The 55,762-nt window shown below is 66.4% G+C and carries 57 protein-coding genes (2 of these 57 cut by a window edge); 30 read left to right on the top strand and 27 right to left on the bottom strand.

Annotation, left to right across the window (positions count from 1 at the left end; translation table 11 throughout):
• Positions 1-308 carry the 3' end of an FAD-binding dehydrogenase gene (locus ACSQ12_RS05050; protein WP_436066935.1) on the top strand. It extends 1,369 nt beyond the left edge of the window, so 308 of the gene's 1,677 nt are visible here — the last part of the coding sequence; the start codon falls outside the window, past its left edge; it ends in the stop codon at positions 306-308.
• A gap of 14 nt (positions 309-322) precedes the next feature.
• Here ACSQ12_RS05050 and ACSQ12_RS05045 read toward each other — a convergent pair whose 3' ends face one another.
• Complete coding sequence (locus ACSQ12_RS05045) at positions 323-853, bottom strand: GNAT family N-acetyltransferase (protein WP_436064576.1); 531 nt, start codon at positions 851-853, stop codon at positions 323-325.
• A 269-nt stretch (positions 854-1,122) separates the two neighbouring features.
• On the opposite strand from ACSQ12_RS05045, the gene ACSQ12_RS05040 reads away from it, so the two are divergent.
• The 4 genes from ACSQ12_RS05040 to ACSQ12_RS05025 all read left to right on the top strand — a co-directional run bounded on the left by ACSQ12_RS05040 (position 1,123) and on the right by ACSQ12_RS05025 (position 4,665).
• Positions 1,123-2,160: a TOMM precursor leader peptide-binding protein gene (locus ACSQ12_RS05040; RefSeq protein WP_436064575.1), complete on the top strand. Its 1,038-nt coding sequence runs from the start codon at positions 1,123-1,125 to the stop codon at positions 2,158-2,160.
• Entirely contained in the window at positions 2,144-2,626 is a 483-nt protein-coding gene (locus tag ACSQ12_RS05035; protein ID WP_436064574.1) for a hypothetical protein, read from the top strand. The genes ACSQ12_RS05040 and ACSQ12_RS05035 overlap by 17 nt, the downstream gene beginning before the upstream one ends.
• An 85-nt stretch (positions 2,627-2,711) precedes the next feature.
• Complete coding sequence (locus ACSQ12_RS05030) at positions 2,712-3,440, top strand: hypothetical protein (RefSeq protein WP_436064573.1); 729 nt, start codon at positions 2,712-2,714, stop codon at positions 3,438-3,440.
• 1 nt (position 3,441) lies between these two features.
• Positions 3,442-4,665 (top strand): MFS transporter, encoded by a 1,224-nt coding sequence (locus ACSQ12_RS05025; protein WP_436064572.1) that lies wholly within the window; start codon positions 3,442-3,444, stop codon positions 4,663-4,665.
• 105 nt (positions 4,666-4,770) lie between these two features.
• Here the strand turns inward: ACSQ12_RS05025 and ACSQ12_RS05020 are convergent, their stop codons facing one another.
• Complete coding sequence (locus ACSQ12_RS05020; RefSeq protein ID WP_436064571.1) at positions 4,771-5,460, bottom strand: excalibur calcium-binding domain-containing protein; 690 nt, start codon at positions 5,458-5,460, stop codon at positions 4,771-4,773.
• A 44-nt stretch (positions 5,461-5,504) separates the two neighbouring features.
• Entirely contained in the window at positions 5,505-6,908 is a 1,404-nt protein-coding gene (locus ACSQ12_RS05015; RefSeq protein ID WP_436064570.1) for a GmrSD restriction endonuclease domain-containing protein, read from the bottom strand.
• A gap of 299 nt (positions 6,909-7,207) precedes the next feature.
• Between ACSQ12_RS05015 and ACSQ12_RS05010 the strand changes: the two genes are divergently transcribed.
• The 5 genes from ACSQ12_RS05010 (at position 7,208) to ACSQ12_RS04990 (ending at position 13,527) form a co-directional block, all read left to right on the top strand.
• A complete protein-coding gene (locus ACSQ12_RS05010) occupies positions 7,208-8,281 on the top strand; it encodes a glycerophosphodiester phosphodiesterase (RefSeq protein ID WP_436064569.1) in 1,074 nt (357 codons plus the stop codon).
• Between the two features lie 52 nt (positions 8,282-8,333).
• Positions 8,334-9,332: a DUF6454 family protein gene (locus ACSQ12_RS05005; protein WP_436064568.1), complete on the top strand. Its 999-nt coding sequence runs from the start codon at positions 8,334-8,336 to the stop codon at positions 9,330-9,332.
• Between the two features lie 62 nt (positions 9,333-9,394).
• Positions 9,395-10,459, top strand: a complete 1,065-nt coding sequence (locus tag ACSQ12_RS05000) for a hypothetical protein (protein ID WP_436064567.1) — start codon at positions 9,395-9,397, stop codon at positions 10,457-10,459.
• 44 nt (positions 10,460-10,503) lie between these two features.
• Positions 10,504-12,192 (top strand): RecQ family ATP-dependent DNA helicase, encoded by a 1,689-nt coding sequence (locus ACSQ12_RS04995; protein ID WP_436064566.1) that lies wholly within the window; start codon positions 10,504-10,506, stop codon positions 12,190-12,192.
• A gap of 33 nt (positions 12,193-12,225) precedes the next feature.
• Positions 12,226-13,527 carry a hemolysin family protein gene (locus ACSQ12_RS04990; protein WP_436064565.1) on the top strand — a complete coding sequence of 434 codons (1,302 nt, stop codon included), beginning with the start codon at positions 12,226-12,228 and terminating at the stop codon, positions 13,525-13,527.
• A gap of 23 nt (positions 13,528-13,550) precedes the next feature.
• Here the strand turns inward: ACSQ12_RS04990 and ACSQ12_RS04985 are convergent, their stop codons facing one another.
• From ACSQ12_RS04985 to ACSQ12_RS04965, 5 genes are all read right to left on the bottom strand, one after another.
• Positions 13,551-14,318, bottom strand: coding sequence for an amino acid ABC transporter ATP-binding protein (locus tag ACSQ12_RS04985; protein WP_280872979.1), 768 nt, complete (start codon positions 14,316-14,318; stop codon positions 13,551-13,553).
• Complete coding sequence (locus tag ACSQ12_RS04980; RefSeq protein ID WP_436064564.1) at positions 14,315-15,457, bottom strand: amino acid ABC transporter permease; 1,143 nt, start codon at positions 15,455-15,457, stop codon at positions 14,315-14,317. Before ACSQ12_RS04980 ends, ACSQ12_RS04985 begins: the two co-directional genes overlap by 4 nt.
• Positions 15,458-15,463: 6 nt before the next feature.
• The gene (locus ACSQ12_RS04975; RefSeq protein ID WP_436064563.1) at positions 15,464-16,366 is read right to left on the bottom strand and encodes an ABC transporter substrate-binding protein; all 903 of its coding nucleotides are present in this window, start codon (positions 16,364-16,366) and stop codon (positions 15,464-15,466) included.
• 81 nt (positions 16,367-16,447) lie between these two features.
• Positions 16,448-17,719: an alpha-hydroxy acid oxidase gene (locus ACSQ12_RS04970; RefSeq protein ID WP_436064562.1), complete on the bottom strand. Its 1,272-nt coding sequence runs from the start codon at positions 17,717-17,719 to the stop codon at positions 16,448-16,450.
• 147 nt (positions 17,720-17,866) lie between these two features.
• Complete coding sequence (locus tag ACSQ12_RS04965) at positions 17,867-18,733, bottom strand: DUF1295 domain-containing protein (RefSeq protein ID WP_436064561.1); 867 nt, start codon at positions 18,731-18,733, stop codon at positions 17,867-17,869.
• Between the two features lie 119 nt (positions 18,734-18,852).
• Between ACSQ12_RS04965 and ACSQ12_RS04960 the strand changes: the two genes are divergently transcribed.
• Genes ACSQ12_RS04960 through ACSQ12_RS04940 form a run of 5 tightly spaced genes read left to right on the top strand, consistent with a single transcriptional unit; the run spans position 18,853 to position 23,650 of the window.
• Positions 18,853-19,338, top strand: a complete 486-nt coding sequence (locus tag ACSQ12_RS04960; protein WP_436064560.1) for a MarR family winged helix-turn-helix transcriptional regulator — start codon at positions 18,853-18,855, stop codon at positions 19,336-19,338.
• A complete protein-coding gene (locus ACSQ12_RS04955; RefSeq protein ID WP_436064559.1) occupies positions 19,335-21,203 on the top strand; it encodes an AMP-dependent synthetase/ligase in 1,869 nt (622 codons plus the stop codon). Before ACSQ12_RS04960 ends, ACSQ12_RS04955 begins: the two co-directional genes overlap by 4 nt.
• The gene (locus ACSQ12_RS04950) at positions 21,200-21,631 is read left to right on the top strand and encodes a DUF2177 family protein (RefSeq protein ID WP_436064558.1); all 432 of its coding nucleotides are present in this window, start codon (positions 21,200-21,202) and stop codon (positions 21,629-21,631) included. Before ACSQ12_RS04955 ends, ACSQ12_RS04950 begins: the two co-directional genes overlap by 4 nt.
• Before the next feature lie 35 nt (positions 21,632-21,666).
• Entirely contained in the window at positions 21,667-23,316 is a 1,650-nt protein-coding gene (locus ACSQ12_RS04945) for a PucR family transcriptional regulator (RefSeq protein WP_436064557.1), read from the top strand.
• Positions 23,258-23,650, top strand: a complete 393-nt coding sequence (locus tag ACSQ12_RS04940) for an SRPBCC family protein (protein WP_436064556.1) — start codon at positions 23,258-23,260, stop codon at positions 23,648-23,650. The genes ACSQ12_RS04945 and ACSQ12_RS04940 overlap by 59 nt, the downstream gene beginning before the upstream one ends.
• A gap of 20 nt (positions 23,651-23,670) precedes the next feature.
• Here the strand turns inward: ACSQ12_RS04940 and ACSQ12_RS04935 are convergent, their stop codons facing one another.
• Positions 23,671-24,171, bottom strand: a complete 501-nt coding sequence (locus ACSQ12_RS04935; protein ID WP_436064555.1) for a mycothiol transferase — start codon at positions 24,169-24,171, stop codon at positions 23,671-23,673.
• Positions 24,172-24,262: 91 nt separating this feature from the next.
• On the opposite strand from ACSQ12_RS04935, the gene ACSQ12_RS04930 reads away from it, so the two are divergent.
• From ACSQ12_RS04930 to ACSQ12_RS04915, 4 genes are all read left to right on the top strand, one after another.
• Positions 24,263-24,586: a hypothetical protein gene (locus ACSQ12_RS04930; protein ID WP_436064554.1), complete on the top strand. Its 324-nt coding sequence runs from the start codon at positions 24,263-24,265 to the stop codon at positions 24,584-24,586.
• Between the two features lie 77 nt (positions 24,587-24,663).
• On the top strand, positions 24,664-25,161 hold the full coding sequence (locus tag ACSQ12_RS04925; RefSeq protein WP_436064553.1) for a DinB family protein: 498 nt from the start codon (positions 24,664-24,666) through the stop codon (positions 25,159-25,161).
• Positions 25,162-25,165: 4 nt separating this feature from the next.
• A complete protein-coding gene (locus ACSQ12_RS04920) occupies positions 25,166-25,573 on the top strand; it encodes a DUF1801 domain-containing protein (protein WP_436064552.1) in 408 nt (135 codons plus the stop codon).
• A gap of 81 nt (positions 25,574-25,654) precedes the next feature.
• Positions 25,655-27,298 carry an alpha-amylase family glycosyl hydrolase gene (locus tag ACSQ12_RS04915; RefSeq protein WP_436064551.1) on the top strand — a complete coding sequence of 548 codons (1,644 nt, stop codon included), beginning with the start codon at positions 25,655-25,657 and terminating at the stop codon, positions 27,296-27,298.
• Positions 27,299-27,369: 71 nt separating this feature from the next.
• On the opposite strand, the gene ACSQ12_RS04910 is transcribed toward ACSQ12_RS04915, so the two are convergent.
• Positions 27,370-27,690, bottom strand: coding sequence for a GYD domain-containing protein (locus tag ACSQ12_RS04910; RefSeq protein ID WP_390248562.1), 321 nt, complete (start codon positions 27,688-27,690; stop codon positions 27,370-27,372).
• A 372-nt stretch (positions 27,691-28,062) separates the two neighbouring features.
• Here ACSQ12_RS04910 and ACSQ12_RS04905 point away from each other — a divergent pair, with 372 nt between their 5' ends.
• Positions 28,063-29,349, top strand: a complete 1,287-nt coding sequence (locus ACSQ12_RS04905) for an MFS transporter (protein ID WP_436064550.1) — start codon at positions 28,063-28,065, stop codon at positions 29,347-29,349.
• A 114-nt stretch (positions 29,350-29,463) separates the two neighbouring features.
• Here the strand turns inward: ACSQ12_RS04905 and ACSQ12_RS04900 are convergent, their stop codons facing one another.
• The 7 genes from ACSQ12_RS04900 to ACSQ12_RS04870 all read right to left on the bottom strand — a co-directional run bounded on the left by ACSQ12_RS04900 (position 29,464) and on the right by ACSQ12_RS04870 (position 34,222).
• Positions 29,464-29,877: an ester cyclase gene (locus tag ACSQ12_RS04900; protein WP_436064549.1), complete on the bottom strand. Its 414-nt coding sequence runs from the start codon at positions 29,875-29,877 to the stop codon at positions 29,464-29,466.
• 80 nt (positions 29,878-29,957) lie between these two features.
• Positions 29,958-30,755, bottom strand: a complete 798-nt coding sequence (locus tag ACSQ12_RS04895) for a DUF2182 domain-containing protein (RefSeq protein ID WP_436064548.1) — start codon at positions 30,753-30,755, stop codon at positions 29,958-29,960.
• A 42-nt stretch (positions 30,756-30,797) separates the two neighbouring features.
• Positions 30,798-31,049, bottom strand: coding sequence for a DUF1326 domain-containing protein (locus ACSQ12_RS04890; protein WP_436064547.1), 252 nt, complete (start codon positions 31,047-31,049; stop codon positions 30,798-30,800).
• A gap of 198 nt (positions 31,050-31,247) precedes the next feature.
• Positions 31,248-32,606, bottom strand: coding sequence for an MFS transporter (locus ACSQ12_RS04885; RefSeq protein WP_436064546.1), 1,359 nt, complete (start codon positions 32,604-32,606; stop codon positions 31,248-31,250).
• A gap of 101 nt (positions 32,607-32,707) precedes the next feature.
• On the bottom strand, positions 32,708-33,067 hold the full coding sequence (locus ACSQ12_RS04880) for a cupin domain-containing protein (RefSeq protein ID WP_436064545.1): 360 nt from the start codon (positions 33,065-33,067) through the stop codon (positions 32,708-32,710).
• A 105-nt stretch (positions 33,068-33,172) separates the two neighbouring features.
• Entirely contained in the window at positions 33,173-33,694 is a 522-nt protein-coding gene (locus ACSQ12_RS04875) for an N-acetyltransferase family protein (protein WP_436064544.1), read from the bottom strand.
• 9 nt (positions 33,695-33,703) lie between these two features.
• Positions 33,704-34,222, bottom strand: a complete 519-nt coding sequence (locus ACSQ12_RS04870; RefSeq protein WP_436064543.1) for a DUF3592 domain-containing protein — start codon at positions 34,220-34,222, stop codon at positions 33,704-33,706.
• A 165-nt stretch (positions 34,223-34,387) separates the two neighbouring features.
• On the opposite strand from ACSQ12_RS04870, the gene ACSQ12_RS04865 reads away from it, so the two are divergent.
• Positions 34,388-35,851, top strand: a complete 1,464-nt coding sequence (locus ACSQ12_RS04865) for a DUF222 domain-containing protein (RefSeq protein ID WP_436064542.1) — start codon at positions 34,388-34,390, stop codon at positions 35,849-35,851.
• A gap of 50 nt (positions 35,852-35,901) precedes the next feature.
• Here the strand turns inward: ACSQ12_RS04865 and ACSQ12_RS04860 are convergent, their stop codons facing one another.
• The gene (locus ACSQ12_RS04860; RefSeq protein ID WP_436064541.1) at positions 35,902-36,255 is read right to left on the bottom strand and encodes a GNAT family N-acetyltransferase; all 354 of its coding nucleotides are present in this window, start codon (positions 36,253-36,255) and stop codon (positions 35,902-35,904) included.
• Between the two features lie 77 nt (positions 36,256-36,332).
• Between ACSQ12_RS04860 and ACSQ12_RS04855 the strand changes: the two genes are divergently transcribed.
• Together ACSQ12_RS04855 and ACSQ12_RS04850 are read left to right on the top strand one after the other, a co-directional pair.
• Complete coding sequence (locus ACSQ12_RS04855) at positions 36,333-36,692, top strand: DUF6457 domain-containing protein (protein WP_436064540.1); 360 nt, start codon at positions 36,333-36,335, stop codon at positions 36,690-36,692.
• A 69-nt stretch (positions 36,693-36,761) separates the two neighbouring features.
• Positions 36,762-37,958, top strand: coding sequence for a TerC family protein (locus ACSQ12_RS04850; RefSeq protein WP_436064539.1), 1,197 nt, complete (start codon positions 36,762-36,764; stop codon positions 37,956-37,958).
• Between the two features lie 33 nt (positions 37,959-37,991).
• Here the strand turns inward: ACSQ12_RS04850 and ACSQ12_RS04845 are convergent, their stop codons facing one another.
• The 4 genes from ACSQ12_RS04845 to ACSQ12_RS04830 all read right to left on the bottom strand — a co-directional run bounded on the left by ACSQ12_RS04845 (position 37,992) and on the right by ACSQ12_RS04830 (position 41,103).
• Positions 37,992-38,297, bottom strand: a complete 306-nt coding sequence (locus ACSQ12_RS04845; protein WP_436064538.1) for an acylphosphatase — start codon at positions 38,295-38,297, stop codon at positions 37,992-37,994.
• Positions 38,298-38,347: 50 nt separating this feature from the next.
• Positions 38,348-39,250: a hypothetical protein gene (locus ACSQ12_RS04840; RefSeq protein WP_436064537.1), complete on the bottom strand. Its 903-nt coding sequence runs from the start codon at positions 39,248-39,250 to the stop codon at positions 38,348-38,350.
• Positions 39,251-39,342: 92 nt separating this feature from the next.
• Positions 39,343-40,227: a hypothetical protein gene (locus ACSQ12_RS04835; RefSeq protein ID WP_436064536.1), complete on the bottom strand. Its 885-nt coding sequence runs from the start codon at positions 40,225-40,227 to the stop codon at positions 39,343-39,345.
• Positions 40,228-40,368: 141 nt separating this feature from the next.
• Positions 40,369-41,103 carry a hypothetical protein gene (locus ACSQ12_RS04830; RefSeq protein WP_436064535.1) on the bottom strand — a complete coding sequence of 245 codons (735 nt, stop codon included), beginning with the start codon at positions 41,101-41,103 and terminating at the stop codon, positions 40,369-40,371.
• A 160-nt stretch (positions 41,104-41,263) separates the two neighbouring features.
• On the opposite strand from ACSQ12_RS04830, the gene ACSQ12_RS04825 reads away from it, so the two are divergent.
• From ACSQ12_RS04825 to ACSQ12_RS04815, 3 genes are all read left to right on the top strand, one after another.
• Positions 41,264-42,499 carry a mechanosensitive ion channel family protein gene (locus ACSQ12_RS04825; RefSeq protein WP_436064534.1) on the top strand — a complete coding sequence of 412 codons (1,236 nt, stop codon included), beginning with the start codon at positions 41,264-41,266 and terminating at the stop codon, positions 42,497-42,499.
• Positions 42,500-42,586: 87 nt separating this feature from the next.
• Entirely contained in the window at positions 42,587-44,455 is a 1,869-nt protein-coding gene (locus tag ACSQ12_RS04820) for a glycoside hydrolase family 13 protein (protein ID WP_436064533.1), read from the top strand.
• Positions 44,456-44,484: 29 nt separating this feature from the next.
• Positions 44,485-44,712, top strand: a complete 228-nt coding sequence (locus ACSQ12_RS04815) for a hypothetical protein (protein WP_436064532.1) — start codon at positions 44,485-44,487, stop codon at positions 44,710-44,712.
• Between the two features lie 37 nt (positions 44,713-44,749).
• On the opposite strand, the gene ACSQ12_RS04810 is transcribed toward ACSQ12_RS04815, so the two are convergent.
• Both ACSQ12_RS04810 and ACSQ12_RS04805 read right to left on the bottom strand, forming a co-directional pair.
• Positions 44,750-45,544, bottom strand: coding sequence for an alpha/beta fold hydrolase (locus ACSQ12_RS04810; RefSeq protein ID WP_436064531.1), 795 nt, complete (start codon positions 45,542-45,544; stop codon positions 44,750-44,752).
• A gap of 118 nt (positions 45,545-45,662) precedes the next feature.
• A complete protein-coding gene (locus ACSQ12_RS04805; protein ID WP_209747006.1) occupies positions 45,663-46,556 on the bottom strand; it encodes a pullulanase X25 domain-containing protein in 894 nt (297 codons plus the stop codon).
• Between the two features lie 312 nt (positions 46,557-46,868).
• Here ACSQ12_RS04805 and ACSQ12_RS04800 point away from each other — a divergent pair, with 312 nt between their 5' ends.
• Positions 46,869-47,843 carry an aldo/keto reductase gene (locus ACSQ12_RS04800; protein WP_436064530.1) on the top strand — a complete coding sequence of 325 codons (975 nt, stop codon included), beginning with the start codon at positions 46,869-46,871 and terminating at the stop codon, positions 47,841-47,843.
• Positions 47,844-47,919: 76 nt separating this feature from the next.
• Positions 47,920-48,237: a DUF6457 domain-containing protein gene (locus ACSQ12_RS04795; protein WP_436064529.1), complete on the top strand. Its 318-nt coding sequence runs from the start codon at positions 47,920-47,922 to the stop codon at positions 48,235-48,237.
• Positions 48,238-48,256: 19 nt separating this feature from the next.
• Here the strand turns inward: ACSQ12_RS04795 and ACSQ12_RS04790 are convergent, their stop codons facing one another.
• Positions 48,257-50,554, bottom strand: a complete 2,298-nt coding sequence (locus ACSQ12_RS04790; protein WP_436064528.1) for an FdhF/YdeP family oxidoreductase — start codon at positions 50,552-50,554, stop codon at positions 48,257-48,259.
• A 129-nt stretch (positions 50,555-50,683) separates the two neighbouring features.
• A complete protein-coding gene (locus ACSQ12_RS04785; RefSeq protein ID WP_436064527.1) occupies positions 50,684-51,820 on the bottom strand; it encodes an adenosine deaminase in 1,137 nt (378 codons plus the stop codon).
• Positions 51,821-51,868: 48 nt separating this feature from the next.
• On the opposite strand from ACSQ12_RS04785, the gene ACSQ12_RS04780 reads away from it, so the two are divergent.
• Both ACSQ12_RS04780 and ACSQ12_RS04775 read left to right on the top strand, forming a co-directional pair.
• Positions 51,869-54,466, top strand: coding sequence for an ABC transporter (locus ACSQ12_RS04780; protein WP_436064526.1), 2,598 nt, complete (start codon positions 51,869-51,871; stop codon positions 54,464-54,466).
• A 273-nt stretch (positions 54,467-54,739) separates the two neighbouring features.
• Complete coding sequence (locus tag ACSQ12_RS04775; RefSeq protein ID WP_436064525.1) at positions 54,740-55,435, top strand: transglycosylase family protein; 696 nt, start codon at positions 54,740-54,742, stop codon at positions 55,433-55,435.
• An 83-nt stretch (positions 55,436-55,518) separates the two neighbouring features.
• On the opposite strand, the gene ACSQ12_RS04770 is transcribed toward ACSQ12_RS04775, so the two are convergent.
• Positions 55,519-55,762: the final stretch of a hypothetical protein gene (locus ACSQ12_RS04770; protein WP_209747014.1), read on the bottom strand. The gene runs 329 nt beyond the window's last position; only the last 244 of its 573 coding nucleotides appear in the window; its start codon lies beyond the right edge, outside the window; its stop codon occupies positions 55,519-55,521.

Genomic DNA, 55,762 nt, shown 5'->3' with positions numbered 1-55,762 from the left:
GCTTCCTGGGCGACCGGCTGTTCCGCACGGTCAAACCGCACCGGATCCTGGACCCGGCCGCGGGCCCGTTGATTGCCGTGAGGCTCCACGTTGTGACCCGCAAGACCCTGGGCGGCATCCAGACGGACCTCAGTGGCCAGGCGTTGTCGCAGGACGGCGCGCGCATCCCCGGCCTCTACGCTGCCGGCGAGGCAGCGGGGTTCGGCGGCGGCGGTGCCCACGGTTACAACGCCTTGGAAGGCACGTTCCTGGGCGGCTGCCTCTTCACCGGCAGGACCGTGGGGCGCTCCCTGGCGCGGATGCTCTAGCCGGGAACTGTGGCTTAGGAGCGCACCACATCAATCCAATAGCGCCGGAAATGCCGCCCGTTCCCGTCCGTCCTCACGTCCTCGAGCAGGCCGCCAGAACGCTCAATGGTCCTGGCTGACGCTGCATTTGCATCATCGCAGGTCAGAAGAACGCGGTCCGGCTCTCCCTGCGCAGCCAACCGGGCACACACTTCCTGCAGGGCCCACGATGCCGCCCCTCGCCCGCGGTCGGACGGCCGAACCCCGTATCCGATATGGCCGCCCGAGTTCAGGAGGGCAGGTGTGAGGTAGTGGCGGAAGGCTATCGCCCCCACATACCGCGGGCCCTCTGTGATCCAGCGATACGTGCAGGGAACAATGCCGCCGGTCTCGGCAGCCCGTTCAGCACCCGCCAGCCGCCGGACCCAGGCGGCGAACCCCTCCTGGGTGGTGACGTCGTCGTCGGCCATTAACCCGGCACCGTCCTGGTGGGCGCCGTCCCACTCGCGGTGGGACTCGGCAAACGACGGGTAATAGGAGGCATCCGGGACAACAAGTTCAAACATGCACACGACTCTATACGCCATCCAACCGACTTTTGTAACACGAATCGGCATTCAAAGAATTTTCAGTCAACAGGCTTGTCAAGTCTATGACAGATGTCGTAGATTCAATCCGTCCAACAAATTGATAAACCAAGAGGAGTGATCCACGTGCTGAAGCTCAAGCGACTGACCAAGCGCCGTTCCAAGCTGAACTTCGTGTTCAACTGAACAAAGAAGAACTAGTGGGGACCACGCATTGCGTGGTCCCCACTCCTAATTGGAGGCAAGAATTGGCAGCCACGACCTACTCCCTCAAGCAGTCGCTTCCCGTCGTCACAACAGACACCTCCGTGCACATCGGATTGGCACCACCCAATGCAATCGAAATTGAAGACGCACCAGACGGGCTGGCGGAACTGCTTGGATTTGCATCGCAACCGCGGACACTCGATGAACTGGGCAACGAGGCCCAACAACTGCTTGGCGAAAGCTCCGGGCAAATCATTGAGGAACTCATCGACGCCGAAATTTTGGTGCCCTACAGGATCGACCTTTCAGGGCAATACAGCCGCCATGATCTGTACTTCGCGCTTGCTCACGGCACAGGACCGGGAGCCAGTGACTTGCTCCGCACCCGAACGGTAGCGCTCATCGGCGTCGGCGGCATCGGGACCAACGTGGCCATGCAGCTCGCGACGGCCGGTGTCGGTTCCATCGTGCTGGTGGATGGAGATTCCGTCGAGGAAAGCAACCTCACCCGGCAGTATCTCTTCACTGCCCAGGACGTCGGCAAATCGAAAATCGAAGCGGCCGCAAAGAATCTTTCGCTTCGGGCTCCCGGAGTCAACACCATCGAAGTCACGTCAATGATCTCAGGCGTCGACGACCTCCTGCCCATCTTTCACGACTCTGACTTCGTGGTTGTTTCCGCGGACACTCCCCAGGAAGTGCTCGAGTGGTCCAACGAAGCGTCCATTATCTCCGGAACTCCGTTTACCTGCGCCGGTTACCAAGACACGCGCGGGGTGGTGGGGCCGGTCGTCAGGCCGGGCGAAACTCCATGCCTGCTGTGCGCGGCAACGGATAACGACGGGCGGACGAACTCCGCGGCGTCCCTCACAACGACAAATTTCAACTCGGCCTACCAGGCGCCCAGCTTCGGACCCCTTAACTCCATCGTGGCGTCCGTTGCCGCCATGGAAGTGTTCCGCTATCTGCTCACCGGCTCGACGCAGCTGGACGGCCGGAGACTGGTCTTTGACTCACTGGAACTGTCCTCGGAATTTGAAGACTTCGCCAGGAACATCCACTGTGCTGCGTGCACCTGACGTCAACAGCAGCAAGGCACTGGTCGCACTGGCGGGGGCGTTTACCGTCGCATCACTGGCGTCGACCGTTGCCAACAGGAACTTCTGGCCCATCGCATCAAACAACATGTTCAATGCGAAGTTCGGCGACCGTCTCTCGCGTTTCGCCGTCGAATTCCACCTGTCAGACGGAACGGTAGTAGCCTGCGGGCCTGCAAACTGCATTCCGACCCAGTTCTTCCGGGCCGGGGCAGTGTTCGCACACGTTTTCATGGCTGACAAGGACCATCCGAAACAAGTCCTGTGCCAAAGGATTCTCCGCCGACTGCGCAGCGAGCGGTGGAGGCCATTTGACGAGGTCAGAGCCCCCGCAAATCTACCCAACGTCCCCCTTTCCAGGATGGAAATCTGGGTGGAGACCACTGTGCGGGGAATGCCCGGAGAAAGGGAAGTCGTGTATACCTATGTTCCATCAGATGCGCAGTAGGCCGGCAAGTTTGCGGGAGGCCCGCAATGCCGCATTGTGGATCGTCGCTGCAGTGGCAGTCACGTTACGACCAGGCCCAGCTGCTATGCAGGACTACAAAGCTGCCCTCGATCCTCCGGCCGCGAAGTCGGATCGTGATTCCACTTCCCGCAATGTCCTGGGGGCTCAACGAGTAGCGGCCGGCTTTCTACTGGCAGCAGCAGCGACCGAGGTATTCAAGAGTTCGGATTCAAAGCACTCTTCCTGGCTCCGACGGGCAGCCCTGGGGCTCTTTCTTGGAACTCGTGCCGCAGATGCCCGGTCACTTCCGGGCCGGTGGCCCTATGACACGTTTATCGAGGCGGTCCTTGCCGTAAACCAGTGGCCCCACCCTGCAACCACCGACCCGCGGCTCGCCAACTTGCCGCTCTCAGTGTCACGTGTAGCCCTGTATTTGCCCTACACCCAAGCTGGCCTGTCCAAGCTGATTCACGGTTTCGACGCCTGGGTCCGACGCGGCGATGCGAATCACATCTACCACTCCCATTTAGGGGCATCCGACGGCCACCCATTTGCCCAAGAGAGATTCGCCCGGCCCGTTCGAGTCATTACCCGGGCAATTCCCTTCCTCGAATTGCTCGCACTGCCCCTCGCCCTCGTTCTTCCCGGAAGATGGCGGATTCTGGTCCCATGCTGCACCACCCTCTTCCACGTGATGGTTGCCCGTACCTGGAACATCAGCTTTTGGCAGGCTCCCGCCATGCAGTGGCTACTGACCTCAGTAGAAAAGCAGACCGATCTTGCCACCATCCTCCGCGCGTACCAAGGAAAGTAAATTGTCTCCAGCAAAGCCATGGCAGCGGCGCCTGCACCTGACAGGAATGTGGGTTAATTCGCTTGGCGGCGGCGCGTACAACATCGCCCTGCCGCTCATCGTGCTTCAAACGAGCGGCAGCCTTGCCCAGATGTCCATCGTTGCCGTCGCATCCCAGCTGCCGAAGGCCTTTCCCGGAGTGCTCATCGGAGGACTGGCCGACCGTATGTCGCCGCGCACCATGACCCACATTGGATACTGGGGGCAGGCGCTGGTGGTTGCAGCTATGGCGCTGCTTATCGGCCCCTGGCATACGCCATTCTGGGTTCTTGTACTCGGCGCCTTCCTGCGCGGCAGCCTCGACATGTTCGCAAGAACTGCAACCTTCGTTGCCATTCCGAAAATGTATGGCGACGGCACAGCAAAGTTCAATGCATCAGTCTCTACGGCATGGACATCGGCTTCCATCGTGGGGCCGGCCATCGGCGGAGCTTTGAGTGCCGTCTGGGGTCCCTGGTGGTTGCTGGCCGTGGACGCTGTCTCTTTCACCGTCATCGCGTTGATCATGAACTTCCTGCCGTGGCCGGACCGTCCAGGCAGCGTGCCCGATCGGCCCGGCTTTATTCAGGAACTTTCCGCAGGGTACAGGAGACTCTCCCAACTCCACGGCTGGTGGCGTTTCGCCGGGACAGTTATCCTGATCGGCTTTCTGTCCGCGCCCCTCTCAACTCTGGCTATCTTCCAGACCTCAGTTGGTCTGGGCGGCTCAACTACCGAAGTGGGGATTGTGGGCGCAGCCGCGGCCGCAGGCCTGTTTTGCGGATCAATCCTGTCCGGCCTGTTTTCCGGTTGGCGTCCCAATATTCTCATGCAACGTTCTTCGTGGCTCATGGCCGGGGGCTCGTTGCTCTTCTTCGTCCCTTCGTGGATTGCCGTGGCCAGTGCTCTGTTTATCGTCTGCACCGGAGGCATCGCCTGGACTGTGGGGCGCACGTCCCTTATCCACCAACAGATTCCCTCCACTGATCTCGGTAAGACCATGACGGCCGTCCAGTTTCTTGAAACAGTCTCCAGCCCCCTCAGCCTCACAGTTGCCACGTACCTCATGGGCGTTTCGTCATCCCTGGCGTTTGCGTCAATCCTGTTCGCAGCACTGCTTTCAGGACTGCTTGCGCTCAAATCTGACTCGATACTGAGTCCTCAGGAGCGCGAACCAGAGCTGCGGCAGAGGGAGACAGTGCACTAGTTCACTCGTCCGACAAAGAATCCTTGTCCTTAAAGCCGTCTGCCGTGGACACCCTCCCGCAAAGAAAGGCATCCACGGCAGAACAGCTGCTCCGGGAAGCGGCGACTATTTGTCGCAGGCAGTGCCGTCGTTATCCCGGTCAAGACCGGCACGGTAGCCCGGCTGTCCGGAGGAGATCGGCGCGACCCCTGCTGCCTTCGCGTCGGCGCAGCTGGCGTAGTAGGCCTGGGCCGGCGCCTGGACTGCCGGGGCAGGGGGAGCTACGGGCGCCGCGGGAGCCACCGGCACCTGCGGGACTGCCTTTTGAGCCGCAGCTTGCTCGGCCGCCAACTTCGCCGCAGCCGCAGCTGCTGCAGCCTTGTCCGCTGCCGCCTTGTCTGCCGCTGCTTTGTCAGCCGCAACTTTGTCCGCAGCAGCCTTTGCTGCCGCAGCCTTCTCTGCAGCTGCCTTGTCCGCGGCGGCCTTTTCCGCCGCCTCCTTCTCAAGGTTCTTGACGCCGAGGTGCACGGTGGAGTCCTTCGCCACCTTCGCGCCCTCCGTGGGGTCCTGGGACGTCACCTGCCAGTTCTTCTTGGACATGATCATTTTGCCGTCGACGGTGTCGTCCGCCTTGACCTTGAGCCCAAGATTTTCCAGCTGATCCGTGGCCTTATCCAGGGTCAGGCCCATCACGCTGGGAACCGTGACAGCGTCTGCAACCTCTGCAACAGCGGTCGCAGACGATGCTGCCTGTTTGCTGCCGCATCCGGTCAGCATGAGGCCGGTAAGCACAACAAGTGCCAGTGTCTTCTTCATTTTTCCCCCTAGGAAAGTTTGGAACTGTGGAGTGATTGGTCTGGTTAGCTTTCGCAGGCGATGCCGTCGGAGTCACGGTCCAGGGCGGCGCGGTAGCCTGCCTGCCCCGCGTAAATGGGAGCGGCACCTGCGGCCTTCGCCGCCGTGCAGTTGGCGTAGTAGACGGCAGCCGGGGCAGGCGCAACAGGTGCGGGAGCCTGGACAACAGGTGCCGGAGCAACAGGAGCGGGAGCCGGCGCAACCACAGCAGGAGCGGGCGCTGCCGGGGCAGGGACTGCCACAAAAGGTGCAGGCTCAGCACCGGCGGGGGCCGGTGCCGGTGCCGGTGCCGGTGCCGGTGCAGCAGCGGCCGGGGCCTGCTCATTCGTCGGCGCCAACTGGCCCGAGCAGTCGGCCAGGATCCGTGCCATCGCGTCGTGCTCCGCCTGGGTGACCCACAGGCTGTACGTTGCCTTCACGGAAATCTGCCGGGCGACGTATTCGCACCGGAAGCCCTTATTCGGCGGCAGCCAGGTGGCGGCGTCGCCGTCGCCCTTTTTGATGTTGGTGGGACCGTCGGTGGCCTGCAGGTTCAGCGGATCATTGGCGAAGGCCGTCCGCTGTTCCGTGGTCAGCTGCTGCGCGCCCTTCTGCCAGGCATCGCTGAGGGCCACAACGTGGTCGATCTGGACCTTGCTGCTGGTCGCACTCCCCCGCAGGAAGCTGATGCTGGTGCCCGTGTAGGGATCCGCCAGCGTTCCGGACTGCACCTTGCAGGGGACGCTGTTCGTGTAGGTGATGCCCGTCAGGTCACGCTTGAGGATGTCGTTCCGGGTGTCGCAGCCGTTCCGGTCAACGTCGGCCCACGCCTGCCCGAACAGGGCGCGGTCATACCCCGTCTTCGGTGCGCGGCCCTTGATCGGAAGGGTGGCCAGCACGTCCGCCGCCTTGGTGGCAAAGGCGGGCTGGGACTTCGGCGCCGTTGCGCTGACGCCCTGCGCCAGGACGTAAGGACTGTCAGGATCCAGCGGTTCGCCCGTCTCCAGGGCGGTTGGAGTGGACGACGGCGTCGGTGTCGCCTTGGCAGGAGCACTCGCCGCAGCGGAGGCCTGAGACGCAGTGCTCTCCGCTGAGGCGGCCTCAACGTTCCAGGAAGTGGTTCGTGGCAGGGCAACGGCACCGCCGATAAAAAGGGCAAAGGAGACGCCAAGGGCGATTGCCCCCGCCTTTCGCCTGGCCGGCAGCCATGCCCAGGAACGGCGGCCAGTCGCCAGCACATAGAGTCCGGTGAGTCCCGCCGTAATGGCCAGGAAAACCAACGCGCCGCCCAAGCCGCCGCTGAGCGCACCCAGGAGCATAAAAAGCGCGGTGATGGCGCCGACGATATAAGTGGAAGCGCGTGGCTTGCGCGGCGGCGTCGGGCCCTGCCCGCCAGGTGCCGACCCCAGGAGGGTCTCATAGTTCGACATTCTTTTTCCCCAATTAATAAAGGCCCGGCAATGAGCCGGGCCTTTTGCATAAGCCGAAATGTTGCTAATCAAAAGCCTATTTCTCACGCGACCACCAAATGATGAAACTGGGGAGATCTTGGTCCAACCTTGATGGAGTCTTGAGCCGGCCTTGTGCATTCCGGCGGAACTAAGAGTTCACTTCCGAGTTCACCAGTCCGTCATGTCTCCTCCACCGGCAGGAAGCGCCTCGTTTCCGGTGGATGACCAGACTGGATGCCGCTCGTAAACGGGCATGACACCGATTTGGAGACCCACAAATGAACAACGCAAAGCTGCTGACCGCGGCCGCCATGTGCGCAGGCCTGGCGCTGGGGACACCCCTTCCGGCGCAGGCTGCCGATACCAACCCAAACGGCACCGCTAACCACTTTGACCTCCAGGCCCACCGCGGAGGAATCGGGCTGACGGTCGAATCCACGCTTCCTGCGTTTGCCAAGGCGCTCGAGACGGGTGTGACCACTCTTGAACTCGACCTCCAGATAACCAAGGACGGCCGGGAAGTCATCACGCACGACCGCAAGATCAGCGACAAGAAGTGCGCGGACACCGCACCCGCGACGCCCGGGGACCCGTTGTTTCCCTACGCCGGCAAATACGTCAAAGACCTGACGTTCGACCAGGTGCGTACCCTCGATTGCGGAAGCCTCACCCTCCCCCAGTTCCCCGGGCAGCAGGCCGCACCCGGCGAAAAGATGCCCACGCTCGCGGAGGTTTTTGCACTCGTGGACTCCTACCGGGCCAGCCAGGTGAAATTCAACATCGAAACGAAGGTGGAGGCCGGCGCCCCGGAGCAGACCGCACCCCGTGAACAGTTCGTGGCCGTCGCACTGAAGGAAATCAAGGCCGCCAACATGCAGCAGCGCGTATCCATCCAGAGCTTCGACTGGGGCTCACTGCGGCTGGTCCAGGAGGCCGACCCCCGGATCCGAACCGTCGCCCTGACCAACAAGGACTTCCTGCAGGCCGGCCAACCGGGCAGTTCCCCGTGGCTTGGCGGCATCGACGCGGACGACTTTGGCGGAGACCTGGTCAACGCCGCCTCCCACCTGGGGTTCGACGCCATCTCCCCGGTCCACGGAACACCGCAAAACGGAACCGTGGAGGACCCGGGATACGTCCCCTACGTCACGGCGGACATGGTCAACCGTGCCCACGACGCCGGGATGCAGGTTATGCCGTGGACTGTCGACGACAAGCCGACCATGCGCGCCCTCATCTCCGCCGGTGTTGACGGGATCATCACCGATTATCCCGACCGGCTGCGTGAGGTCATGGCCGAGCACTCGATGAAGCTGCCGAAGCAGTACTCGCTGGAACCGGGCGCCGTCTAGGGAAAATCGCCGCACCCCGGTCCTTACCGTCTGACTCTTGAAAGGCATCCCCATGAACCGCATTCGCACCCGCGGCGCCCTGACAGCCGCCGCTGCCGTCATCGTCCTCGCCGCAGGCAGCGGCATTGCCGCCCAGGCTGCGCCCCAGCCCGGCGACAGTGACCGCCACGCCGCCGACACGGCACTGGCCGACAGCTTCAAGGCCGTGGACCGTTCCACCAACTGGGAGATGACGGGCAAGCTCAAGCTCGGCTTCCCCACATTCCATCCCCAGGGCATCGCCTACACGGAGGATCACATCTTCCTGTCGTCCGTGGAAATTGTTGAGCCCACCGTTAAATACCCTGCGCCGCGCGACGGGTACGACCGCACGGCCGGGAAGGGCGTCGGGCACCTGTTTGTGATGGACAAAGCCGGGAACCTGCAGAAGGACATCATCCTGGGCGAAGGCGACATGTACCACCCGGGCGGGCTGGACTTCGACGGGAAGAACATCTGGGTGAGCGTGGCACAGTACCGGCCCAACAGCAGCTCGATCATCTACAGCGTTGACGCCGCGACCCTGGAGCCGCAGAAGCAGTTCGAGGTCCCCGACCACTTTGGCGGCATCGTCATGGACCGCCAGACCGGGCATCTGGTCGGCAACACGTGGGGCTCCCGGAGGTTCGCCGAATGGAACCTCAACGGCAAGCAGCTCAGCACCTGGCAGAACCCGAACCACTTCATCGACTACCAGGACTGCCAGTACGCGGCCAATTCCCAGGCCTTGTGCGCAGGGGTCGCCAACCTGCCCCAGGCCCCGGCGGCAGGCGGCACGGCGGCCACCTACGAACTGGGCGGCATGGCCCTGATCGACCTTGCCAGGAAGACGACCCTGCATGATGTGCCGTTCCAAAAGTGGTCCACGGCCGGTCACGTGGCCACCCGGAACCCCTTCAAGCTCACGGCGGAAGGCAACCATCTGACCATGCACGTGGCGCCGGACGATGCCGAAGAAGGCAACGGCACGGAAATCCTCACCTACGAAGCAACGGTCACCCCCGCAAAATAGCTTGTGGGCGCCCCTCCGGAGCAGTACCATCCCTTCACCGAACACCTCCGTGGAAGTGTGCAATGATGCTCGATACCGCAGACACCCCTGTGATCAACGGGCGCAGGGACCTCATCACAGAGCTCTTTGGTGTTTGGCTGGTGCTGGCCGTCTTCCTGGACGGCTGGGCGCACCTGAACCTCCCCGGCCTGGAAACGTTTTTCACGCCGTGGCACGCTGCCCTCTACTCCGGGATGGTGGCGACCGGGCTATGGACGGCCTCCGTGATCTGGCGGAACCGGAAACCCGGGCAGCCGCTCTCCCAGGCCCCGCCGCCCGGCTATCGCGGGACCGTTGTGGGCCTGGTCCTCTTCGTGGTGGCCGGCGGCCTGGACCTGCTGTGGCATGAACTCCTAGGCATCGAGGTCACGCTGGACGCCCTGGTCAGTCCCACCCACCTGCTGCTTGGCTTCAGTCTTTTCCTCATCCTGGGCACCGCGGTCCGAAGCGCCCGGGCATCCAGCCACGCGAGGGACTTCGAGTGGACCCCGGCGGCGCTGTTCGCCGTCGTCCTGATGACGGGACTGGGAGCATTCTTCCTCATTTACTGCTCCGCCTTCGTCCGGCCCGGGCCCACTGCCCTCTTCATACCGATGCCGGTGGGCACCCCGGGCCGCCTGCAGGCGGAGATGCCGGTGGTCATCGGCCTGACCAGTTACCTGCTGACCACGGCGCTGATCATTGCGCCCTTCCTCTTCACCCTCTCCGCCGCCCGGCGTCCCGCCCGGGGGATTGTCACCATGCTGGTGGCAGCTGCCGCGTGGCTGCCCGTCGCCATGGTGGGCTTCCGCCCCGTCGCAGCGGCCGGAGCTGCCGGCGCCACTGCCGCCGCCATCCTGGCGGACGTGCTGCTGGCCCGTCTGCCACAGGGCTGGCTGGACCGGCGGCTGCCCGCGGTGGCAGCCGGAATCGCGGCGCTCGTGTGGACGGGCCAGCTGGCGGCCTTCGCGGTGGCAGACGGGATCCGCTGGCCGGTATCGCTCTGGCTGGGCGCGGTGGTGCTCAGCGCAGCGGCCGCAGCGGGCCTGGCCCTTCTCAGCTCCTGGGGCCCCAAAGCCGGCACGCGTTATGCTGGATCCCTCGGCTGAAGACGCCCGGCCATCGGATCGCCCCACCACACGGAGCTGCCATCATGGCCGAGGCGCTTGCCCCCGCAGAACCCACCAGCACAGAACTCCGCCGGCTTGCGGCGGACACCTTCGGGTTGCCCCGCCTCCGTGCCGGCCAGCTCGCCGGGATGCGCGCCCTCGTCGCCGGCCGGGACGTCCTCGCCGTGATGCCCACCGGCTACGGCAAGTCGGCCATCTACCAGGTGGCCGCGCTGCAACTGCACCAAAACAGCGCAAGCCGCGGACCCGCCGTCGTGGTTTCCCCGCTGATCGCCCTGCAGGAGGACCAGCTGGACGGCCTCCTCCAGACGCTCGGCGGAAACGCCGCCGTCGCCATCAACTCCGGCCACAGCGACGCCGAAAACAACGCCGCCTGGGAGGCTGCCGAAAACGGTGATGCCGCGTTCGTGTTCCTCGCCCCCGAACAGCTCGCCAAGTCCGAAACCGTCGAGCGGCTCGCGGCCCTGGACATCCCGCTGTTCGTGGTGGACGAGGCCCACTGCGTCTCCTCCTGGGGCCACGACTTCCGCCCCGACTACCTGCGCCTCGGCGAGGTCCGCGCGCAGCTGGGCAACCCGCCCGTCGTCGGCCTCACCGCCACCGCTTCTCCCCCGGTGCGCGAGGAAATCCAGCAGCGCCTGCACATGGTGGACCCGCTGGTCCTGGTGCACGGCTTCGACCGGCCCAACATCCGGCTCGAAGTGATCCGCCACCACACAGACAAGGACAAGCGCCGCGCCGTCACCCAGCAGGTGGCCGAGCTCAAAGGCCCCGGCCTGCTGTACGCCGCCACCCGCAACGACACCGAGGCCTACGCCGACGCGCTCACCGCCCTGGGCCTCCGCGCCGAGGCCTACCACGCCGGCCGGAAGCAGCGCGAGCGGGACCGCGTCCACCAGCAGTTCCTCGACGACGAACTCGACGTGGTGGTGGCCACCACCGCCTTCGGCATGGGCATCGACAAACCCAACGTCCGCTTCGTCATCCACGCGGACATCCCCGACTCGCTGGACAGCTACTACCAGGAGATCGGCCGCTCCGGACGCGACGGCGAACCCGCCGCCGCCGTCCTGCACTACCGCTCCGAGGACCTGGGCCTCCGCAAGTTCTTCGGCACCCACACCCCGGACGAGGAATCCCTCCTGGCCGTCCTGCAGACACTGCGCGCCGCCGGCGGACCGGTCAGGCAGAAGGCCCTCGCCGAGCAGACCGGATTCTCCCCGCGGAAGCTCACCGGACTGCTCAACCAGCTGCAGGAAACCCGCGCCGTCCGCACCGGCAAACGCGGCATCCGGCTGGAAGCAGGCGCCAGGCTGCCCGCGGTGGTGGAACGCGCCGTCGAACACGCCGAAGCACGCCAGCGGGTGGACCGCTCCCGCATCGAGATGATGCGCGGCTACGCCGAGACCGACGCCTGCCGCCGCCAGTTCCTGCTGGGCTACTTCGGCGAGGACCTCCCCGAGCCCTGCGGCAACTGCGATACCTGCACCGACGGCTCCGCCTACGAGGAGGATTACGACGACGCCGCAGCGGCCGCCGCTGGCGGTGACCCTTTTCCGCTCCAGGCCGCCGTCCGGCACAAGGAATGGGGGCCGGGTCTGGTGATGCGGCACGAGGAGGACACGATCACGGTGCTGTTCGAGCAGGAAGGCTACAAAACGCTGTCCCGCCAGGCCGTGACCGCCGGGAAACTGCTGACGCTCGCGACATGACCGGTTGGTGACCGCATTCGGTAGTGTCAGGTTATGGACAGCGGCACGTTGGTCAACTTCGCCTTGGTTCTCTTCTTTGTGTTGCTGGGCGGCGTCTTTGCCGGCACCGAAATGGCGCTCATCTCCCTCCGGGAAAGCCAGGTGCGCCGGATCGAGAAGGCCGGCAGACGCGGGGCCAAGGCTGCCGCGCTGGCCCGCAACCCCAACCGTTTCCTCTCCACCGTCCAGATCGGCGTGACCCTCTCCGGCTTCTTCTCGGCCGCCTACGGCGCGTCCACCATTTCACCCGACATCGAACCCGTCCTGGAACGCGTCGGGTTCGGCGCGGCGGCCGAGCCGGTGGCCTTTATCGGCATGACGCTGCTGGTGGCGTATCTGTCGCTGGTGCTGGGTGAGCTGGTGCCCAAGCGGCTGGCCATGCAGAGCGCCGTCGGCTTCACCAGGGTCCTGGCCCCGCCGCTGGTGGTCCTGTCCGAAATCATGCGGCCCGTCATCTGGCTGCTGTCCGTTTCCACCGACGCGGTGGTCAAGCTCTTCGGCGGCGACCCGCACGCCAAACGGGAGGGCATCAGCTCCGAGGAACTCTGGGACATGGTGGCGGAGAGCGACCTGCTGGAAGAGAGCAGCCGGCACATCCTGACCGACGTGTTCGGTGCCGGGGACCGCACGCTGCAGGAGGTCATGCGCCCCCGCACCGAAGTGACCTTCATCGACGGCACCATGAGCATCGCCGACGCACGCAGCATGGTCCGGGACGGCCCGTATTCGCGGTTCCCTGTGATCGGCAGGACCCCGGACGACGTCCTGGGCTTCGTCCACATCCGTGACCTGATGCCCCGGGATGACAAGCAGGATCAGCAAATGGTGAAGGACATTGTCCGCGAGCTCCTCCCCCTGCCGGGAACCAACCGGGTGCTGCCCACACTGTCCCGGATGCGCCGGCTGGGCCACCACATCGCGCTGGTGGTGGACGAATACGGCGGCACGGACGGCATCGTCACGCTGGAAGACCTGGTGGAGGAACTGGTGGGCGAAATCTACGACGAATACGACACCGGCGCCGACCACGAGGACCGCGTCACCGTGGCCAACGGATCCGTCGACGTGGACGGCGGCCTGATCCTGCAGGAATTCGCGGCCGCCACCGGCATCACCCTCCCGGAGGGCCGCTACGAGACCGTGGCCGGGTTCGTCATCTCCCGGCTGGGACGCCTGCCGGTGGTCGGGGACCGGGTAGAGGTGCCGGGCCACATGCTGACGGTGCTGGCCATGGACCGGCTCCGCATCGCCCGAATCCGGGTGACGCCCGTGACCGGGCAGCCGAAGGAACCCTGAGCTGTCGGCCTAGAGAGCAGGTGTCAGAGGACCTTGGACAGGAACGCCTTGGTCCGTTCGTGCTGCGGATCGTTGAGGACCTGCCGCGGCGGCCCCGCCTCCACCACCACTCCTTCATCCATGAACACCAGGGTGTCCGCCACCTCGCGGGCAAAGCCCATCTCGTGCGTCACCACGATCATGGTCATGCCGCTCTTGGCCAGTTCCTTCATAACGTCCAGCACCTCGCCCACCAGTTCCGGGTCCAGGGCACTGGTGGGCTCATCGAAGAGCATGAGCTTCGGGTCCATGGCCAGGGCGCGGGCGATGGCCACGCGCTGCTGCTGCCCGCCGGACAGGTGCGCCGGAAAGGCATCGCCCTTGTCCCCCAGGCCCACGCGCTCCAGCAGTTCCATGGCCCGGGCGGTGGCCTTGGCCTTGGAGATCCCTTTCACCCGCATCGGGGCCAGGGTGATGTTCTCCACCGCGGTCAGGTGCGGAAACAGGTTGAACCGCTGGAACACCATGCCGATTTCCTGGCGCTGGAACGCTGCCTCCTTGAGCTTCAGTTCGTAAAGCTTGTCCCCCTTCTGGCGGTAGCCCACCAGCTGGCCGTCCACCGACAGCCGGCCGCCATCCACCCGCTCCAGGTGGTTGATGCAGCGCAGGAACGTCGACTTGCCCGACCCGCTGGGCCCCACGATGCAGAGCACCTCACCCGGGTCCACCTCCAGGCTGATCCCGCGCAGCACCTTGTTGGTGCCGAAATTCTTGGAGACCCGCTCCGCGAGCACCATGGGCGCGTCCGTCATCCTTTTCCTCCAAAGTCATTGCCCAGCGGTCCGCCGGGGACCCCCGGGGCGCCCGGAACCGCGGCAGGTGCCGCTCCCGCCGTCGTGCTTCCCTTGCCGGTCTTGGCGCGTCCGGTTCCGCGCGAGAACCGCTTTTCAATGAAGTGCTGGCCCACCATCAGCACCGAGGTGAAGAGCAGGTACCAGAGGGACGCCACAATCAGCAGCGGCACCGGCGTGAACGTCACCGCGGAAATACCGCGGGACACCCCATACAGGTCAACGCTCAACGGGATCGCCGCCACCAGCGAGGTGGTCTTGAGCATCGAGATGACCTCGTTGCCGGTAGGCGGAATGATGATCTTCATCGCCTGCGGGACCACCACGTACCGCATGGTCTGGCCCCAGGACATGGCCAGCGCCGTCGACGCCTCCGCCTGCCCCTCGTCCACCGAGAGCAGGCCGGCCCGGACAATCTCTGACATGTAGGCGGCCTCGTTGAGGGCCAGGCCGATCACCGCGGTGATGAAGAGGTTGGTGAACACCTCATTCGGGATGGTGACCCACGGGTCCATGAACGGGATGCCCAGCGTGAACACCGGATAGATGAGCGCCACGATGCCCCAGAACACCAGCTGCACGTACACCGGGGTGCCCCGGAAAATCCAGATGTACAGCCAGGCGATGCTCTTCAGCACGGGGTTGGGCGAAAGCCGCATGATGGCCAGCAGCAGGCCGATCACGATCGCGCCGATCATCGCGTAGATGGTCAGCCACAGCGTCACCCACGCGGCCTGGCTGATCCGGCGGTCGAAGATGTACTTGCCCACGTCCGCCCAGCCGTAGTCCGGGCGTTGTGCGGCGTCCAGCACAAAGACCGCCAGGCCGATGATGAGGAGCACTGCCACCACGTTCCGCCACGGGTGGCGCAGCGGGATGGCGACGATCGCTTCCGGCGGCGCGCCGTCGTCGTCGTTCCATGCCCTGCCGGCCCGCTGCTTCCTGGCAGGATCCTTACTGCCGGGGTCCGGCTTCCTGGCAGGGTCTTTCCTGCCCGTGTCTTTCCTGCCCGTGTCTTTCGTGCCGGAGTCTTTCGTGCCGGGTTCCGGCTGCCTGTCCGGGTCCGCCTCAATCATCCGGCCGGGTTCCGGCTCGCTCATGCCGAATCACCCCTTGGCTGCCACGTTGAGGTCCGCCGTCTTGATGCCGCCGGCTTCCACGCCCCACTTGGACAGGATCTTCGTGTAGGTGCCGTCGTCGATCAGCGCCTGGAGCGCCTTCTGGAGGACCGGGGTGAACTCGCTGCCCTGGGCAACAGGGATGCCGTACGGCGCCACCTCGAAGGCGTCGCCGGCGGTCTGCAGCTTGTCCTTGGTCTTGGAGATTGCATAAAGAGTGACGGGCGAATCGGCGCTCATGGCGTCCACCTGGCCCACCACCAGGGCGTTGGTGGCCTGGTCCTGCGCGTCGTACTTGAAGATGGTGATGGCCGGCTTGCCGGCGTCGGTGCAGGCCTTCGATTTGGGCGGCACCTCGTGGGTGTCCTCATACGTGGTTGCCTGCACGGCCACCTTCAGCCCGCAGGCGTTGTTGGGGTCCACGGTCTTGCCCTTGGGCGCGGCCCACTGGATGCCGGCGGAGTAGTAATTCACGAAGTCCACCTGCTTTTCGCGTTCCAGCGTGTCCGTGAAGGAAGACATGCCCATGTCGTCCTTGCCCGCGCGCACGGCCGGAAGGATGTTGTCGAACGTGCCGATGTCGAAGTTGACCTTCAGGCCCATCACCTGGCCCAGGGCGTTGGTGAGGTCCACGGACCAGCCTGCCGGGGCCCCGTTGTCATCCTTGAATTCGTTGGGCGGGTAGTTGTTGGCCATGCCCACGTTCAGCACGCCGGCCTTCTTGATCTTTTCCGGCAGCATCGCGGCAATGGAGTCGTTCTTTTTCACGTCGATGGCCTCAGCGGTGCCGGACGCGCCGCCGGTGGCCGCCGGCTGGCTGTTGTCGACGCAGCCGGAAAGCGAGAGCGCCGTGGCGATGGTGAGGACGGGGATGAGGTATCGGTTGCGCATGGCTTCCTTAGCTGTTCAGGGATTTTTCGTAGCTCCCGCAACGCCGCGGGAGAAGTGCACTGTGTACTTGGTGGGAACTCGTTAGTGCGTGGTGCCTGACGCTGTTGTTTCAAGGATTTCCCCGGAATGACGGATGTCCCGGAGAATTTCGCCGCCCCGAGCCTTCACCTCGGAAATGCTGGAAACGCCTACTAACGTCATGGTACGCCGGAGTTCATCCGAGAAGATCTCGATGATCCGCCCGACTCCCGGCGAGCCCGCCGCCACCAACCCGTACAGGTAGGCCCTGCCAATGGAGCAGGCATCGGCACCCAGCGCCAGCGCCTTGAGGACGTCGCTCCCCCGGCGGATGCCCGAGTCCACATAGATCTCGATCGAATCGCCCACCCGTTGGCGGGACTCTTGCAGCACATCCATGGGGCTCAGCATGTGGTCCAGCTGGCGGCCGCCGTGGTTGCTGAGCTGGACGGCGTCCAGGCCGATCCGGGCGGCCTTGTCGACGTCGGCCGGGTTGACGCAGCCTTTGAGCACGATCTTGCCGTGCCACGCCTGCCGCAGGGCCTCCAGTTCCTTCCACCCGCTGGTGGCGTCCGAGTGGCCCAGGATGTGCTGCCACATGGACGGAGTGACCACCGAGGTGGCCGCGGCGCTGCGCGGATCCAGGTTGGGGAAGCTGATGCCGTCCGCCGACAGGAAGTTAATCCACCAGGAAGGCCGGCGGGCGATGTCCGCGATGGTGGAGAGCGTCAGCGCCGGCGGGGCGGTGAAGCCGTTCTGGAGGTCCCGTTCCCTGGCGCCCAGGGCGCGGGTGTCGACGCCGACAATCAGGGTGGTGAATCCGGCGGCTTCGCAGCGCGCCAGTTTGTCCTTCAGGGCTTGGGCGTCGGAAGTGAGCCCGAAGTTGAACCAGCGGTCAAGGGACGGGTGGCTTTCCGCGATGGCTTCCATGGACACGGTGCTCAGTCCGGCCAGCCCGTACGGGATCCCGGCCCGGTCAGCGGCAGCCGCGACCGCCAGCTCCCCGTCGGGATGGAACAGCCGCGTTGCCCCGGTGGGCGTCAGCGTCAGGGGCAGGGCACTGCTCTTCCCCAGCAGCGTGGTGCTGGTATCGGGTCCCGAGACCGGGCCCCAGCTGGGCATGAGCGCCCAGGAATCGAAGACCGCGCGGTTGCGGCGGAGCGTCACCTCGTCTTCGGAGCCGCCGTCGAGATAATCGAAAATCCCGGCCGGCAGGACTCTGCGTGCCGCCTTCCGGTATTCCTCCACATTAAAAGCGTTGGCCAGCACTCGGCGTCGTCGGGATATCACAGGGGCTTTGACCTGGACGAGCTGCCTGGCTTCGCTGAATTTCAATGACGGCCTTCCCACTGCGTGCGTACGTTGTGGTTCAGCGTACGAAGCGGGACTCACGGCCACTATGGAGAAAACGACAAATTGCCGGGCAGTTTCTTGGCAGCGGCTGCCAAATCGGGTTTTGTGGTTGGCCGCGCCGCCGGCGGCCTAGAGCTTGGGGATCAGGACCGGGGTGTTCTTCTTGTACGCCTCGTAATCGGCCTGGCCGCCCCATTTCGAATCGGCCTTCTTCTCCAGGAGCGGGATTCCGCTGGCTTTGATGAGCAGCAGCGCCACGAACACCGGCGAGAGCAAGGCCACCCACTGCCAGCCTTCCAGCACCGGGATGGCGATGAGGAGCACACCGATCCAGAGCACAATTTCGCCGAAGTAGTTGGGGTGGCGGGATTTCGACCACAACCCCGTGGAGATGAACTTGCCCTCATTGGCAGGGTCCGCCTTGAACCGGCCCTTCTGGTTGTCCGCCACGATCTCGATGCCGAAGCCGGCCGCCCACACCACAAAGCCCGCGAGGGCCCACCCGTCAAGTGCCACGCGGGTGGCGCTCGTAATGGCAATCCAGGCAGCTGCTGCGGTGAGGACCACCCAGAGCCCCTGAATGGTCCAGGTGTTCAGGAACCGGAGGAACGAGGGCTTGATCTCGTCGAAGCGGTCGTCCTTGCCGTGCCTGCTGACCCGGCGGAACAGGAAGCTTCCCAGCCGCGCGGCCCACGCCACCACCATTGCCGCGAGCAGAAGCCCCCGGGCATCCACGCCCGGGGTGAGCAGGACCAAGAGGAGGGTGATGGAGATGTACGTCAGGGCGCCGGTGAGGTCGTAGAACTTTTCGGTCTGCGCCTTGAAGGCGGGGATGAACGCCAGCCACTGGATGAGGAACGCAGCCCCGACTCCCACGGCGAACAGGGGGAAACCGCCCAGTGCCGCGCCGGCCTGGCTGCCGGCCGCGGCAACCAATGCCCCGATGACCACAACCACCGGAAGACTGATGAGCGCTTTACGGTCCGATTCCTTCATCAAAGCTTCCTTTCAGACGCCGGCACGAAATCCGACAAGAGCACCCGGGAGTCAATCCGCTAGCCAGCCTACTATTCAATCCTGTTTGAACATATAACTTTATTGAGTAGGGTGGATACATGCAAATGCAAGCAGGTGGGGACGCGAGTGCAACGCCTTTTCACCCGGCCGCCGTGGCACTGCAGGGCCTGTTCACCCTCGCCAACGAAACCGAGCGCGAAATCGCCCGCGGGCTGGGGATCAACCTGACCGATTTCCGCGCCCTGTCGGCGCTCGAACTGTCCGGACCGGTCACGGTGGGCAAGCTCGCCGAGGACCTCGGCGCAACTCCGGCCACCACCACTGCCATCGTGAACCGGCTGGAAAGCCGCGGCTACGTGGCCCGGCACCGCGGCGCGGACGACCGCCGCCAGGTCCAGGTGAGCGCCACCCCGGAATCCGCCAAAGGAATCATGGCCCTGATGCGGCCCCTGATGACCGCCACGGACCAGCACCTCAAGGCCCTGCCCGCCGCACAGCAGAGCGCCGTGGCGGATTTCCTCGACGTCGCCCGGCACCTGATGCGTGACCACCTCCGCACACTTTCCGAGAAGGACAGCCAATGAGAGAGTCCACCACCCCGCTGCTCGTTGAGCCGTCCGTTCACCGGAACGCGACCGAGCTCCTGATGCACCGGTTCCGGACCGCCCCGGACCACGTCGCCTTCGAGGTGCGCGCCGCGAACGCTGCGATCACGGAACCGTGGCGCCGGGTGACCACCCGCCAGTTCGTGGACGAGGTGCGTGCCCTGGCCAAAGGCCTCATCGCCGTCGGGCTCCAGCCCGGCGAATCGCTGGCCATCATGTCCCCCACCCGGTACGAGTGGGCGCTGGCCGACATGGCAGCGTGGTTCGCCGGCGCCGTCGTCGTGCCCATCTACGAGACGTCGGCAGCTCCCCAGGTGGCCGCGATCCTCGTCGACGCAGACGTGCGCCTCGCGATTGCCGGCACCGCCGGGCACGCGGCCCTGCTGGAGCGCGGATTCGAGCAGGCGGGGATGCCGGGCCTGGGTGTCTGGACGATGGACGCCAGCCCGGGCGCGGACCTGGCTGAGCTCGTAGTCCGCGGCGCCGGGATCTCCGACGCCGCGGTCGAGGAGCGGCGCCTGCTGTCGGACCTCGACTCGGTGGCCACCATCGTCTACACCTCCGGCACCACCGCCGCACCGAAAGGCGCCCTCATTACCCACGGCAATTTCGTGGGGCAGGTACTGAACGTGGGGGCCGCCTACACGGAAGTGGTCCGCGAAGGCGGCAACACCATCATCTTCCTGCCGATGGCCCACGTGCTGGCCCGCGGACTGCAGCTGATCTGCCTGGCCAACGGCATGCGGATCGCGCACCTGTCCGATCCCCGCGACGTCGTCCCCGCCCTGGGCGTCCTGCGGCCGACGTTCCTGGTGGTGGTCCCCCGCGTGCTGCAAAAGATCCGGGCGTCCGCCGCGGACGCCGCGGCGAAGAAGCACCTGGGCCGGGTGTGGGCTTCGGCGCAGCGCACAGCGGTGGAGTGGGGCCGGTTCGCCGAAGCCCGCGACGCCGACCCTGCCGTCAAGGCCGCGCCGGGGCTGCGGCTGAGGCATGCCCTGTACGACCTCCTCTTCTACGCCCGGCTGCGGAAGCTGATGGGCGGACGGCTCGGCTACCTCCTGTCCGGCGCGGCCGCGCTCGACGCCGAGCTGTCCCTGTTCTTCCGCGGCCTGTCCCTGCCGGTGATCGAGGGCTACGGCCTCACCGAGACCACCGCTCCGCTGACCGGAAACATGCCCGGGGCGATCACGTCAGGGTCCGTGGGCGTCCCCATGCCGGGAACCACCGTCCGCATCTCGGACCAGGGCGAGGTGCTGGCCCGCGGCGTCGGCGTGTTTGCCGGCTACCGCAAGCCCTCGGACAACACGGAAGCCTTCGCCGACGGGTTCTTCCGCACCGGCGACCTCGGCATGATCGACGGCACGGGACGGCTTACGCTCACGGGCCGGCTCAAGGACGTCATTGTCACCGCGGGCGGCAAGACTATCTCCCCCGCCATCTGGGAAGGCTACGTGGAGGGCGACCCCCTGGTGGCCCATGCCGTGATGGTGGGAGAGGGCAAACCGTACCTCGGCGGACTCGTGCTGCTGGATCCGGATTCCGTGGCGGCCTGGGCAGCGCGCGAGGGCATCACGGAGCTGGCGGGCTTGCGGATCCCGGACGACGGCGGCGCGGTCCGGATCGACGACGCGCGGCTTCTCGCAATGATTGGCAACGCGGTGAGTGCCGCCAACGCGAAGATCGCGCAGTCCGAGCAGGTGCGCCGCTTCGTGCTGCTGCTCACCGACCTCAGTGAGGCCAACGGTATAGTGACGCCCACCATGAAGCTCAAGCGCGCAGCCTTCAACGAACGCACCCGGCATATCGTCGAGACCCTCTACGCCCAGCCAAGGAGCCAAGCATGAACATCCGAGTCAAGAAGTGGCTGCTCGCCTATGCGGCGGCCGCCGTCGTGTTCGCCGTCATCGACGTTGCCTGGATCCTCACCGTGGCGAACAGGCAGTACGAAAGCCAGATCGGGGACCTGCTGGCGCCCAGCGTCAACCTCGCGGGCGCCGTCGTCTTCTACCTGATCTTTGTCGTGGGCATCGTGCACTACGGCATCCGGCCCAACGATGCCGGCGCCACCCTGCGGCAGCGGGTGACGGGCGCAGCCTTGTTCGGTTTCTTCACCTACGCAACCTGGGCCCTGACCGCGCTGGCCGTGCTGAAGGACTTCCCCGTCCTGGTGGCCGTGACTGACATCGCCTGGGGTGCCGGGGTGTGCAGCGCCGTCACCTGGCTGACCACTACCGTGCTCCGGCCGGCCCGTGTCCAGCAGCGTGCGTCGTAGTCCTCGACGCCGCCGGTCCGGTCAGTAGCTCCGTCATGCCTGCTGACGGCGCGGGGGTGTTTCCCGGAGCGCAGAGCCAATCCCAGCCCACCCTCGCGGACGTGGCGCGCTCGGCCGGATCGGAAATCGTCAGCGTCGTGGAGATGCCGGCCGATGACCAGCAGGCTGTCGCGGGCTCGGTGCTGTACGACTCAACCGCCGCTCCCGCCACGTTCCCCGGCGCTGTTGCCCTGGCCATCGGCCTGTCGCTGTCCGGAAAGCGCCTGCGGGCCAAGGTCCAGGAGCTCAAGGACGCCGGCTACGTGGCCATCGTCTACAAGACCAACGGGAAGCCGGACACGGCACTCCGGGCAGCCGCCAGGGAAACCGGGGTGGCGCTCTTCCGGGCTTCCGACTCCGTGCCGTGGAACCAGCTGGCAGAGATCATGGACGCCGCCGTCATCCCCCACCGGCGGTCCGGCCGCACCCTGGTGGACATCCGCCCCGGGGACCTGTTCGACCTCGCCAACACCGTTGCAGCCCAGGCCGGCGGTGCCATCGCGATCGCCGATCCGGACCAGACGATCCTGGCTTATTCCACCCTCCCGGACCAGCCCATCGACGAGACGCGGCGGAGCTCGATCCTGCGCCTGCATGTGCCGCATTCCGAGCAAACCGACAAGGACTATCGGCGCGTCCATGCCGCCAGCGACGCACTGGATGTGGCGACGGAGGACCCCGGGCTCCGGCGCACGGCCATCGCCATCCGGGCCGGCGGCGCCGTGCTGGGTTCGCTCTGGCTGCTGGAACGCGCCGACCACCACAACGAGGACGCAAACCGGATCCTGCGTGAAGCCGCCAATGTTGCCGCGCTTCATATCCTGCATAAGCGCACCACCTACGTCTCGAACCTCACGCGCCAGATGGACCTGGTCAAGCCGCTTTTGTTCGAACCCGAGCGCGCCGAGCTGGCCGCCATCCGGCTGGGGATAATGGCGGCGTCCATCCGCGTGGCCGCGCTCAGCGTCTGGCCGGCGGACGCCATCGCGGCCGAAACGCTGCAGTCCCGCCTCCGGCTGTTCGACACCATCCGGACCGCCTGCGCCATCCGGCTGCCCTCCGCGGTCTGCGGGCTCTCGGACGGCATCGTGTACATCGTCCTGCCGCAGAGCACCGAATCGTCCCAGCAGTTCCAACGCGGCGCGCTCCTGAAGATTGTCCAGAACGCGCGGCGGCTTCTTTCACGCCCCGTCCTGGCCGCACTGGGTGCGGCGGCCACGATCGACCGGCTCGCGGAGTCCCGGGTCAACGCGGAACTGGTGCTGTCCGAACTGGTCCGCAACGTCGTCGAGGGACGGATATCCGCCGACTCCGACGACGTGGTGGCCGACGACGAGTCCCTCGGCTCCCGCCTGCAGCTGCGCCAGATCGCCACGTCCTTGACAGCGTCGGGCCAGCTGCCCGGGACCCACGCGCTCCGGATCGCCGGGTACGACGAACACCACAAGAAGTCGTTCGAAGAGACCATCTATGCCTACCTGAGCTGCGGCGGCAACGCGATCGAGGCCGCCAAGGCCCTGGACGTGCACGTCAACACCGTCCGCTACCGCCTGTCCCGGGTGCAGGCCCTGTTCGGCATCGACCTGGATGATCCCGAGACGCGCCTGCTCGTGTGGCTGCAGTTGTGGGCGAGGCACAACCAGTAGCGGCTTCACCATCCCGTCAGCCGAACTGAACCTCGCTGAGGGCGGCCGCTACCGGTTCCGCATGGCGCCGCCGGAAGGTGAGCCGTTCCACCTCTCCGGCGAGTTCCTGGAGATCGATCCGCCCTTTCGCCTCGTGTACACCTTCCGCTGGGAGGAGCCGACGCCGGATGACCGGGACACCGTCGTCGACCTTTCATTGCAAACGGCCGACGACGGCACGCGCCTGGCGCTCTCACAGGGACCGTTCCTCACGGAGGAACGGCTGGAACTGCACCGCGGCGGCTGGACTGATTCGTTCGAGAAACTGCAGGCGGTCCTGGAGAGTCGCGGCTGAGGCGGCGTCCGCTCAGTCCGTCAGTGTTTCAGGCCCTTCGCGTAGGCGGCCTGCCCCACATGCTGGAGGCAGTCGGCGATGGTGCTGACCAGCCGCACCCCGAGCGTGACCGGCGGATCCCAGCGGGTGTCCACCACGCGGTCGAAATCGTCGTCGCCGAGCGTCTGCAGGAAGTCAGCGGTCTGCCGGTGGACGGCGTCGTAGTAATCCAGCAGCAGCCCCGCCGGGGCCTTCACGGAATCGACCTGGGCGCTCGAATGACCGTAGCCGGTGTCACGCTCGCGCAGCGGCAGGTTGAAGCGCCCCGCAAACCCCTGCGAAGTCCACACCTGGTCCAGGCCGGCTGCGGAGGCCACCTGCGCGTCCTCCACGCGGCCAAGGTGCCAGATCAGCCACGCAATCGAGTTTCCGGTGCCGGCGGGGCGGCGGGTCAGGGCATGGTCCCCCACGCCACCCAGGGTTGCTTCCACGGTCTCCCGGATCCGGCCGAAGGCGTCCAGCAGCAGTTCGTTGGATTTCATCAGGTCCCCTCGCTGTGTGTCGGTGAGGCCCATGCTTGCACGGATGCGTCGCCACGGCATAGGGCCGGGCGGCGCGCGGGATAATGGAGTTATGACCGAACAGGACCAGAGCCGGGATCCGTGGGAAGAGTTCGACAAGCTCCAACCCGCAGGCCCCGACCGCGTAGAGGGGCTCCCCGGCGGACAGCCTATGGGCTTTGGCTTCCGCACGGGCGTGCGCAGCGCCAAGGTGGCCTTCGGCTTCGCCGTGTATGCGCTGGTCCTCGGAACGGTGCTGGTCCTCACCGGTGCCGTCGTGTTCATCAGCCAGGGGCAGTGGCTGCTGCTCGGGCTGATGGTGCTGATCGAGGCCGTCTTCGTCTTTGCCTTCAGCCAATTGGTGCGCCTGGCGCGCCACCGGCGCTCAGCCTCTTAGGCGGGAGGACGCCGTCGTCCGGGGAGCACACTAGCCCTGCCGTTGCCCCGCCTTGACGGTCTTGCGATACTTCACACATGCCTGCCCTCCCCGCCACCTTCGCCGAAGACGTCATCAACCAGCCGGCCCGCGTCCAGTTCGAGGCGTTCCTCCATGAGCACCGCAGCATGCTGAATGCCTGCCTGGACGGGCTGACCGAGGAGCAGGCGCGGCGGTCCCTGGTGCCGTCGCGGACCACGCTGCTGGGCCTGGTGAAGCACGCCACTTTCGTGGAGAAGGTCTGGTTCGACGAAGCCATCACCTGCCGGTCCCGCGTCGAGATCGGCATCCCGGCCACCCCGGATGAGTCGTTCATCCTCGATGACCGGGACACCATCGCAACCGTCCGGCAGGCCCACCGCGAAGCGTGTGAAGCTTCCGTCCGCGCCACGTCGGTCCTGGAGCTCGACGACGTGCTCCGCGGCAACCGCCGCGGACCGCTGCCGCTGCGCTGGGTGTACCTGCACATGCTGCGCGAACTCGCCCAGCACTGCGGGCATGCGGACATCCTGCGCGAGCAGATCACCGCCGGCTAAGGCCGTGAACGCAGCCATGGACTACACCGAAGACCCGCGCGTGGACCGCTACATCGAAGCGCTCCCGGCCTGGCAGCAGGCCATTTGCCGGCAGGTCCGCGACCTGGTCCACGCCGTGGATCCCGACGTCGAAGAAACCATCAAACGCACCGTCCAGCCCTACTTCGTCCTGGACGGGAACATCTGCGCCCTCCTTGCGGCGAAGGACCACGTCAACGTGTTTATGTACGACGGCGGCATCGTCCCGGATCCGCACAACATCATCACCGCCGGGCACAGCAACAAGACAGCCCGCACCGTCGCCTTCCGCGAAGGCGAACCCCTGAACGAGGACGCGCTCGGCGAGATGTTCCGGGCGATCATCGCCAACAACCGCGCCGGGGGCTGGCGGAAGATCAAGGGCGGTGGATAGCCGCCTTTCTGCGATTGTCCCCACCCGTGTCTAGGGTGAGTGCATGGGTAAACAGTGGTCACCAACAGGGACAACCGGCAAGTGAGCGCCTCTGCCGTGACTTCAGCGAAGGTCCCCGGCTGGTGGGAGTCCGCCGTCATCTACCAGGTGTATCCGCGCTCCTTCGCGGACGGGAACGGCGACGGCGTGGGCGACCTCGCCGGGCTGGCCGCACGCCTCCCGCACATCGCCTCGCTGGGTGTGGACGGCATCTGGATGACGCCGTTCCAGCCCTCCCCGCAGGTGGACCAGGGCTACGACGTGAGCGACTACTGCGGCGTGGACCCGCTCTTCGGCACCATGGAGGAGTTCGACCGGCTGCTGGAGCTGGCCCACTCCCTGGACCTGCGGATACTGCTCGACGTCGTGCCCAACCACTGCTCCTCGGCCCACCCGCTATTCCAGCAGGCCGTCGCGGCAGGCCCGGGCTCGCCGGAGCGGGAGCTGTTCCACTTCGTCGAAGGCCGCAGCTCCGGCCCGGACTCCCCCGGCGACCTGCCGCCCAACAACTGGCAGAGCGTGTTCGGCGGGCAGGCCTGGAGCCGTGCAAACCCGGGTTCGGAAACCGACACCGAGTGGTACCTGCACCTCTTCTCGGCCGGCCAGCCCGACTGGAATTGGCGGAACCCGGCGGTGGGCGACTACTTCGAAGGCGTGCTCCGCTTCTGGTTCGACAAAGGCGTGGACGGCCTCCGGGTCGACGTCGCCCATGCGCTCTTCAAGGCGGAAGGCCTGCCGGACGCACCCTCCGCCACCGCCGTAGTGGACGGGCTCCGGGCCAACCCGCTGGTCTCGGACCAGGAGGAAGTCCACGAGGTGTACCGCCGCTGGCGCACCCTGGCTGAAAAATACCAGCCGCACCGGCTGCTGGTGGGCGAGGTCAACCTGGAACCCGCCCGGGCCGCGCGCTACACCCGCGCCGACGAGATGCACCAGGCGTTCGCGTTCGCCTTCGTGAAGCTCGGCTGGGACCCTGCGGCCTGGGCGTCTGCGGGTGCCGAGCTCGAGGCCGCCCGGCAGGCCCACGGCGCGGCGCCCAGCTGGGCGCTGGAGAACCACGACATCGTCCGCTCCGCGACCCGCTTTGCCGGTACCGGGGCGGGCGGCGCCGAACTGGGGGCACGCCGCGCCCGGGCCGCGCTGCTGGCCCTCCTCGGACTGCCCGGTGCCGCCTACATCTACCAGGGCCAGGAACTCGGACTGCCCGAGGCGGACGTCCCCGTCGACGCCCGGGCGGACCCCATGTGGGTGCGCGGCGGCATCACCCGCGACGGCGCCCGCGTCCCGCTCCCCTGGACCGAGGACCCGGCGCTGAACCACGGCTTCTCGCTTTCACCTCAAGCAGCCGAACCCTGGCTGCCGCAGCCCGCCGGCTGGGGCCGGCACGCCATCGAAACCCAGCAGCAGGACCCTGGTTCCACGCTCGCGCTGGTGACCGCCGCCGTCGGACTCCGCCGTCAGCTGTGGGAGCGGGGCGTGTTCACAGAGCACGACGGCGGCAGCTGGCGTGTGGAGGACGGGAACCTGCTGATCTGCGAGCGCAGTGCGGGCTTCTTCGTGGCCGTCGCGATGGGAACGGAACCGGTGCGGCCGCCTGCCGGGACCGTACTGGCCAGCGCCATGCCGCTCGAAACCGACGGCTGGCTGCAGCCGGACAACGCGGTGTGGGTGCTGCAGGCCCCCTAGTCATGTGACAGTGAGGTGGGTGGCGGCACCCGGGCCGGTGCCGCCGTCGTGCTTCCCCGCGCGCCGCCGCGTTACTGCCCGGGGGCCCGGTACGCCGGTGTCTTCCTGGCTGCGTCGTCGATGTCTTCCGGCGTCATGAGCGGCTTCAGGCGGACGTTCACGCTGCCCGTCGAATTGATCATCAGCGAAAGGGCGGCGGCGTCAGCCGAGCTGGGGACCTCGAACACGCCAAGGACGTCAGTGTCCCCGAAGGCGTAGTAAAAGCTCTCGAGCGATCCTCCTACGGAATCGAGGGCCTGGACCAGCGCCTCACGCCGCTTGGTACCGCCTTCGCGCATGAGCCCCTTGATTCCCTCGCCCACGTAATTCGCTTCAAAAAGATACTTGGTCATGGTCTTTCCTGTCTGGAAGCGGTCCCCGGGGTGGGGCCGTGGGCACAGCGTAGGCTCTCATCCGCGTGCGAACAACGGGTTCCGCAACGTCCATAGGCGCCCGGGCATGGATGAGGATATCTTGAGCAGACAGGAGCAGCCATAACCCTCACGCACCACACTCCGGAGGCAATAAACTGACAGAACTGGACGACCACGGGCTGCCGCTGACAGCCCTTGCCGTGGCTGCCGTGACCCGGGAGCGCCGAAATATTCCCGCCAGGGTGGGTCTGACAGACCCTGCCTGACGCCCAATAAATCAGGTAATTTGAGTGGAGGACCCCGGCAATTGGCGCCGCGTTCCTCCCCACTCCCTGAAAAGGATCCACACCCGTGTCTCCCGCGACCTCCGCTTCCGCACGCGACCGCATGCCCTTCGGCGCGCTGCTGGTGCTGTCGATGATCGGCTTCACCGCCATCACCACCGAACTGCTGCCTTCCGGCCTGCTCCCCCAGATCAGCGCCGGCCTCAACGTGTCCGAGCCCGTGGCCGGCTATCTCACCGCGGGGTACGCCGCCATCATCGTGGCCACAGTGATCCCGGCCGCCATGCTCCTCGCCCGCATCCCCCGGCACACCCTGCTGGTGTCCCTGGTGCTGACCTTCGCTATCAGCAACGCCCTGGTGGGCCTGGTGTCCGACTTCGGCGCAGCCCTTGCCGCCCGGCTGGTGGGCGGCATCGCGCACGGCCTGCTCTGGACCGCGATGGCGCCCTTCGTGGCCCGCATTGTCCCCGCCCACAAGGTAGGCAAGGCGATGGCCATCGTCTTCAGCGGCAACAGCCTGGGCCTCGCCATTGGTGCACCGCTGGGAACCGCACTGGGCGGGCTGATCGGCTGGCGCGCATCCTTCCTCCTGCTCGCGGGCACCGGCGTGGTCCTCGCGGGACTTGCCATGTGGCTGCTGCCCGCCGTCCGCCGGCTCCCCGACGCGCCTCGGCCGTCCCTGCGCAAGGCCATCGGCCAGCCCGGCGTGAAATCGGTGGCCATAGCGTGGCCCCTGATGCTCATGGCGCACTTCGCGCTGTTCACCTTCATCGCGCCGTTCCTCCGCGAGGCCGGCCTGCCCGACTACACCATCACCCTCTCCCTCACCGTCCTGGGATTCTCCGGACTGGTGGGCATCTGGATCGCCGGCATCACCGTGGACATGCGGCCGCGCCGCTCGCTGCTGATAACGACGGCGGTCATCGCCGCCGCGTTCCTCCTCCTCCCCCTGGGCGGGAGAACAGTCCCCGGAGCCCTGGTGCTCATGGGGATATGGGGAGCGGCCTTCGGCGCGATCGGCATCTACAACCAGTCCGCCATCCTCCGCGCCGGCAAGGAGTACCGGGAAGCCGCCAACGGCCTCACCGTGCTGACCATCCAGCTGGGCATCACCATCGGCGCACTCTACGGCGCAGCCGCCCTCACCACGGCGGGACCGCTGATGGTGCCCGTTGCGGCCGCGGTTCCGGTCGTCGCCGCGCTCGTGATCATGGTGACCGGCCGCAGGCATGCCTACCCGCCCGGTCCGAAAGAGGCCGGGTACGTTGCGCCTGTTGCAGCTGCGACGGAGGCACCTGCCGCCGCCGTGGCCGCACCGTCGGAAACTTCAGCGGACGCGGCCTCGCGCGCCTAAAAAGGGTGCGGCACCGCCACGGGACGGTGCCGCACGTGGTGACTCCCGCCGTCGGCCATGAGGCCCTCGGCCGGAGCTGGGCCAAAGCGGAGGGCGGGTGCGGGCAGCGTCCGGTTAGGCCGGTGTTGCCCCGATCTGCTGCATGAGGCTCAGCGTGTCGGAGGATCCCCAGTGTTCGGCCACCTTCCCGTCATCGATCCGGATGATGTCCGTGTTGCTGAATTGCACGCTCTTGCCGGTTGCCGGAATACCCAGGAACTCCCCTTTATGCGTTCCGGACATCACCACATGGCAAGCCTCCAGGTTGCCGTCGGCGAATGCCGGTTCCAGTTTGACGCTGAGGTCGGGGAACGCCGTGCGGATGACGTTGGTGTAGAACTTAACGCCGTCCTTTCCGTCCGGCTGCCCGGGCATCGGTTCCACATGGTCCTGGATGTCATCCAGCACGAATTCATCGATCAGGGCAAGATTTCCACCCACCAGCACTTCTTCGTAAAACCGCCTGAGGAGTCCAGTTCCCTCAGCCATTTTCGGCTCCTTTGTTCGGATGAGACCAGTCAAAAAGTCCCCCGGTCCATGGCCGCCCGCGCTCTGGCGGAGACGGCAGGTTACATCCCCATCCCGCCTGCCACCGCGGGAGTCAGGGCAACACCGAGCGCAATCACGGCCAGCGCCACCGCAACGGAACGGTTGGCGAGCCGCTTCCAGGGCAGCATCTTCTCCCCGGCGATGAACGCCCCGATCAGCGCCATCCATCCGACGCTCATCACCCCGAGCGCGAACAGCGCCACCATCAGCGCCCAGCAGCACGCCACGCACCAGGCGCCGTGCTCCATTCCCATGACCAGCGCTCCCCGGTACCCGGGCCGCATGCGGTGCAGGATGAAGTCCATGGGCGTCCGGCACTTCATCAGGCTGACGTTCTTGGCGGGCGTCAGCTGATAGACAGAAGCCAGCAGGATCACGCCGACTGCAAAGTAGCGTCCGCCCTGGTCCGAACCCACGAGCCCGGGAGCCAGCGACGCAACCGACATATACAGCGAGTAGGCCACCAGCCCGAAGGCCGTCCAGGAAATCAGGTAGCCGGCCACGAACACGGCGGTTGCCCCCGCGGGCGCATACCGTCCCGTGGTGCGGCGGTGGCGCTGGATCCGGTCATAGGCCACCACCATGGGCGCCACGGACGGGAACATCATGGCCGCCAGCATCACCACCCACGTGGCGACGAAAAAACCCAGCGGGCCGGGATCCGTCCAGCGGCCCATGTCCATTCCGTTCAGCTGGGTTGAGGTGACAATCCAACTCGCCGCAGCGAGGAGCAGGAGGACGGCGACGAGGCCGGCTTCCCGCGGGTCGATCCGCGAGGCCGCGGCGGCCTGAGAGCGGGCGTGCCCGACTGCCTGCACGTCCCGTCTCCTGGCCAGCTTCCGGTGAAACATCGGCCGGCCTCAGCCGCGGCCCTTGGGGGCGCCCTCCGCCATTTCACTGGCGAAGCTGAAATCGGACGTCTCGCCGTACACGCCCCGGAAGATGCTCCCGAGGGCGCGCACCTGTGCGTCCGAAGCGGCGTCGTCGACGACGGCCCCCACCTTCCACTCGCCTGCGGCCAGATGGGAGGGGAACCAGTTGGCGAAAGCGAAGTCGACACCGGACAGGTCCGTGTCGTCCAGCTTCCCGCTCGCGATGTGGAAGACGTTCATGGGACCCTCCTCGCCGGCGCCGTCGCCCAGCAGAAGCGGCCCGGATCCGGCGCCGAAAATACTTAGGAAACGGAGCGGAATGCCCCGTTAAGGCAGAGGGTATTCCGGCGGAATCCGGCTGTCAATAAGCCGTGAAAACAAGGAAACCAGGGTGCGGCTGGTGCCCCAGGAGGCCCCTTTTTGGCCTCGCCCCTCAGCTCATTTCCGTTCGCGCCACAGTAGCGTCACGCCGAAGGCCACCACACCGAGCACCAGCATGGTGAGCACCATGAGGCCCCAGTTGGCCTGGTTCACGCCGCTGCCGTAGAAGATGCCGATCATCACCGTGGCCGTGATGGCGCCGAGGTACCGGCAGGTCTGGAAGATGCCGGCAGCCACCCCGCGCTCGTGCGGCTGGGTGGAAATGTACATGCCCTGGCTGGAGGCGATGCTCACCACGCTCCACGGAATGCCCATCAGCGCGGTGAGCGCCAGCACCAGCGGGATGGCGAAGGAAGCGGTCAGCAGCCACATGGCCGCCGCGGCGGCCACCAGGAACAGCACCCCGGCAATCAGCACCCGCCGCACCCGGAAGCGGTCGATCGCGCGGACCGCGAACGGCGTCGCGATAACGGACATCGCTGCCAGCGGCAGCATCAGGAGACCGACGACGCCGGGATCGTAGCCGGCCGCTTCCTGCAGCAGCTGCGGCAGGCCGAAGAACGCGAAATAGTAGATGCCGTTGAACACCGCGAAGCCCAGGTAGACCAGCAGCAGCGGCCGGTTCCGTCCGAGCAGCCGCAGGTCCAGGAACGGCGGGCTGAACTTCAACTCGCGCCAGACGAACAAGCCGGCCAGCACAGTACCGCCGGCCAGCAGCCACCAGCGCGCATCCGGCAGGACGTTCAGCAGCGCCATCATGACCAGCGTCAGGGATCCCACGAAGCCCAGGATGCCGGGAATGTCCGAATCGCGCAGCAACTCCGAGGCGCTGCCGCGTTCGCGGTCCTCGTCCACCGGGGCGAATTTCCTGACGATGAGGAGCGCCGCGAGGGACAAGGGGACGTTGATCAGGAACAGCGCCTGCCAGCCGACCAGGCTCACCAGCAGCCCGCCCACCACCGGGCCTACCGCCGCCGCGGAGGTATTGGCCATCTGGATCCGGCCCAGCGGCCGGGTGGACTTCACCTTCGTGGCGCGGTCCAGTGCCCCGACGATGACGACGGCACTCGGATACGCGGTGGCCGTGCCCAGGGCCATGAGTGCCCGGGCCACGCAGAGCAGGGCGAAGTTGGGAGCGAACGGAGCCAGCGCGCAGGTTACCGCGACGAGGACCATCCCGAAGCTGAACAGGCGCCGCGGCCCGAAGCGGTCCGCCAGCCGGCCCATCAGCGGCTGGCCCGCCGCGGACGTGAGGTAGAAGGCGGTGATCACCCAGGTGACCGTGGCGACGTCGAGCCCGAAATCAGCGCGCAGCACCACGAGGGCGACCGCGATCATGGACGAGTTCAGCGGGTTCAACGACGTGCCCAGGCTGAGGCCGGCCACGGCGAGGGCTGTCCGGGGTTTGTTGCTCACGGAAACAGTCTCGCCTACATCGGCGCGGGAGTCCGAACTTGGTTGCGGCCGCGCGCCGTCAGAGCCGCTCACCGCGCCCCCGAGAGAAGGCTGCGGCGGCCTCAGCCCTGCTTCGTGCCCTTCGTGCCCTTCGTGCCCTTCGCCACGGTAAACAGGAACGTGGAGTCCTCTTCCGCTTCCAGGCTGTGCAGGCCGTCCGGGACGATCAACAGGTCGCCCGGCCTGCCGTCCCACGAGTTGTCGCCGGCGCGCAGCCGGAGGCTGCCCTGGAGCACAAAGACCGTGGCATCGCCCGGATTCTGGTGCTCGCTCAACTGGGTGCCGGCCTTGAGGGCCATGACGGTCTGGCGGAGCACTTTCTCGTGCCCGCCGTATACGGTGTCCGCAGCGCGCCCGTTGTTTGCTGCAAGCGCCGCGGCGAGCTGCTGCCGGGCAAGGGCCTCGATCGAAATCTTCTGCATGAGGCCACGGTACCCATCAGGACTCCCGGGCGATATAGGCCGGTGGTCCCGCATCCGTGTCAGCCCTGGTCCGGGAAGGCACGAACGGACATTTGAAGCCCTCGGCTACGCGACCCCGTCCGCCCCCGTCCCACGGCGTGGCCGAACCATCCGGATCACGGGGAGCCCCTCCCATTCGGGCGGAAGCAGTTTGCGTGCACCGTCGGGCCGAAAGCCGTGTTTGAGGTAGAAGGCCCGCGCCCGGGGATTGTCCTCGAGCATCCAGAGGTACGCCGGTGAATCGCTAACGGCGGCACGCAGCAGGGCGGCACCAAGGCCGGTGCCGTACGTGCGTTGGAGGACGTAGATCGCATACACCTCCAACTGTTCGGGCCCGTCCGCATCGAGGCCGGGGCCCGCGTCGGCCAGCCCTACCACTTCATTGCTGTCGTCCAGGGCAATGAGCCGTGGGTCAGGGGCCGCAAGGAATTGTCGGCGCTGTTCAACGCGTTCGGAAATGTTGGCCCTGCGGGCCCGGAAGAATTCCGGTGACAACTGGTGCGCGTAGCACTCCTCGTGCGCCAGTGTGTGCATACGCACCACGGCTTCAGCGTCCTCGGGAGTGGCCTGACGGATGCGGTAGTCCATCATTTCAGCCTAACCACCGTGCCTGCCTTCGTTTCGCTGTTCGTCGAGCTTCTGCCGGTCTTTCCGGACGCCCAGCAGGTAGCAGATGACGAGGAAGATGCCGATTCCCCCGAAAATACAGGTGAGGACGGTGCCGACTCCCCTAAAGAACACGCCGTCGCTTTCAAACCCCAGCACCGTTGCCTGACCCGGGTCGGATTCCCGGTAGACCACCTTAACCTCCTCGCCCACCAGGGGGTGCTGTTCAAAGTCCACGGCAACCCACTCGTACCGGGCCGCACCGTCGGCTGTCTGGAACTCCACTTTCATCCTGCGGGCGGAAGCCTTCGATCTGTCGTGGAATTCCGTGATCGTTCCAGGGACCTGTTCCCCGGTCCGCACCAACTCCTCGTCGGCGTTGATCTGCAGTGTGCCCGCCACCATCAGAACCGGTCCGAGACAGAGGACCAGCACGGTCACCATTAAGCTCCCCAGCCCCCACGGCTTCAGTTTCGACTTACGGTTCGCGGTTACGTTCGGTGAGGTCACGCCCCCCATTCTGCCCCACGGCTGACCTGCAGGGCAGCCGGGCGCCTTGGCCGGTTCGGAGCGCAACGGTGTGCGGGACCGGAACAAAACGCACGACGGCGGCGCCACGGTGCGGTGGGCGCCGCGGCAGCGTTAAATGTCAGACCCTCCCACCAGACTGTGTATATGCAAAGCACCGCAGCTTCCGAGGCACTGAACGCCATAGCGGCCTCCGTTGCTGCGCTGCATCGCCTGTGCGATAGTTCACGGCTCGCCGGAGAGTCGGATTCGGATCCCCTGCGGCAGCTTGCCGACGACTGCCTGGATGCCTTCACCGAGGTAGGCCGCATCGAAGCTCGAACCGCCGCCTTCAAGGTCCGGCTGGCTGACACGTTCGCCGCGGCGACCCAAGCCATGGCATCCCCGGCCGCGTCGCCCCAAGAGCAGTCCGCCGCGGAAATGGGCCTGCTGGCCGAATTGGCCTGTGCGCTGACCGTCACCGAAAGAACGGCGGGAGCCTTCCTGCAGGAAACCCGGCAGCTCACTGAGGCACTGCCACTGACGCTTGCTGCTCTGGAGGCCGGGACCATCTCCTGGCAGCACGCCCGGGTCCTCGTCGATGAAACCACCGGTCTAAACCCCGCCGCAGCCGCTACGCTGGAAGCGCATTTCCTGGACCCCGATGCTGTGAACCCGGCCCGTGGCTGCCCGCCCGGGGACCTCGTGCCCTCCCGGTTCCGCGCCAAAGCGCGCATCTGGCGGGAACGCCACCACCCGGTCAGCATCGAACAGCGCCACAGGACCAGCGCCCGGGACCGGCGACTGGAATACATCCCGGACCGCGACGGCATGGCCTGGCTCTCCGCCTACTTGCCCGCGGACACTGCAGCATCCATCTGGAACCGCGCCACTGCCGCAGCCAGGGACCTCCAAAGCCCGGCCGAATCCCGAAACCTTTCCCAACTCCGTGCCGACACCGCCGCCGCCTGGCTACTCGGCGGCGTCGCTGACGGCATCCCGTCGCCCAAGGCGCAGGTCCTGGTCACAGTGCCTGTGCTGTCGCTCTTGGGCGCCACGGAGGAACCCGCCCACCTGGATGGCTACGGGCCCATCCCACCCAGCATGGCCCGCCGGCTCATCGCAGACGGCGCCACCTCTTTCCGTCGCGTCCTGATCGACCCCGGCACCGGGGCGCCGCTGGAAATCCAACGCGCCAGCTACCGCATTCCAGCGGCCATGCGCCAATGGCTTCGCCTCCGGGACAGCAAATGCCCGTTCCCCGGATGCAACAACCAGTCCCTGGACACTGAAGCGGATCACATCACGCCCTGGCACGAAGGCGGCACCACCGGAGTCTCCAACCTCGGCCAGCCATGCCGCAAACACCACCGCCTCCGGCACACCACCGGCTGGAAACCGGTCGATGCCAGCCACGACGCGCCACCCGGCTGGGAATCACCCTCAGGACGCCGCTACCCCGGCGAACAGCATGACTGGGAAGCACCTTGGATGCCACCTGCCAACCACTGGCCACCCGACGTGGTGCAAACTGCTGCGACGGCGGAGCCCACCCCCGGCGCGGATTATGGTCCCGATACAGACCTGCCCGTCGACCCGTTCCCGGACTGGGAGTCGTGGATCGCCGCCTAGATACGCGGCTTGACTGCGCCTTCACTCACGCTGGCGCCGCCGTGCGCCGGCTAAGCCCGGGCGCGCGCCGCGAGCGCCACGCTGAGGAACTCCAGGTGGCCCGGCGTCGTCGCTACGGTGCTGGCGGCATACTCCGGGTGCTTGGTGAGGAACTTCTTGATGTAAGGGCACACCGGCACAATGGCCAGCCCGGCAGCCATGGTTTCGTCCAGGGCGACAGTGGCGAGCTTGCCTGCGAGCCCCTGGCCGCCGTATTCCTCGTTGATCACCGTGTGGTAAAAAATCCGCTGCGGCGAGTCGCCGGCGTCGTACGTCTTGTACGCGGCCTTGCCGATCACGTTGCCGGCAACAAGCACTTCAAAGCGCTCACGGTCCGGGTTATGGCGGATGGTCACATCAGTCATCGGGAACTCCTTGATAGCGTCTCTCGCTACAGCCTAACCTCGAGGCATCTGCCGTTATTTCCGACCGAGGAGCGAACATGCCCGCCAACGACGACGAAGCACAAATCCTGGACCAGTGGAGCCACCGGCTTGCCAACGCCCTGCAGCTCCTCGACCTCGACTTCGACCGCGAACTGATCCTTGACCTGGCCGGGGAATCCGCGCGGTCCGTCACCCACGCAGCGGCGCCAATCACGGCGCTGATGGTGGGCTACGCGGCGGGTCTCGCCGCGGGCGCGAGAAACACGGGCACCACAGGCACAGCAACCGGAAGCGGTGGTCCCAAGGAGGCTTCCGCTGCGGCTGTCGCCCAGGCTGCCGCCGTGGCTTTCCGGCTGTGCGAGGACGGAGCGGACGGCGGCCCGTCCAGCAAGGGCTGGGCCGACACCGCCCAGTAAGCCGACCCCCCACGGTAACAACAGCCCGGTAGGGTTGATATCAACTCCACCGACTGGAAGGCACGCAGCATGCAGGTCCCCCTCTACGTATGGATTCTGACCATTATCGGGATTGTGGGCCTGCTGGCCTTCGACTTCTTCTTTCACGTCCGCAAGGCGCACTCCCCCAAGCTCAGGGAGTCGGCCACGTGGTCGGCGATCTACGTGGGCCTCGCCCTGGTTTTCGGAATAGGCGTGCTGGTCTTCGGCGGCCCCACCATGGGCACGGAATACTTCGCCGGCTATGTCACGGAGAAGGCCCTGTCCGTGGACAACCTCTTCGTGTTCCTGATCATCATGGCCAGCTTCAAGGTCCCCCGGGCAGACCAGCAAAAGGTACTCCTGTTCGGCATTGTCTTTTCCCTGGTCGCCCGCACCGGCTTCATCTTCCTGGGCGCCGCCCTGATCAACAGCTTCGCCTGGGTGTTCTACATCTTCGGCCTCATCCTGCTGATCACCGCCGGCAACCTCCTCAAGCCGGATTCGCATGACGACGACTCCGAGGGCCTGGTGGTCCGGCTCGCCAGGAAATTCCTTCCGGCGTCGCAGCACTACGACGGCGACAAGCTCTTCACCGTGGAAAACGGCAAACGGGTCCTGACCCCCATGCTCCTGGTGATGGTGGCCATCGGCGGTACTGACATCCTGTTCGCCCTGGACTCCATTCCGGCAATCTTCGGCCTGACCCAGAACGTCTTCGTCGTCTTCACCGCCACGGCATTCTCCCTCATGGGCCTGCGCCAACTGTTCTTCCTCATCGATGAACTGCTGGACCGCCTGATCTACCTCTCCTACGGCCTGGCCGCGATCCTCGGCTTCATCGGGGTCAAGCTCATCCTCCATGCGCTGCACGAAAACAACCTGCCGTTCATCAACGGCGGCGAACACGTGACGGTCGTCGAGATCAGCACCGGCCTCTCCCTGACAGTGATTATCGGCGTCCTGGTGGTCACCGTCCTCGCCTCGATCTACAGCCCCAAGGGCAAGGCGAAGAACATGGTCTCCGGCGCCAAGCGGCACGCCACCGAGTACGTGGACCTGAACTACGAGACGGGCATCGCCGAACGCGAGGAAATCTTCAACAAGATGGTGCGCGAAGAAGCAGAGCTCAAGAAGCTTCCCGAGAAGTACAAGCGGCTCATCCGCGACGAGACCGAGTTCATGGACCTGCTCAAGCAGGCACACGCCGAGCACGACGAAGCCCTGCAGCGGGAAGGCCTCACGTAGGGCCGGCCGCCGGCCTAACCGCCGGCGTCCGGCTCAGTACACCACGTCGAAGCTGCTGAACTCCCCCGTTGCCGGCGACACCGACTCCTCCACGTGGTCCACGCGCCCCGGCGCGTCATCGGACCTCAGCCAGCGGCGGAACTCCAGCACCACCGATTGGGGACCTTCGACGACGACGGCGACCGTACCGTCGTCGTCGTTCCTCACCGTTCCGGTCAGCGAGAGTTCCTCAGCCTTCCGCACCGTCCAGTACCGGAACCCGACCGCCTGGACCACACCTTCGACGCGCGCCCGCAGGCGGACGTGCTGCCCCGAATCCTGATCTGCAGCATCAGCCATGATTCCAATGTAGTGCGGTGACAAGGGGTTTCGCTCCCCACCGGGCAGGCTCAACCTGCCGCGGTTGTGTTGGCGGCATGCTTGGCTTTGCGGCGCCTGGAGCGCGACCACACGAGGATGGCACCAATGGCTCCGATGAGCACCGGGATGGTTACGCCCAGCGGCTGCGCCCAGTCCTTCACCAGCTCGTTCAGCACATAGCCCAGTTCAATGTCCACCTGGATGTCCTCCCGGAACGTCTCCAGGCTCAGGTCCGGCCCGTCCTCCGCGGTGGCAAACAGCTGCAGGGTCATAGTCTTCCGTCCCGCGTCCCGGGGCGTGATCCACCAGCGCCACTCCGCTACGCCCTGTTCCGGGACAAGCATCTCGCCGCTCGGGTTTCCGGCCCGCTCAATGGTCATGCCCGGACCCGACAGGTCCGCCCGCATCTCTTCGCACACGATCGGCGCACGGGTTTGCACCGGGTTGGTTCCGGGGATGTTCTTTTGGTGGTCGGCGCCGGGATCACCCATCGTGAGGTGCAGGACGAATTCCCTGGTTTCGCCCTGGCGCATGGGCGACGGCGGCCGGAACGTCAGCTCGCCCTTGACACAGGTTTCCAGGATCTCCTTGGCCCGCCTGGCCCGTTCGAAGGCAGTTGAGGTGGGGAACGGCGGGGTTGACGCTTCGCCCTCAGAGGGCTGCGTTGTGGTCCGAGACTTAGTCGGGAAAGGACCGGGACCCGCTCCGGGTTTCCACTCCGTGGGCTCGTCGACACCTGGGGTGGGTCCACTCCCGGCCGTGGGCCGCGGGGTGGCGCCTGCGGATGTCGGCTCCGCAGTCGGGACCGGGGTGCAGGCGCCCAGCCCCAGCACTGCCGCGAGCACCAGACAGGCGGCCACGCACAGCGCACTCAGGGCGGATGCCATAGCCTTCGCACCGCTCGCAAGCCACTGCTTCCCCAGTGCGTACATCAGAACCCCGACTACTGATGGAACCGAGTCCTGATTCGAGTCTGCTCGGGCGCGCGGGGCCCGTCAAGGAGCCCCCGCAAGCCTGCGCCGCCTCAGCGCGCGGGCCGCAGCGAGGTGATCATCCGCCGGATGTTCCGGTACTCGCCCGTCTCCACGTACAGCTTCGCCTTCTCCCAGTACGGAAGCGACGGGTCCCCGGGGGTGGTGTTGTTCGCGGGGTCGTAGCCTGCCCCGAACATCGCGCCGCTGGGCGGCCACCTGAACAGCAGGAAGATGGGGCAGGCCAGCGTCCCGGTCTCCTCCGGAATCATGGTGATGCCGTAGGCCGCGATGGTTTCGGCCGTCCGGGCGGGCGCTGAGGCGTCTCCCCTGGTCTCGAACATAAAACGGGGTGCGTTTTCGTCCGGCACGCCTTTCTCAGCCAGGGCTGTCATGGGTGCGGAGTCCAGCACCGCAAACGGGTACTGCTGGACGCACTCCGAGCCTGTCACGATCCTGGTTTCCAGGACAGCCATCGGCTTCCCCGCCACGTTCAACACCTCCACATGCACCCCGCCGAGCGGCGATTTTCCGGCCGGATCCATGATGGTCCAGTCGCCCGGATAGTCGAACGTCAGGTCCCGGTCCGACGTCGTAAATGTCTTCCAGCCTGATGCGGTGGGAGACGGCAACCGGCTGGGGGACGTGCCCGACGGCGCCGGTTCAGCCGGGGGTGCGCCCGCCGTCGCACTTGGCCCGGCGGCCGTGCCGGTGGCCGGACCAGTGGCAGTGCCAGCGGCGGTTCCGCTCGCTGTTCCGCTCGACGCCGCGCTGGCGGAACCGTTGGGTTGAGTTGCGCTCCCGGACTCCGGGCCCGATGGAGCAGGAGTCGGCCCGCATGCTGCCAGGAGCACTGCCAGGCAGGCCCCCGTAGCGGCTGTTGCACGTGAACGTGCCGGTCCAGATGATCCATAGCCGGGCATCATTGATCGGCGCATGCAATCCTCCTCATACAGCTGGGGGATTAATTGTGGCCCGGCAGCAAGCGGCCTGCGCGGGGCGGGGGCAATCTGCCGCCAAAACGTTGCGCACCGCGGACAGGCCGCGGTGCGCAGCGTTCGTCCTGTGGCCCTGGATTCCTAGGCGGGCCGCAGCGAGGTGATCATCTTCTTGATGTTTTTGTACTCCTGGGTGCCCATATACACCTCGGGCGTATCCACATGCATCTCGTTGCCGGGAGTGGTGTCGAAGGGGTCATACACGCCGCCGAACATCGCCCCGCTGGGCGGCCAGTTGAAGAAATGGAAGATGGGGCACGCTTCCGTTCCGGTGGGTTCAGGCGCGGTTGTGATGCCGTACGCGAACACGGTCATCAGCTTGGGATCCGTGGCGGCAGTGTCCGTCCGGGTCTCGAAGGTGTACCGGGGCACGGTGCCGTTCTGTTCCAGCGCCGGAAGCGGCTGCGACTCATAGACGCCGAACGGCTGTTTCACCGTGCACTCGGAGCCGGTGACCATGTTCGTCCGGAGCGATGCCAGGTTTTTGCCGTTGGCGTTGGTGATTTTCACGAACACGCCGCCGGCAGCTGCTTCTCCGGCCGCGTCGGTGATCTTCCACTCCTCCGGATAATCGAACGTCAGTCCGTCGGCGGTGGTGTAGGCCTTCCAACCCGCTTCGGGATTCGAGGTGGCTGGGGTTGAGGCGGTGGCGCTCGGCGATGCCGTGGAGGTGGGGGAAGCCGACGCGGTGGAGGTGGCGGTGGCCTCCGGGGAACCCGTCGACGGTGACGAGGCCGGAGGGCCGCAGGCTACCAGCAGGAACGCGAGGCATAGAGCCCCGGAGACTGCGATGGCCGAGGGCGCTGAGCGGTGCATCTGTTCTCCTGAATTTCATGAGACCGCGAATAATTCCTCAATTGTGGACCGCCGCCCGGCTCCGACCCAGCAATAAATCCAATCGATGTCCAAATGTTATCGGCACGCCTGTGGCCGGCTGGATTTCGGTGGTTCCCGGAAGCTTGATAGAGCTTAACCAATGCAAGAATTCCTCACCCCGGCAATGCCCTTCCTGGCCATGGCGCTCGCGGTAGCAGCAGGCCTGGTCCTGTCCTGGCTGATCCGCAAGACTGTCCTCCGGCTCAACCGCCGCCGCCCCGAACTCCACGCCACCTCGCGCGTGGCACGGCTTCCGTTGCGCCTGGCCCTCTGCCTGATCGGCGTCCGCATCGCGCTGGTGCTGACCACCGACGACGGCGGGTGGCGGTCCGCCGTCGACCATCTCCTGCTGATCGCCCTCATAGGCACCCTGGCCTGGCTCGCCGTCGCGGTGCTGCTGATCGTGGAGGCCCTGGTGCTCAGCCGCTACAGCGTGGACGTGGCGGACAACCGCCGGGCCCGGCGCCTGCGGACCCAGATGATCCTGGCACGCCGGATCGGCGTGGCCCTCATCGTGGTGCTGGCGGCAGGCAGCGTGATGCTGACCTTCCCCGCCATTCAGGCCCTCGGCGCCGGGCTGCTTGCCTCCGCCGGCGTGATCTCCATCGTGGCGGGCCTGGCCGCCCAGACATCGCTGGTGAACGTGTTCGCAGGCATGCAACTGGCCTTCACCGATGCAATCCGGGTGGACGACGTCGTGGTGGTCCAGAAGGAGTGGGGCCGGATCGAGGAGATCACCCTGACCTACGTGGTGGTCCACATCTGGGACGACCGCAGGCTGATCCTGCCTTCCACATACTTCACCACCACGCCGTTCGAGAACTGGACCCGCCGCCAGTCCGAGGTGATGGGCACCGTGGAGTTCGACCTGGACTGGCGGGCGCCCATAGAGGACATGCGCACCGAGCTCCGAACGGTGCTGGACGGAACGGACCTGTGGGACGGCCGCGTGGGCATCCTGCAGATCACGGATGCCACCAACGGCTACGTCCGGGTGCGGATCCTGGTGAGCGCCGCGGACAGCGCCGCCCTCTTCGACCTGCGCTGCCTCATCCGCGAAGCCATGGTGACCTTCCTGCAGCAGGGCCATCCGGAGTCTCTGCCGCACGTGCGGTGGGAGCCGGTGCACCCCGCGTCCTCCCGCGAGGCTCCCCGGCAATCCGCCGTGGAGTCCGTTGACCAGGGGCACCCGGGGCACGCCCGCCCGCAGTCCGGCCCGCAGGACTCCCAGCTCTTCACCGGCTCCGTAGAAGCGATCGAGCGGTCCCGCGCGTTCACCGGCCCGGGCGAGGAAGTCTTCGAAGACCGCGACAAGACGCTCTCCGCACGGAACTAGCAGCCCTTTCCTGCCCGGCCGATCTGATCAATAATCAAACCGAGCCCCATCATCAGACCCGCCGCAAGCAACTGAGGAGACCAGGCCATGACCACCCACGCGGAGCCCGCAACGGAACCCCCTGTCAGTCCTGCTGAGGACAACGATGACGAGACAACCACGGACCCCGGCTGGTTTCATAAAGCGGTGGTCTACCAGATCTATCCGCGCAGCTTTGCGGACTCCGACGGCGACGGCATAGGCGACCTGCCGGGCATCATCAGCAAGCTGGACTACCTGCAGAAGCTGGGGGTGGACGTCGTCTGGCTCTCCCCCATCTACACCTCCCCGCAGGATGACAACGGCTACGACATCAGCAACTACCGCGACGTGGACCCCATCTTCGGCAGCCTGGCCGATCTGCAGCAACTGACCGACGGGCTGCACTCGCGGGGCATGAAACTGGTGATGGACCTGGTGGTCAACCACACCTCGGATGAGCACCCGTGGTTCGTGGAATCACGTTCCTCCAAGGACAACCCCAAGCGCGACTGGTACTGGTGGCGGCCGCCCCGGCACAGTCCGGAAGACGGCACGGGCGCAGAACCCAACAACTGGGGCTCCGCGTTCTCCGGCCCGGCCTGGGAGTTCGACCAGGCCAGCGGCGAGTACTACCTGCACCTGTTCTCCCGGAAGCAGCCGGACCTGAACTGGGAAAACCCGGAGGTCCGCGCCGCCGTCTACGACATGATGAACTGGTGGCTGGACCGCGGCGTGGACGGCTTCCGGATGGACGTCATCAACTTCATCTCCAAGGACACAGCCCTGCCGGACGGGCCAAAGGCTGACGGCATGCTGTTCGGCGACGGCAGCCCGCACTTCATGTCCGGACCCCGGATCCACGAGTTCCTGCACGAAATGCACCTCGAAGTCTTCGCCGGCCGGGATAAGCCGTTGCTGACCGTGGGCGAGATGCCCGGCGTCACGGTGGAGGACGCCGTCCTGTTCACAGACCCTGCCCGGCGCGAGGTGGACATGGTGTTCCAGTTCGAGCACGTGGCGCTGGACCAGGAAGGCGGCAACAAGTGGCGGCCCAGGAAACTGCGGCTCACCGACCTGAAGCAGTCCCTTGGCCGCTGGCAGGAAGCCCTGGCCGAGCGCGGCTGGAACAGCCTCTACTGGGGCAACCACGACCAGGCCCGTGCAGTGTCCCGTTTCGGCGACGACGGGCAGTACCGCGAGCTTTCCGCCAAGATGCTGGCCGGCATCCTGCACCTGCACCGGGGCACCCCGTATGTGTACCAGGGCGAGGAACTGGGCATGACGAACATGAGCTTCGGGGCCATCAGCGACTACCGCGACATCGAGGTGCTCAACCACCACCGCGAAGCCACCACCCACCTGGGCCACACCGACGCCGACGTCCTGGCCGCCCTGGCGCCCCTCAACCGGGACAATGCCCGCACCCCGGTGCAGTGGGACGCCACCCGGCATGGCGGGTTCACCACCGGAGCGCCGTGGATCGCGGTCAACCCGAACACCAGCCACATCAACGCCGCGGAGCAGGAGGAGAACCCGGACTCGGTGTTCAGTTTCTGCCGCCAGGTCATCGCCCTGCGCCACGCCGAGCCCGTGGTGGCGGAAGGTGACTTCACCATGCTGCTGCCCGACGACGAACACGTCTACGCCTTCAGGCGGTCACTGCCAGGGTCAGCGGCCGGTGCGGCTGCCGGTACGGCTGCGCCGCCGGGGGTGCAGCTGCTGGTGCTGGGCAACTTCTCCGGGGAAGACCGGACCGTGGAGCTCGACGGCGGCGGCTGGGGCGATGCCGAAACCGGCGCCGACGAACCTGAACTTGGCCACTACCCGGCCGAACTGATCCTGGGAAACTACCCGTCGGAAGGAACAGGGACACATGCTGAAATCACGCTCCGCCCCTGGGAGCTGAAGGTCTTCCGCCGGCAACACAACAACTGAAGCAACACCAGCGAGGCAAGGAGAGCATCATGACTATTCCACCGCTGCCGGAGCCGGACCCGTTCCCGCCGGAACCGGGGCCCACCGGACCGCCGGACCCGGACAACCCGTTCCCGCCCAGCAGGCCTGACCCCACGGAGCCGCGCCCGCATCCGGGACCGGAACCGTCGCCGGCGCCCGGTCCGCTGCCCATCCCGGACCCGGGGCCCATGCCGCCGGTCCCGCCTGCGCCAAATCCGGATCCCACACGGTTCTGAGGTTCGGTTGACGGTTCTGAGGTTCGGTTGACGGGCGCTAATCGCCGATGCTGTGCAGGAACCGGCGCACCTCGGTGTTGAACGCCTCCGGCGTTTCAGCCGCGACCAAATGCCCGACGTCGGGAATCACCACAAGCTTCGACCCGGGAATCTGGCGGTGCATCTCTTGCGCCACTGCCAGCGGCGACCGCACGTCTTCTGCCCCGTAGAGCAGCAGGGTGGGGACACTGATGGTGGGAAGTACGTCACGGTAATCTGCACGGCCGCTTGCGCTCAGCATTGCCCGCATGCCGGCCGGGTGGAAGTCGGCCATGATGGCACTCGCCTCTTGGACGACGGCGGGATCCGCGCGCTCCGTGAACAACGTGGGCATCCAGACGGGGATGAACTGTTCGGGCGGCTGGTCCAGCTCGGCGAGTATCTGCGCATACCGGCGCTCGACTTCCTCCGGCGGCAGCGAGCCGGCCCAGCCGGCGTATGCCGACACCAGCATCAGGGAAGCCGCCATGTTGGGGTGGCCCCGGTACAGCTCCAAGGCGACGCCCGATCCCCAGGACAGGCCGAGGACGTGCGGTTTCCGCGGTGATACCTCGCGGAGAAAGCCCGCGAGCACGTCACCCAGTTCCCGGCCGGAGAAGTCCGGCGGAGGATCCTCGGACCGGCCGCAGCCCGGGGCGTCCCAGGCAATGACGGTGAACTCGCCGGACAGACCCTCCAGCTGCCGGCTCCAGACGCGGCTGTCCTCGTAGGCACCGTGAAGAAGCACCAGCGGAGGACCCTGGCCCGCACGCTGGTAGCCGATTCGCAGTCCTGAAATCTCAACAGTGTCCATGCCGCACCGCTCCTTAGTGGAGCTGACCCTGATGGCTCTGATTCTAGGCCGATCAGGGTCAGCTGCCTACAGGAACAAACCGCACGCCCTGCCCTGTGCGGAGTCCTGCATAAAGGGGTTAGACCAGCGTGATGTCCCGGGTCCGGTGATCGTAGTTGAACGTGATCCGGCCGCCTGGGTGGTGGAGCTCGTGGTTGGCGCCATCAAATGCACCGAACGCACCGTAGTTCTCGTCCCAGGAGCGGTTGAGCGCGATCTTGAAGCTGTAGTGCCCGGCCGGGAGGTCCGTGCTGAGCTTCCACAACTGGTCCACTGCATCCAGCTTCATCTGGGCCTCGTCGTACTGCGGAGCCCAGTTTGCCGGTGCTCCCAGCAGCACGTTGAAGTCGCCGGCGATGGCGACAGCTTCCGGCTGGTCGATCGATTCCACGCTGGGTGCCTCTGCCTGGGTCTCTTCGCCCGCTGGGGCCGGCTTGGCGGCAGCCTTGCGCGTTCGCACAGCCTTCGCCACGGGTGCCACCGCGTCCTCGATCAGCTCGGCAGCCTTTTCGACCACCTTGGCAGCCTTGGAGGGCGCCTTTTTCTTGGGTGCAGCCTTCGGAGCTTTTGCGGCAGCGGCCTTCGGGGCCGCAGCCCTGGCGGGAAGCGAAGTGGGTACCGGAACGTCGGCGGGAACCGGAGTTCCTTCCGCGAGTGCGGTGGCGAATGAATCCGCATCCGGGAATGCCACCGTGGCGCGGAGGCCCTCCTCGGTGATGGTCCAGCCGCTGCGTCCCTTGACGAGCCAGCCGGCCTTGACGAGCTTGCTCGTGGCGGTGGTGAGTGCTTTGTGTCCCCGGGGAATGCCTCCGCTGAGCAGCTCACTTTCCTTCTCGTTCAGCGGTACCCGGACCGTGGCCTGGGCCAGGACCGCGCCCGCGCCGAGGGTCTCGCCCGACAGAACGCTTTCCGCGAGGATGTCGAGCACTGATTTGAGTCGAACAGTGGTGGTGTCTGCAATAGCCGTGGGCATATTTGTCCTTTCGAGCAGGTGATCACTCAGCATTTTGCCAGTGAACTGTAACCGGAGGCGACTATGGGCGTAAACAACGTGTGTCGTGACCGACTGTGACGCCGAATGCAGCACAAGTGATCCTAGGGTCTCAGCTGCGGGACGAAAACATCGGGACTTTGGGCCCGTTGACAAACAAGCGATGCCAAGTGCACCGGACCGCCCGTTGTGGGCCCGGAACGTACCTGCCTATAGTGGCGTCCTGCCGTTACTAAGCAATCTTCCGATGAAGCCGCATCGCCAGTCCCGCCTTCCTTCGATGAGGAGACCAGCATGGAGACCCGCACGCTTGGCACTTTGACCGTATCTGCCCTTGGGCTCGGCTGCATGGGCATGAGTGAGTTCTACGGCACGGGCGACGACGCCGAGTCCGCCGCCACCATCCAGGCCTTCCTGGACGCGGGCGGAACGCTGCTGGACACGGCAGACATGTACGGGCCTTTCATCAATGAGCAGCTGGTGGGCCGGGCCATCGCCGGGCGCCGGGCCGAGGTTGTCCTTGCCACCAAGTTCGGTAATGAGCGCCGGGAGGATGGCTCGTGGGTCGGCATCAACGGCCGTCCCGAATATGTCCGTGCCGCCTGCGACGCGAGCCTGCAGCGCCTGGGCGTGGACCACATCGACCTCTACTACCAGCACCGCGTGGACAAAACCGTGCCGATCGAGGAGACGGTGGGTGCCATGGCGGAACTCGTCCAGGCGGGTAAAGTCCGCTATCTGGGCCTCTCCGAGGCCAGCGCCGACACCATCCGCCGCGCCCACGCTGTGCACCCGATCACCGCCCTCCAAACGGAATATTCCCTGTGGGAGCGGGAACCGGAGGCCAAGGTCTTCCCGCTGCTGGCGGAACTGGGCATCGGATTTGTGCCGTACAGCCCGCTGGGACGCGGCTTCCTGACCGGCCAGCTGCGCACCCCGGAGGACTTCGCTCCGGACGATTTCCGGCGCCACTCACCCCGGTTCCAAGGCGGGAACTTCACGCGGAACCTCGAGCTGGTGGACCGGGTGAAGGAACTGGCCGACGAGAAGAAGTGCACACCGGCGCAATTGGCCCTGGCCTGGCTGCTCGCCCAGGGTGACCACATCGTCCCGATCCCAGGCACCAAGAAGCGCGTCCGGCTCCAGGAGAATCTGGGCGCACTCGACGTCGAACTCTCTGCCCGGGACCTTAGCCGGCTCGATGAGCTGGCCCCTGCCGGGGTGGCGGCGGGAGCACGCTACCCGCACATGGATTCAATCGATGTGTAGGGCCGGCCCGGCCGCCGCCCCACCAACACGCCGCCCCACCAACAAGCGACCCCACCACCGCAATGAAGGAGACACAGTGACCGAACTCAATGAAGAAGACCTGGCCCTGGCCCAATGGAGCCGTCGGCTCACCCACGCGCTGCAGATCCTGGACCTGGAGCTTGACCACGCGCTGATTCGGCGGCTTGCCAAGGAATCCTCCGAAGCAGTCAACGCCGACGCCGGTCCGATCAGCGCGGTGGTGGTGGGCTACGCGGCAGGGCTTTCCGCCGCCAAGGGGAAGGCAAGCCCCAGCGAGGCCATCGAGTCGGCCACGGAGGTCGCCCTGAAGTTGTGCGAGCACGGAGCCGACGGCGGCCCGGACAGCGAAGGCTGGAGCGGCACCGCCCAATAGCTACGGCGCCGCCCAGTAGCTACGCGGTGCTGGGCTCCAACCGCACAATGACGGCCTTGGACACCGGGGTGTTGCTGCCCTCGGCCACGCTTTCCAGCGGAACCAGCACGTTGGCTTCCGGATAGTAGGCCGCCGCGCACCCCCGGGCCGTAGGGTACGAGACCACACGAAACTTCCGGAGCACTCGCTTCACGTTGTCCTCGTACACCCCGTGGATGTCCACGTGCTGGCCATCGGACAGGCCCAGCTCGGCGATGTCCTCGGGGCTGACAAAGACCACGTCGCGGCCCTTCCGGATGCCGCGGTAGCGGTCGTCGTGGCCGTAGATGGTGGTGTTGAACTGGTCGTGCGACCTCATGGATTGCAGGATCAGCGTGCCGGCCGGGCGCTGCACGTGCTCCAGGTGGTTGACGGTGAGCATGGCCTTGCCCGTGGGCGTGGGGAACGTGCGCGAGTCCCGGGGTCCGTTGGGGAGCACAAAGCCGCCCTTCTGGCGGATCTTCCGGTTGTAGTCCTCGCAGCCCGCCACCACATGGGAGATATGGTCGCGGATGAGGTCGTAGTCGCGCTCGAACCCGGCCCAGTCGGCGTCGGTCTTCCCGTCCAGGGTGGCGCGGGCCAGCCTGCTGATGATGGCCACTTCCGAGAGCAGGTCCGGTGCCACGGGCCGTACCGTGCCGTGGGAGGCGTGGACGGCGCAGACGGTGTCCTCCACCGACACGAACTGCGGGCCGGAGGCCTGCATGTCGATCTCGGTGCGTCCCATGGTGGGCAGGATCAGGGCTTCCTTGCCTGTCACCGTGTGGGAGCGGTTGAGCTTTGTGGAGATCTGCACGGTCATCTCAGTGTTCTCCATGGCGCCTTCGGCTGCCTGGGAGTCGGAGATCGCCCCCACCAGGTTGCCGCCAAGGCCCACGAACACCTTGATGTCGCCGTCGCGCATCCTCCGGATCGTTTCCACGGCGTCTGCGCCATGCTCCCGCGGCGGATCGAAGTTGAACTCCTTGCCCAAGGCATCCAGGAAGGCCGGCGGCATCTGTTCCCAGATGCCCATGGTGCGGTCGCCCTGGACGTTGCTGTGGCCGCGGATCGGGGACGCTCCTGCACCGGGTTTGCCCATGTTTCCCCGCAGCAGCAGGAGGTTGATGATCTCCTTGATGGTGGCCACGCCCTTTTTATGCTGCGTGATGCCCATGGCCCAGGTGATGATGACCTTCTCGGCCCTCAGGTAGCGCTCGGCCAGTTCGTCGATTTCTTCGCGGCGCAGGCCGGTGGCCTCAAGCACTTCGCGCTCATCCAGTTCGGCGAGGTGCTCCTTGAGTTCCTCCAGCCCTTGGCAGTGCTCCTGGAGGAACAGGTGGTCCAGCACGCTGCCCGGGTTCCTGGCTTCGGCGTCGAGAACGCGCTTGGACACCGCCTGCAGGAGCGCCATGTCCCCGCCCAGCCGGATCTGCAGGAACTGGTCGGCTATCTGCGTGCCGTGTCCCACGATGCCCTTGACCTTCTGCGGGTTCTTATACCGGCGCAGTCCGGCCTCGGGCAGCGGGTTGACGGCAACGATCTCGCCGCCGGCTTCCTTGGCTTCCTCGAGGGCGGTGAGCATGCGCGGGTGGTTGGTGCCCGGGTTCTGCCCCATGATGATGATCAGGTCCGCCTGGGCGAAATCGTCGTAGGAGATGGTGGCCTTGCCGATGCCGATGGTCTGGCCCATGCCCCAGCCGGAGGACTCATGGCACATGTTGGAACAGTCCGGCAGGTTGTTGGTTCCGTATGCCCGCACGAACAACTGGTACAGGAAGGCGGCCTCGTTCGAGGTCCGGCCGCTGGTATAGAACGCAGCCTCATCGGGGCTCGCCAGGCTCTTCAGCTTGCCGCCCAGGATGGAAAAGGCTTCGTCCCAGCTGACGGGCCGGTAGTGGTCCTCCTCCGCGGGCTTGTATACCGGTTCGGTCAACCGCCCCTGCATCCCGAGCCAGTACTCGGACATCCCCCGCAGTTCGCTGACCGGGTGCTCCGCCCAGAATTCCGCAGGGACAAGCACCGGGGTGGCCTCCCACGTGACAGCCTTGGCACCGTTCTCGCAGAACTCGAACGTCTTGCGATGACCGGGGTCCGGCCACGCGCAACTCATGCAGTCGAAGCCGTCCTTCTGGTTTAAGGCCAGCAACGTCTTGCGGGACCGCTCGACGCCCATCTTCTCGATGGCGGGCTTCATGGAGTGGTAGACGCCGGGGAAACCAGCGGCCCACTCCTTTGGTTTGCCCACCTCAAGGTTGTTTTCGTCGGCTTCTTCCACACGAGGGGTCTTCCGGGGCATGCTGCGCCCTCCTTGACTCGGACTTGCTGCTCAGTGCTGCTTCGAACTGGTGTCCCCACGGACAGGACCTGCCCTCAGGATTAGCAGTTATGGGTGGACGCCGCAACCACCCGCCGGGCCCGCGCCAACTCAGGAGTAGCCGAGCTCCGCGAGCAGCTCGGTCTTGCGTTCCTCGTCCGCGAAGGAGGACCGGATGGAGTTGGAGGCAAGCCGGACCCGGTCGAACTCGGACAACCCCAAAACGGCTTGCAGCTGCACGAAGTTGTCGTCCACGTACCCGCCGAAGTACGCGGGATCGTCCGAGTTCACGCTGACGTTCAGTCCCGCAGCGAGCATTGCCGGAAGCGGGTGCTCGGCCAGGGTGTCCACGGCACGGAGCCGCACATTGGACAACGGGCACACGGTCAGCGGCACGCGCTCCGCCACGAGGTGTTCCACCAGATCGGGGTCCTCCATGCAGCGGATGCCGTGATCGATCCGCTCCACGTCCAGCAGTTCCAGCGCATCGATGATGTACGACGGCGGGCCCTCCTCGCCGGCGTGCGCTATCCGGTGCAGGCCGGCCTCCTTCGCCCGGGCGAAGAGCCGTTCAAATTTGGCCGGAGGATTGCCCACCTCGGCTGAGTCCAGGCCGATGCCGGCGATGGGCGCGTTCATTGCCAGCAGCTGCTCCAGGACGTCGAGGGCCGATTCCTCGGGCAGGTCGCGCAGGAACGCGGCGATAAGCAGGGTGGACACCCCGAACTCCTCCAGGGAGTTCGCCAGCACGGAGGCAACACCGTTCACGCAGGTCTGGAGCGGGATCCCGCGGGACACGTGGGCCTGCGGGTCCATCATGATCTCGGCGTGCCGCACTCCCGCGGCCGCCGCCCGCTCCAGGTACGCGCGGGCCATGTCCGCGAAGTCCTGCTCCGTCTGCAGAACGGCCATGTTGGCGTAGTACAGGTCCAGGAAGGACTGCAGGTCCGTGAACTCGTAGCGGGCGCGCAGCTCGTCCAGGTCCGCGTACGGCAGCGTGATGCCGTTCCGTTCGGCCAGCGCGAAAATCAGCTCCGGCTCCAGGGTCCCCTCGATGTGGAGGTGCAGCTCGGCCACCGGCAGAAGTTTGACGGGCTGGTCCGCCACGGCCTCTTCGGCGTCGGTCTGGGCCGCTACAGCTTCTTCGGTGCCGGCCTGGGCCGCCGGGGCCTGCTCGGGGGCGTGGACAGGAGCATCGCTGAGTGCTGACGCGCCGCCGGGTTCGGGCGCGCCGTCGTAAGTTTCCATCCGGTAAGGATATGCCCGCAGCGCCCGCGCACCGATAGAGTCGAACCGATGCAACATAACAAGCAGGCTTCCAATGTGCCCTTCCTGACTCCGGACCACCCCACCGATGGATTCGTCCGGGTGCGCGGCGCCCGGGAAAACAACCTGCGCAACGTGGACGTGGACGTGCCCCGGGATGCCATCGTCGCGTTCACCGGCGTCTCCGGTTCCGGCAAGTCATCCCTCGCCTTCGGCACCATCTACGCAGAAGCCCAGCGCCGCTATTTCGAATCCGTGGCTCCGTACGCGCGGCGCCTCATCCAGCAGGGGCACAATCCCAAAGTGGAGCTGATCACGGGGCTGCCTCCCGCCGTCGCGCTTCAACAACGGCGCGGCACGCCGAGCAGCCGGTCCACCGTGGGTACGGTGACCACGCTGTCCAACTCGCTGCGCATGCTGTTCTCCCGCGCCGGCACGTATCCGGAAGGCACGGCACAGCTGGATTCGGACGCGTTTTCGCCCAACACGGCCGCCGGCGCCTGCCCCGTGTGCCATGGCCTGGGCATTGCCCACACGGTCAGCGAATCTTCCCTGGTCCCGGACACCTCGCTGAGCATCGCCGACGGCGCCATTGCGGCCTGGCCGGGCGCGTGGCAGGGCAAGAACCTCCGCGACATCCTCAGCCACCTCGGCTACGACGTCACCATCCCCTGGCGGAAGCTGCCCAAGAAGCACCGCGACTGGATCCTGTTTACCGAGGAACAGCCCGTGGTGGAGGTGACGCCGAAGCGGGACCGGGTGGCCAAACCCTACAAAGGCCGCTTCTGGAGCGCCAAGAGCTACGTGCTCCACACGCTGGCCGACTCCAAAAGCGACACCATGCGCCAGCGCGTTCTCCGGTTCATGGAAACGGGACCGTGCGAGCGCTGCGGCGGAAGCGGACTGACGCCCGACGCCCTGGCCGTGACCTTCGCGGGACGCACCATCGCCGAGCTCAACGCCGTACCCATGGCCGAACTGGCCGAGGTCATCCGGCCCACCAGCGAGCTGAAGGACGCCGGGACGGCCAGCCGTGGTGCGGCCTCGGGCGAGACCAACGAAGTGGCCGTCGCCATCACCCGCGACCTCTTGCTGCGGATCACCGTCCTGCTGGAGCTGGGCCTGGGCTACCTCGCCCTGGGCAGGGCCACACCCACGCTCTCCCCCGGCGAGATGCAGCGGCTGCGGATCGCCACCCAGCTGCGCTCCGGGCTGTTCGGCGTGGTGTACGTACTGGACGAACCGTCCGCCGGGCTCCACCCCGCCGACGCCGAACCGTTGCAGGCTGTGCTCGAAGCGCTCAAGGCCTCCGGGAATTCGGTGTTCGTGGTGGAACACAACATGGACGTGGTCCGCCGGGCCGACTGGCTGGTTGACGTTGGGCCCCGCGCCGGAGAAGGCGGCGGCGAGATCCTGTACAGCGGCCCTGTTGCAGGGCTCGCGGACGTGGAGTCGTCCGTTACGCGGCCCTTCCTGTTCCCCGGCGGCAGCGGGAGCAACGGCGGCGGACAGCGCGACGGCGGGACGAACGAAGGCGGTGCGCGCCGGCAAGCGGACGGCTGGCTCGGGTTGAAGGGCATCAGCCGGCACAACCTCCGCAATCTCGATGCGGAATTCCCGCTGGGTATCCTGACGGCGGTCACGGGCGTTTCCGGCTCGGGCAAGTCAACGCTGGTGAGCCAGGTCCTTGCCGAGGTGGTGGGGGCGCGGCTCCGCCCGCAGGCGGGTGACGCTGCGGCGGTTGCGGAGGTAACCGCCGAGGATCTGGAATCCGGGGACGCCGGGTCCGGAGAACCGCTCATCGTTGCCGAAGCCGTGGCAGAAACCAGCGGAATGGAGCGGATTGACCGTCTGGTGCGGGTGGACCAGAAGCCGATCGGCCGCACGCCGCGGTCCAACCTGGCCACGTACACCGGGCTGTTCGACGCCGTGCGCAAGGAATTCGCCGCCACCGGGCAGGCACGTGCCCGCCGTTTCGGCGCCGGCCGGTTCTCCTTCAACGTGGCAGGCGGCCGCTGCGAGACCTGCCTGGGCGAAGGGTTCGTGGCCGTTGAGCTCCTCTTCCTGCCGGGAAGCTACGGCCCCTGCCCCGAGTGCGGGGGTTCGCGCTACAACCCGGAGACGCTGGAGGTGACCTACAACGGCAAGAACGTGGCCGAAGTGCTGGCCATGACGGTGGACGCCGCCGCGGACTTCCTTGCCGGCGTCCCGGCCGCTGCCCGCAGCCTGCAGACCCTGCGCGACGTTGGCCTGGGCTACCTCCGGCTGGGCCAGCCCGCCACCGAGCTCTCGGGCGGCGAAGCGCAGCGGATCAAGCTGGCCACGGAACTCCAGCGTGCCCGCCGCGGCCACACCCTCTACCTGCTGGACGAGCCCACCACAGGACTCCACCCTGCGGACGTCCAACTGCTCATGGCCCAGCTGCACGGCCTGGTGGACGCCGGAAACACCGTCATTGTGGTGGAGCACGAGATGGACGTGGTGGCCGCCGCGGACTGGGTGATCGATCTCGGGCCTGCCGGTGGCGACGCCGGCGGTGAGATCGTGGCGTCCGGTACGCCGTCCGACGTCGCCCGTTCCGCCCGGAGCCGGACGGCGCCGTACCTGGCGACGGCGCTGGACCAATGAGGCGCTGGATTGTTGAGAGCACCGGCAATCACGCCCCGCACGCATCCACACCATGGCGGATATCTATTTCGATTTGATAACGCACCGGCACTGTCCTAGCGTGGAACGTGTGATCCCGCCGAGCGGGACAACGAATGCCCGGTGCTGCCACCACCAGTTACTGCCCGGCCGGCAGACACCGTACATGACCTCTAGTTCGTCAGGGGCGGGCAGTGGCGCGACAACGTCCGGGGACGGACCGAGCGCAGGTGGCCCTCAGGAGCATCCACTTTCATGAACACTTCCACTCGCATGAACACCCCCATGGGCAAATCCAAACTGGGGACCGCCGCGCGCCGCGGAGTGACGCTGGCCGCCGTTTCCGCGGCAGGACTCGCACTGTCCGCCACAACCGCCAACGCGGCCGTGCCCACCGCAACCAGCACCAGCACCTGGGACGCCCTCGCCCAGTGCGAGAGCGGCGGCAACTGGAGCACCAACACCGGCAACGGTTTCAGCGGCGGACTCCAGTTCACCGACAGCACCTGGGCGGCCCACGGCGGCACCGGATCGGCCGCAAACGCCACCCGCGAGCAGCAGATCGCCGTCGCCGAGAACGTCCAGGCCAGCCAGGGCTGGGGTGCCTGGCCTGCTTGTGCAGCCAGCCTGGGCCTGAGCGGCGGCGGTGGAGCACCCGCACCGAGCGTCCCGGTCACGCCGGCCCCCGCCGAGGTACCGGTGCAGGCCGCGCAGGCGCCGGTCCAGGCCGCGTCTGCCGCAGTGGCGCCCGCCCAGGCCGAACCCCGCCACGCCGCACAGGTTCCGTTGAGCGGCGAAACCTACACGGTGGAGGCCGGTGACACCCTGAGCACCATCGCGGAGAAGCTGGACATCACGGGTGGCTGGCAGACCCTTGCCGATGCCAACACGGACACCATCGTGGATCCCGACCTGGTGCTTGCTGGACAGGTTCTGCAGCTGCCTGCCTAGGGTTTAGGTAGCAGAGCGTTAAACAACGACGCCGGAGCGTTCCCTTGGCGGGGAGCTCCGGCGTCGTTGTTTCTTAAGTTAGTTCACGCCGCCTGCGGCAGTTCGCGGACGATCCGGACTTTCCAGGCGGAGTCGTCGCTGGTGTCCAGAAGGGCCACAGTGCCGATGTGCAGGTGCAGGGCCACCCGCTTGGCTGCCAGGAGCTCGAGGTAGAGGTGCTCGTTCATGCGCGCCGGCGAATCGATCACGAACTTCACGGCATCGCGCACCTTGCGGTAGTTGTCGCTGCGTTCGCGGTGCAGGTGCAGCTCCAGCGAGTGGCGCTGG

The sequence above is a fragment of the Arthrobacter sp. LjRoot14 genome, from assembly GCF_964253905.1.
Taxonomy (GTDB): Bacteria; Actinomycetota; Actinomycetes; order Actinomycetales; family Micrococcaceae; genus Arthrobacter.
The sequence above is the reverse complement of the archived record's forward strand: the minus strand, read 5'-3'. Positions and strand labels throughout refer to the sequence as shown.

Coding starts and splice junctions, on each gene's coding strand:
- ACSQ12_RS04955 (WP_436064559.1), top strand. CDS start 19,335: ATGAGAGAGTCCACCACCCCGCTGCTCGTTGAGCCGTCCGTTCACCGG.
- ACSQ12_RS04910 (WP_390248562.1), bottom strand. CDS start 27,690: ATGACCAAGTATCTTTTTGAAGCGAATTACGTGGGCGAGGGAATCAAG.
- ACSQ12_RS04880 (WP_436064545.1), bottom strand. CDS start 33,067: ATGCAGAAGATTTCGATCGAGGCCCTTGCCCGGCAGCAGCTCGCCGCG.
- ACSQ12_RS05000 (WP_436064567.1), top strand. CDS start 9,395: ATGATGCTCGATACCGCAGACACCCCTGTGATCAACGGGCGCAGGGAC.
- ACSQ12_RS04845 (WP_436064538.1), bottom strand. CDS start 38,297: ATGGCTGATGCTGCAGATCAGGATTCGGGGCAGCACGTCCGCCTGCGG.
- ACSQ12_RS04830 (WP_436064535.1), bottom strand. CDS start 41,103: ATGCACCGCTCAGCGCCCTCGGCCATCGCAGTCTCCGGGGCTCTATGC.
- ACSQ12_RS04935 (WP_436064555.1), bottom strand. CDS start 24,171: ATGAAATCCAACGAACTGCTGCTGGACGCCTTCGGCCGGATCCGGGAG.
- ACSQ12_RS05010 (WP_436064569.1), top strand. CDS start 7,208: ATGAACAACGCAAAGCTGCTGACCGCGGCCGCCATGTGCGCAGGCCTG.
- ACSQ12_RS04995 (WP_436064566.1), top strand. CDS start 10,504: ATGGCCGAGGCGCTTGCCCCCGCAGAACCCACCAGCACAGAACTCCGC.
- ACSQ12_RS04965 (WP_436064561.1), bottom strand. CDS start 18,733: ATGAAGGAATCGGACCGTAAAGCGCTCATCAGTCTTCCGGTGGTTGTG.
- ACSQ12_RS04815 (WP_436064532.1), top strand. CDS start 44,485: ATGACTATTCCACCGCTGCCGGAGCCGGACCCGTTCCCGCCGGAACCG.
- ACSQ12_RS04820 (WP_436064533.1), top strand. CDS start 42,587: ATGACCACCCACGCGGAGCCCGCAACGGAACCCCCTGTCAGTCCTGCT.
- ACSQ12_RS05005 (WP_436064568.1), top strand. CDS start 8,334: ATGAACCGCATTCGCACCCGCGGCGCCCTGACAGCCGCCGCTGCCGTC.
- ACSQ12_RS05045 (WP_436064576.1), bottom strand. CDS start 853: ATGTTTGAACTTGTTGTCCCGGATGCCTCCTATTACCCGTCGTTTGCC.
- ACSQ12_RS04960 (WP_436064560.1), top strand. CDS start 18,853: ATGCAAATGCAAGCAGGTGGGGACGCGAGTGCAACGCCTTTTCACCCG.
- ACSQ12_RS04825 (WP_436064534.1), top strand. CDS start 41,264: ATGCAAGAATTCCTCACCCCGGCAATGCCCTTCCTGGCCATGGCGCTC.
- ACSQ12_RS04800 (WP_436064530.1), top strand. CDS start 46,869: ATGGAGACCCGCACGCTTGGCACTTTGACCGTATCTGCCCTTGGGCTC.
- ACSQ12_RS04985 (WP_280872979.1), bottom strand. CDS start 14,318: ATGACGGACGCGCCCATGGTGCTCGCGGAGCGGGTCTCCAAGAATTTC.
- ACSQ12_RS05015 (WP_436064570.1), bottom strand. CDS start 6,908: ATGTCGAACTATGAGACCCTCCTGGGGTCGGCACCTGGCGGGCAGGGC.
- ACSQ12_RS05030 (WP_436064573.1), top strand. CDS start 2,712: ATGCAGGACTACAAAGCTGCCCTCGATCCTCCGGCCGCGAAGTCGGAT.
- ACSQ12_RS04940 (WP_436064556.1), top strand. CDS start 23,258: ATGATCCCGAGACGCGCCTGCTCGTGTGGCTGCAGTTGTGGGCGAGGC.
- ACSQ12_RS04855 (WP_436064540.1), top strand. CDS start 36,333: ATGCCCGCCAACGACGACGAAGCACAAATCCTGGACCAGTGGAGCCAC.
- ACSQ12_RS04805 (WP_209747006.1), bottom strand. CDS start 46,556: ATGCCCACGGCTATTGCAGACACCACCACTGTTCGACTCAAATCAGTG.
- ACSQ12_RS04860 (WP_436064541.1), bottom strand. CDS start 36,255: ATGACTGATGTGACCATCCGCCATAACCCGGACCGTGAGCGCTTTGAA.
- ACSQ12_RS04925 (WP_436064553.1), top strand. CDS start 24,664: ATGCCTGCCCTCCCCGCCACCTTCGCCGAAGACGTCATCAACCAGCCG.
- ACSQ12_RS04900 (WP_436064549.1), bottom strand. CDS start 29,877: ATGGCTGAGGGAACTGGACTCCTCAGGCGGTTTTACGAAGAAGTGCTG.
- ACSQ12_RS04840 (WP_436064537.1), bottom strand. CDS start 39,250: ATGTACGCACTGGGGAAGCAGTGGCTTGCGAGCGGTGCGAAGGCTATG.
- ACSQ12_RS04975 (WP_436064563.1), bottom strand. CDS start 16,366: ATGCGCAACCGATACCTCATCCCCGTCCTCACCATCGCCACGGCGCTC.
- ACSQ12_RS04980 (WP_436064564.1), bottom strand. CDS start 15,457: ATGAGCGAGCCGGAACCCGGCCGGATGATTGAGGCGGACCCGGACAGG.
- ACSQ12_RS04835 (WP_436064536.1), bottom strand. CDS start 40,227: ATGCGCCGATCAATGATGCCCGGCTATGGATCATCTGGACCGGCACGT.
- ACSQ12_RS04780 (WP_436064526.1), top strand. CDS start 51,869: ATGCAACATAACAAGCAGGCTTCCAATGTGCCCTTCCTGACTCCGGAC.
- ACSQ12_RS05020 (WP_436064571.1), bottom strand. CDS start 5,460: ATGAAGAAGACACTGGCACTTGTTGTGCTTACCGGCCTCATGCTGACC.
- ACSQ12_RS04775 (WP_436064525.1), top strand. CDS start 54,740: ATGAACACTTCCACTCGCATGAACACCCCCATGGGCAAATCCAAACTG.
- ACSQ12_RS04850 (WP_436064539.1), top strand. CDS start 36,762: ATGCAGGTCCCCCTCTACGTATGGATTCTGACCATTATCGGGATTGTG.
- ACSQ12_RS04785 (WP_436064527.1), bottom strand. CDS start 51,820: ATGGAAACTTACGACGGCGCGCCCGAACCCGGCGGCGCGTCAGCACTC.
- ACSQ12_RS04810 (WP_436064531.1), bottom strand. CDS start 45,544: ATGGACACTGTTGAGATTTCAGGACTGCGAATCGGCTACCAGCGTGCG.
- ACSQ12_RS04790 (WP_436064528.1), bottom strand. CDS start 50,554: ATGCCCCGGAAGACCCCTCGTGTGGAAGAAGCCGACGAAAACAACCTT.
- ACSQ12_RS04930 (WP_436064554.1), top strand. CDS start 24,263: ATGACCGAACAGGACCAGAGCCGGGATCCGTGGGAAGAGTTCGACAAG.
- ACSQ12_RS04990 (WP_436064565.1), top strand. CDS start 12,226: ATGGACAGCGGCACGTTGGTCAACTTCGCCTTGGTTCTCTTCTTTGTG.
- ACSQ12_RS04875 (WP_436064544.1), bottom strand. CDS start 33,694: ATGGACTACCGCATCCGTCAGGCCACTCCCGAGGACGCTGAAGCCGTG.
- ACSQ12_RS04890 (WP_436064547.1), bottom strand. CDS start 31,049: ATGAACGTCTTCCACATCGCGAGCGGGAAGCTGGACGACACGGACCTG.
- ACSQ12_RS04945 (WP_436064557.1), top strand. CDS start 21,667: ATGCCTGCTGACGGCGCGGGGGTGTTTCCCGGAGCGCAGAGCCAATCC.
- ACSQ12_RS04950 (WP_436064558.1), top strand. CDS start 21,200: ATGAACATCCGAGTCAAGAAGTGGCTGCTCGCCTATGCGGCGGCCGCC.
- ACSQ12_RS04865 (WP_436064542.1), top strand. CDS start 34,388: ATGCAAAGCACCGCAGCTTCCGAGGCACTGAACGCCATAGCGGCCTCC.